At 62.6% G+C, this 54717-nt stretch carries 56 protein-coding genes (2 of these 56 cut by a window edge); 33 read left to right on the top strand and 23 right to left on the bottom strand.

Translation table 11 applies throughout. The annotated features are described in order from the left end of the window. Both ubiB and NCHOL11_RS01860 read right to left on the bottom strand, forming a co-directional pair. On the bottom strand, positions 1 to 62 hold the start of the coding sequence (gene ubiB, locus NCHOL11_RS01855) for a 2-polyprenylphenol 6-hydroxylase (protein WP_097090806.1). Its footprint begins 1480 nt before the window's first position; 62 of the gene's 1542 nt are visible here — the first part of the coding sequence; the start codon lies at positions 60 to 62; the stop codon falls past the left edge of the window. 121 nt (positions 63 to 183) lie between these two features. Continuing rightward, positions 184 to 915, bottom strand: coding sequence for a class I SAM-dependent methyltransferase (locus NCHOL11_RS01860; RefSeq protein ID WP_097090807.1), 732 nt, complete (start codon positions 913 to 915; stop codon positions 184 to 186). A 106-nt stretch (positions 916 to 1021) separates the two neighbouring features. Between NCHOL11_RS01860 and mutM the strand changes: the two genes are divergently transcribed. From mutM to NCHOL11_RS01880, 4 genes are all read left to right on the top strand, one after another. Further along, positions 1022 to 1834, top strand: a complete 813-nt coding sequence (gene mutM / locus NCHOL11_RS01865; RefSeq protein WP_097090808.1) for a bifunctional DNA-formamidopyrimidine glycosylase/DNA-(apurinic or apyrimidinic site) lyase — start codon at positions 1022 to 1024, stop codon at positions 1832 to 1834. Between the two features lie 117 nt (positions 1835 to 1951). Then, positions 1952 to 2215, top strand: a complete 264-nt coding sequence (gene rpsT, locus NCHOL11_RS01870) for a 30S ribosomal protein S20 (protein ID WP_097090809.1) — start codon at positions 1952 to 1954, stop codon at positions 2213 to 2215. Positions 2216 to 2646: 431 nt separating this feature from the next. Then, the gene (dnaA, locus tag NCHOL11_RS01875; RefSeq protein ID WP_097090810.1) at positions 2647 to 4059 is read left to right on the top strand and encodes a chromosomal replication initiator protein DnaA; all 1413 of its coding nucleotides are present in this window, start codon (positions 2647 to 2649) and stop codon (positions 4057 to 4059) included. A 37-nt stretch (positions 4060 to 4096) separates the two neighbouring features. After that, positions 4097 to 4702, top strand: a complete 606-nt coding sequence (locus tag NCHOL11_RS01880) for a peptidylprolyl isomerase (protein WP_097090811.1) — start codon at positions 4097 to 4099, stop codon at positions 4700 to 4702. A 41-nt stretch (positions 4703 to 4743) separates the two neighbouring features. On the opposite strand, the gene NCHOL11_RS01885 is transcribed toward NCHOL11_RS01880, so the two are convergent. The 4 genes from NCHOL11_RS01885 to secB all read right to left on the bottom strand — a co-directional run bounded on the left by NCHOL11_RS01885 (position 4744) and on the right by secB (position 8755). Further along, positions 4744 to 5391, bottom strand: a complete 648-nt coding sequence (locus tag NCHOL11_RS01885; protein ID WP_097090812.1) for a DUF4136 domain-containing protein — start codon at positions 5389 to 5391, stop codon at positions 4744 to 4746. Between the two features lie 131 nt (positions 5392 to 5522). Continuing rightward, complete coding sequence (gene trpS / locus NCHOL11_RS01890) at positions 5523 to 6527, bottom strand: tryptophan--tRNA ligase (RefSeq protein ID WP_097090813.1); 1005 nt, start codon at positions 6525 to 6527, stop codon at positions 5523 to 5525. A gap of 16 nt (positions 6528 to 6543) precedes the next feature. Further along, positions 6544 to 8139, bottom strand: a complete 1596-nt coding sequence (gene murJ / locus NCHOL11_RS01895) for a murein biosynthesis integral membrane protein MurJ (RefSeq protein ID WP_097090814.1) — start codon at positions 8137 to 8139, stop codon at positions 6544 to 6546. A gap of 115 nt (positions 8140 to 8254) precedes the next feature. Further along, positions 8255 to 8755, bottom strand: coding sequence for a protein-export chaperone SecB (gene secB, locus NCHOL11_RS01900; protein ID WP_097090815.1), 501 nt, complete (start codon positions 8753 to 8755; stop codon positions 8255 to 8257). Between the two features lie 186 nt (positions 8756 to 8941). Between secB and NCHOL11_RS01905 the strand changes: the two genes are divergently transcribed. The 4 genes from NCHOL11_RS01905 to NCHOL11_RS01920 all read left to right on the top strand — a co-directional run bounded on the left by NCHOL11_RS01905 (position 8942) and on the right by NCHOL11_RS01920 (position 13169). Then, positions 8942 to 9598: a Tim44/TimA family putative adaptor protein gene (locus NCHOL11_RS01905; RefSeq protein ID WP_097090816.1), complete on the top strand. Its 657-nt coding sequence runs from the start codon at positions 8942 to 8944 to the stop codon at positions 9596 to 9598. Next, complete coding sequence (gene mltA / locus NCHOL11_RS01910; RefSeq protein ID WP_097090817.1) at positions 9595 to 10848, top strand: murein transglycosylase A; 1254 nt, start codon at positions 9595 to 9597, stop codon at positions 10846 to 10848. The genes NCHOL11_RS01905 and mltA overlap by 4 nt, the downstream gene beginning before the upstream one ends. 12 nt (positions 10849 to 10860) lie before the next feature. Further along, on the top strand, positions 10861 to 11394 hold the full coding sequence (locus NCHOL11_RS01915; RefSeq protein ID WP_097090818.1) for a Smr/MutS family protein: 534 nt from the start codon (positions 10861 to 10863) through the stop codon (positions 11392 to 11394). A 98-nt stretch (positions 11395 to 11492) separates the two neighbouring features. Further along, positions 11493 to 13169: a putative bifunctional diguanylate cyclase/phosphodiesterase gene (locus NCHOL11_RS01920; protein ID WP_097090819.1), complete on the top strand. Its 1677-nt coding sequence runs from the start codon at positions 11493 to 11495 to the stop codon at positions 13167 to 13169. 3 nt (positions 13170 to 13172) lie between these two features. Here NCHOL11_RS01920 and dapE read toward each other — a convergent pair whose 3' ends face one another. Then, the gene (dapE, locus tag NCHOL11_RS01925) at positions 13173 to 14315 is read right to left on the bottom strand and encodes a succinyl-diaminopimelate desuccinylase (RefSeq protein WP_097090820.1); all 1143 of its coding nucleotides are present in this window, start codon (positions 14313 to 14315) and stop codon (positions 13173 to 13175) included. Positions 14316 to 14365: 50 nt separating this feature from the next. Here dapE and NCHOL11_RS01930 point away from each other — a divergent pair, with 50 nt between their 5' ends. After that, positions 14366 to 14809, top strand: coding sequence for a cupin domain-containing protein (locus NCHOL11_RS01930; RefSeq protein WP_097090821.1), 444 nt, complete (start codon positions 14366 to 14368; stop codon positions 14807 to 14809). A 26-nt stretch (positions 14810 to 14835) separates the two neighbouring features. Next, a complete protein-coding gene (locus tag NCHOL11_RS01935) occupies positions 14836 to 15840 on the top strand; it encodes a S66 peptidase family protein (protein ID WP_097090822.1) in 1005 nt (334 codons plus the stop codon). Positions 15841 to 15843: 3 nt separating this feature from the next. Here NCHOL11_RS01935 and NCHOL11_RS01940 read toward each other — a convergent pair whose 3' ends face one another. The 3 genes from NCHOL11_RS01940 to NCHOL11_RS01950 are packed head-to-tail and all read right to left on the bottom strand — an operon-like array spanning position 15844 to position 17156. After that, complete coding sequence (locus tag NCHOL11_RS01940; RefSeq protein ID WP_097090823.1) at positions 15844 to 16203, bottom strand: hypothetical protein; 360 nt, start codon at positions 16201 to 16203, stop codon at positions 15844 to 15846. Between the two features lie 27 nt (positions 16204 to 16230). Continuing rightward, the gene (locus NCHOL11_RS01945; protein ID WP_097090824.1) at positions 16231 to 16695 is read right to left on the bottom strand and encodes a vgr related protein; all 465 of its coding nucleotides are present in this window, start codon (positions 16693 to 16695) and stop codon (positions 16231 to 16233) included. Further along, positions 16692 to 17156, bottom strand: coding sequence for a copper chaperone PCu(A)C (locus tag NCHOL11_RS01950; protein ID WP_097090825.1), 465 nt, complete (start codon positions 17154 to 17156; stop codon positions 16692 to 16694). Before NCHOL11_RS01950 ends, NCHOL11_RS01945 begins: the two co-directional genes overlap by 4 nt. A 174-nt stretch (positions 17157 to 17330) precedes the next feature. On the opposite strand from NCHOL11_RS01950, the gene dnaK reads away from it, so the two are divergent. Then, a complete protein-coding gene (gene dnaK / locus NCHOL11_RS01955; RefSeq protein ID WP_097092660.1) occupies positions 17331 to 19229 on the top strand; it encodes a molecular chaperone DnaK in 1899 nt (632 codons plus the stop codon). Between the two features lie 137 nt (positions 19230 to 19366). Further along, positions 19367 to 20497, top strand: a complete 1131-nt coding sequence (dnaJ, locus tag NCHOL11_RS01960; RefSeq protein ID WP_097090826.1) for a molecular chaperone DnaJ — start codon at positions 19367 to 19369, stop codon at positions 20495 to 20497. A gap of 75 nt (positions 20498 to 20572) precedes the next feature. Here the strand turns inward: dnaJ and NCHOL11_RS01965 are convergent, their stop codons facing one another. The 3 genes from NCHOL11_RS01965 to NCHOL11_RS01975 form a co-directional block, all read right to left on the bottom strand. Beyond that, positions 20573 to 21658 carry an alpha/beta hydrolase fold domain-containing protein gene (locus tag NCHOL11_RS01965; RefSeq protein WP_097090827.1) on the bottom strand — a complete coding sequence of 362 codons (1086 nt, stop codon included), beginning with the start codon at positions 21656 to 21658 and terminating at the stop codon, positions 20573 to 20575. Between the two features lie 107 nt (positions 21659 to 21765). Beyond that, the gene (locus NCHOL11_RS01970) at positions 21766 to 23568 is read right to left on the bottom strand and encodes an acyl-CoA dehydrogenase C-terminal domain-containing protein (RefSeq protein ID WP_097090828.1); all 1803 of its coding nucleotides are present in this window, start codon (positions 23566 to 23568) and stop codon (positions 21766 to 21768) included. Positions 23569 to 23607: 39 nt separating this feature from the next. After that, the gene (locus tag NCHOL11_RS01975; RefSeq protein ID WP_097090829.1) at positions 23608 to 24018 is read right to left on the bottom strand and encodes a MerR family transcriptional regulator; all 411 of its coding nucleotides are present in this window, start codon (positions 24016 to 24018) and stop codon (positions 23608 to 23610) included. A gap of 97 nt (positions 24019 to 24115) precedes the next feature. Between NCHOL11_RS01975 and NCHOL11_RS01980 the strand changes: the two genes are divergently transcribed. From NCHOL11_RS01980 to NCHOL11_RS02020, 9 genes are all read left to right on the top strand, one after another. Then, on the top strand, positions 24116 to 24526 hold the full coding sequence (locus NCHOL11_RS01980) for a hypothetical protein (protein ID WP_097090830.1): 411 nt from the start codon (positions 24116 to 24118) through the stop codon (positions 24524 to 24526). 111 nt (positions 24527 to 24637) lie between these two features. Then, positions 24638 to 26632, top strand: a complete 1995-nt coding sequence (locus tag NCHOL11_RS01985; protein ID WP_441339464.1) for a TonB-dependent receptor family protein — start codon at positions 24638 to 24640, stop codon at positions 26630 to 26632. 65 nt (positions 26633 to 26697) lie between these two features. After that, positions 26698 to 28317 carry an NAD(P)/FAD-dependent oxidoreductase gene (locus tag NCHOL11_RS01990; protein WP_097090832.1) on the top strand — a complete coding sequence of 540 codons (1620 nt, stop codon included), beginning with the start codon at positions 26698 to 26700 and terminating at the stop codon, positions 28315 to 28317. 296 nt (positions 28318 to 28613) lie between these two features. Then, on the top strand, positions 28614 to 29105 hold the full coding sequence (locus NCHOL11_RS01995; RefSeq protein WP_097090833.1) for an energy transducer TonB family protein: 492 nt from the start codon (positions 28614 to 28616) through the stop codon (positions 29103 to 29105). A 94-nt stretch (positions 29106 to 29199) separates the two neighbouring features. Next, entirely contained in the window at positions 29200 to 29481 is a 282-nt protein-coding gene (locus tag NCHOL11_RS02000) for a DUF6894 family protein (protein ID WP_097090834.1), read from the top strand. Next, positions 29453 to 30169 carry a Crp/Fnr family transcriptional regulator gene (locus NCHOL11_RS02005; protein WP_097090835.1) on the top strand — a complete coding sequence of 239 codons (717 nt, stop codon included), beginning with the start codon at positions 29453 to 29455 and terminating at the stop codon, positions 30167 to 30169. The genes NCHOL11_RS02000 and NCHOL11_RS02005 overlap by 29 nt, the downstream gene beginning before the upstream one ends. 84 nt (positions 30170 to 30253) lie before the next feature. Further along, positions 30254 to 31876: a GAF domain-containing sensor histidine kinase gene (locus NCHOL11_RS02010; RefSeq protein ID WP_097090836.1), complete on the top strand. Its 1623-nt coding sequence runs from the start codon at positions 30254 to 30256 to the stop codon at positions 31874 to 31876. Positions 31877 to 31889: 13 nt separating this feature from the next. Then, positions 31890 to 32258, top strand: a complete 369-nt coding sequence (locus NCHOL11_RS02015) for a response regulator (protein ID WP_236575043.1) — start codon at positions 31890 to 31892, stop codon at positions 32256 to 32258. Further along, entirely contained in the window at positions 32255 to 32530 is a 276-nt protein-coding gene (locus NCHOL11_RS02020) for an Hpt domain-containing protein (RefSeq protein WP_097090837.1), read from the top strand. Before NCHOL11_RS02015 ends, NCHOL11_RS02020 begins: the two co-directional genes overlap by 4 nt. A gap of 103 nt (positions 32531 to 32633) precedes the next feature. On the opposite strand, the gene rplL is transcribed toward NCHOL11_RS02020, so the two are convergent. The 3 genes from rplL to NCHOL11_RS02035 all read right to left on the bottom strand — a co-directional run bounded on the left by rplL (position 32634) and on the right by NCHOL11_RS02035 (position 36315). Beyond that, positions 32634 to 33014: a 50S ribosomal protein L7/L12 gene (rplL, locus tag NCHOL11_RS02025; protein WP_097090838.1), complete on the bottom strand. Its 381-nt coding sequence runs from the start codon at positions 33012 to 33014 to the stop codon at positions 32634 to 32636. A gap of 80 nt (positions 33015 to 33094) precedes the next feature. Next, positions 33095 to 33610 (bottom strand): 50S ribosomal protein L10, encoded by a 516-nt coding sequence (gene rplJ / locus NCHOL11_RS02030; RefSeq protein WP_097090839.1) that lies wholly within the window; start codon positions 33608 to 33610, stop codon positions 33095 to 33097. 599 nt (positions 33611 to 34209) lie between these two features. After that, positions 34210 to 36315 carry a RelA/SpoT family protein gene (locus tag NCHOL11_RS02035; protein ID WP_097090840.1) on the bottom strand — a complete coding sequence of 702 codons (2106 nt, stop codon included), beginning with the start codon at positions 36313 to 36315 and terminating at the stop codon, positions 34210 to 34212. A 111-nt stretch (positions 36316 to 36426) separates the two neighbouring features. Here NCHOL11_RS02035 and NCHOL11_RS02040 point away from each other — a divergent pair, with 111 nt between their 5' ends. The 3 genes from NCHOL11_RS02040 to NCHOL11_RS02050 are packed head-to-tail and all read left to right on the top strand — an operon-like array spanning position 36427 to position 38859. Beyond that, positions 36427 to 36909, top strand: a complete 483-nt coding sequence (locus tag NCHOL11_RS02040) for a winged helix-turn-helix transcriptional regulator (RefSeq protein WP_097090841.1) — start codon at positions 36427 to 36429, stop codon at positions 36907 to 36909. Between the two features lie 46 nt (positions 36910 to 36955). Then, on the top strand, positions 36956 to 38062 hold the full coding sequence (locus NCHOL11_RS02045) for a sensor histidine kinase (protein WP_097090842.1): 1107 nt from the start codon (positions 36956 to 36958) through the stop codon (positions 38060 to 38062). Continuing rightward, positions 38059 to 38859 carry a LytR/AlgR family response regulator transcription factor gene (locus tag NCHOL11_RS02050; protein WP_097090843.1) on the top strand — a complete coding sequence of 267 codons (801 nt, stop codon included), beginning with the start codon at positions 38059 to 38061 and terminating at the stop codon, positions 38857 to 38859. Before NCHOL11_RS02045 ends, NCHOL11_RS02050 begins: the two co-directional genes overlap by 4 nt. A gap of 7 nt (positions 38860 to 38866) precedes the next feature. On the opposite strand, the gene NCHOL11_RS02055 is transcribed toward NCHOL11_RS02050, so the two are convergent. Beyond that, complete coding sequence (locus tag NCHOL11_RS02055; protein WP_097090844.1) at positions 38867 to 39283, bottom strand: GtrA family protein; 417 nt, start codon at positions 39281 to 39283, stop codon at positions 38867 to 38869. A 45-nt stretch (positions 39284 to 39328) separates the two neighbouring features. Here NCHOL11_RS02055 and NCHOL11_RS02060 point away from each other — a divergent pair, with 45 nt between their 5' ends. Then, positions 39329 to 41230 carry a hypothetical protein gene (locus NCHOL11_RS02060; RefSeq protein ID WP_097090845.1) on the top strand — a complete coding sequence of 634 codons (1902 nt, stop codon included), beginning with the start codon at positions 39329 to 39331 and terminating at the stop codon, positions 41228 to 41230. Here the strand turns inward: NCHOL11_RS02060 and NCHOL11_RS02065 are convergent. Then, positions 41192 to 41650, bottom strand: a complete 459-nt coding sequence (locus tag NCHOL11_RS02065) for a nucleoside deaminase (protein ID WP_097090846.1) — start codon at positions 41648 to 41650, stop codon at positions 41192 to 41194. The two genes, NCHOL11_RS02060 and NCHOL11_RS02065, sit on opposite strands and share 39 nt — an antisense overlap. Before the next feature lie 40 nt (positions 41651 to 41690). Further along, positions 41691 to 41912 carry a hypothetical protein gene (locus NCHOL11_RS02070; protein ID WP_097090847.1) on the bottom strand — a complete coding sequence of 74 codons (222 nt, stop codon included), beginning with the start codon at positions 41910 to 41912 and terminating at the stop codon, positions 41691 to 41693. Between the two features lie 156 nt (positions 41913 to 42068). Here NCHOL11_RS02070 and rpmB point away from each other — a divergent pair, with 156 nt between their 5' ends. Continuing rightward, positions 42069 to 42362 carry a 50S ribosomal protein L28 gene (gene rpmB / locus NCHOL11_RS02075; RefSeq protein ID WP_097090848.1) on the top strand — a complete coding sequence of 98 codons (294 nt, stop codon included), beginning with the start codon at positions 42069 to 42071 and terminating at the stop codon, positions 42360 to 42362. 260 nt (positions 42363 to 42622) lie between these two features. Here rpmB and NCHOL11_RS02080 read toward each other — a convergent pair whose 3' ends face one another. Further along, entirely contained in the window at positions 42623 to 43624 is a 1002-nt protein-coding gene (locus tag NCHOL11_RS02080; RefSeq protein ID WP_097092662.1) for an esterase-like activity of phytase family protein, read from the bottom strand. Between the two features lie 263 nt (positions 43625 to 43887). On the opposite strand from NCHOL11_RS02080, the gene NCHOL11_RS02085 reads away from it, so the two are divergent. After that, positions 43888 to 44313 (top strand): glycine zipper 2TM domain-containing protein, encoded by a 426-nt coding sequence (locus NCHOL11_RS02085; RefSeq protein WP_097090849.1) that lies wholly within the window; start codon positions 43888 to 43890, stop codon positions 44311 to 44313. A gap of 133 nt (positions 44314 to 44446) precedes the next feature. On the opposite strand, the gene NCHOL11_RS18770 is transcribed toward NCHOL11_RS02085, so the two are convergent. Beyond that, complete coding sequence (locus NCHOL11_RS18770; RefSeq protein WP_097090850.1) at positions 44447 to 44674, bottom strand: circumsporozoite protein; 228 nt, start codon at positions 44672 to 44674, stop codon at positions 44447 to 44449. A 215-nt stretch (positions 44675 to 44889) separates the two neighbouring features. Here NCHOL11_RS18770 and NCHOL11_RS02095 point away from each other — a divergent pair, with 215 nt between their 5' ends. The 5 genes from NCHOL11_RS02095 to NCHOL11_RS02115 all read left to right on the top strand — a co-directional run bounded on the left by NCHOL11_RS02095 (position 44890) and on the right by NCHOL11_RS02115 (position 51423). Beyond that, on the top strand, positions 44890 to 45861 hold the full coding sequence (locus tag NCHOL11_RS02095; RefSeq protein WP_097090851.1) for an ArsR/SmtB family transcription factor: 972 nt from the start codon (positions 44890 to 44892) through the stop codon (positions 45859 to 45861). Then, positions 45858 to 46793: a methylenetetrahydrofolate reductase gene (gene metF / locus NCHOL11_RS02100; protein WP_097090852.1), complete on the top strand. Its 936-nt coding sequence runs from the start codon at positions 45858 to 45860 to the stop codon at positions 46791 to 46793. Before NCHOL11_RS02095 ends, metF begins: the two co-directional genes overlap by 4 nt. Next, on the top strand, positions 46790 to 47836 hold the full coding sequence (locus NCHOL11_RS02105; RefSeq protein WP_097090853.1) for a homocysteine S-methyltransferase family protein: 1047 nt from the start codon (positions 46790 to 46792) through the stop codon (positions 47834 to 47836). The genes metF and NCHOL11_RS02105 overlap by 4 nt, the downstream gene beginning before the upstream one ends. 123 nt (positions 47837 to 47959) lie before the next feature. Further along, entirely contained in the window at positions 47960 to 50560 is a 2601-nt protein-coding gene (gene metH / locus NCHOL11_RS02110; protein ID WP_097090854.1) for a methionine synthase, read from the top strand. Between the two features lie 14 nt (positions 50561 to 50574). Next, positions 50575 to 51423 (top strand): SGNH/GDSL hydrolase family protein, encoded by an 849-nt coding sequence (locus tag NCHOL11_RS02115; RefSeq protein WP_097090855.1) that lies wholly within the window; start codon positions 50575 to 50577, stop codon positions 51421 to 51423. 8 nt (positions 51424 to 51431) lie between these two features. Here the strand turns inward: NCHOL11_RS02115 and NCHOL11_RS02120 are convergent, their stop codons facing one another. After that, positions 51432 to 52577: a serine hydrolase gene (locus NCHOL11_RS02120; RefSeq protein WP_255254681.1), complete on the bottom strand. Its 1146-nt coding sequence runs from the start codon at positions 52575 to 52577 to the stop codon at positions 51432 to 51434. A gap of 157 nt (positions 52578 to 52734) precedes the next feature. On the opposite strand from NCHOL11_RS02120, the gene NCHOL11_RS02125 reads away from it, so the two are divergent. Then, a complete protein-coding gene (locus NCHOL11_RS02125) occupies positions 52735 to 53586 on the top strand; it encodes an alpha/beta fold hydrolase (RefSeq protein WP_097092663.1) in 852 nt (283 codons plus the stop codon). 11 nt (positions 53587 to 53597) lie between these two features. Here the strand turns inward: NCHOL11_RS02125 and nadB are convergent, their stop codons facing one another. After that, a protein-coding gene (gene nadB, locus NCHOL11_RS02130) for an L-aspartate oxidase (RefSeq protein WP_097090857.1) crosses the window boundary here: on the bottom strand, positions 53598 to 54717 show its 3' portion. It continues 485 nt past the right edge of the window; only the last 1120 of its 1605 coding nucleotides appear in the window; its start codon lies off the right edge, out of view — the gene reads right to left on this strand; it ends in the stop codon at positions 53598 to 53600.

Below are 54717 nucleotides of genomic sequence, written 5' to 3' on the forward strand. Positions count from 1 at the left end.
TGCCGCGCCAGCGTCCGGCCCCATTTCAGCAGCCGCCAGATATGCGTGATGTGGGATGGCATGGCTATTTACTCCCCTCCCCTTCAGGGGAGGGGCGGGGGGTGGGGGCTCGCCTCACGCGCTGCGCCATGTGGATCACCCCCACCCCACCCCTGAAGGGGAGGGGCTTTGAATGGCCCGCCATCAAATCTTCCACCCCGAATGGATCGCAACCAATCCGCCCAGGATCGGCTCGACCTTCGTCTGGACGAAACCCGCCTCGCGGATCATCCGCTCGAATTCAGGCATGGGCGGAAAGCGCCGTATCGATTCGATCAGATATCGGTAGCTGTCCTCGTCATCCGCCAGCAGCTTGCCGAGCTTGGGCACCAGCCGATGCGAATAGACGTCATATACATCGGAAAATCCCGGCCAGGTCGTCGTCGAAAATTCCAGGCAAAAGAACCGCCCGCCAAATTTCAGCACCCGGTGCGCTTCCCGCAGCGCCTTGTCGATATGCGTCACATTGCGGATGCCAAAGGCGATCGTATAGGCGTCGAAGCTGCGATCCTTGAACGTCAGCTCCTCCGCATTCTGCTCCGACCAGATCAGCCCTTCCAGGCCCTTCTTCTTCGCGCGTTCGACGCCCACGGCCAGCATTTCCGGATTGATGTCGGACACGGTGACGCGCGCGCCATGCTTAGCCAAGCGGAAAGCGACGTCGCCCGTGCCGCCCGCCATGTCGAGGATCGCTTCCTCCTTGCGGGGCTTCACGCGACTGACGAACTGATCTTTCCACAGCCGGTGTGCGCCTGCCGACATGGCGTCGTTCATCAGGTCATATTTGGACGCGACATTGGAAAAGACCGCGCGGACCATCCCCTGTTTTTCAGAGGCATCCACGTCGCGATAGCCGAAAGAAGCGGTGTCGTTCATGGGCCAGCCTCCTAGAGCATTTGCATGTCCGGTGGAAACACCCCAGATCGGCGAAAATGTTCGGTGATTTGTCACTGCCTCCACAACAGCTTCCGGAACGATCTGAATGCCCGAATTGCCAGAAGTCGAAACCACGGTCGCGGGACTTCGATCGGTCCTGGAGGGCACGGTTCTCACCCGTGTCGAACCACGCCGGGCCGACCTGCGTTTCCCGATCCCCGTCGACCTGCGGCAGCGGCTGACCGGCGCAACCGTCACTTCGCTCGCCCGCCGCGCCAAATATGGGCTGATAGAGACCGATCGTGGCGACACGCTCATCTTTCATCTCGGCATGTCCGGGCGCTGGCGAATCGATCCGGCGGAGATCGGCGCACATGACCATCTGCTGCTTGAGACCAGCGACGGCCATCTGCTCTCGCTGAACGATCCCCGCCGCTTCGGTTCGCTCGACCTCGTCCGGAGCGATGCGTGGCAGGCTTATGCCCCTTTCACGCGCATGGGCCCCGAACCGCTCGGCCCCGAATTTTCCGCCGCCTATCTGGCTCGCGCGCTCCAGGGCAAGGCGACATCGATCAAGGCGGCGCTGCTCGATCAGCGAATCGTCGCGGGCTTGGGCAATATCTATGTCTGCGAAGCGCTCAACATGGCCGGCATTTCTCCCATGCGGGAAGCCGGGCGGATCAGCCGGGCGCGGCTCGGCCTGCTGGCAGAGGCGATTCGGGAGGTGCTGACGGCCGCGATCGCGGCCGGAGGATCGACCTTGCGCGATTATGCCCGGCCCGACGGGGAGCTTGGCTATTTCTCCAAACAGTGGCGCGTCTATGGTCGGGAAGGGGAAAGCTGCGCCTGTGGCGGGGTGATCCGGCGCCGCGTGGATGGTGGCCGATCGACCTTCTACTGCCCGAAATGCCAGAAATAGCGCGCGTCTTGCCGTTGACGCTCCGGCTTATCCCCTGTAAGGGGCGCACCTTCACGGGGCTGGTTGGCGATTCCGACGAGCCCTATTCACGCGATTTGACGAGACTGAGGACTTTAAATGGCCAATACGCCGCAAGCCAAGAAGCGCATCCGCCGCAACGCACGCCGCGCCGAAATCAACGGCGCCCGCATCAGCCGGATCCGCACCCTGGTGAAGAAGGTCGAAACCGCTCTCGCCGCTGGCGACAAGGCGGCTGCGGCCACGGCGCTTCAGTCCGTCCAGCCTGAACTGGCCCGTGGCGTTGCCCGCGGCGTCCTGCACAAGAATACCGCGGCTCGCAAGTTCGGCCGCCTCACGAAGCGAGTCAGCGCGCTCGCCTGAGCCGCTTCACTCGATCGTCAAATAATTGAAAAGACCCGTCCCGCTCTGGGGCGGGTTTTTTCATATGTCCGTCACGCAGCCGTAACGGAGTCCCGCAGATTCCCGCGATTCCCCAACGATTCGATCAAAAATGCTTGAACCCGTATATTGATTAACTGATTGAAATATAAGGAAATAACGCGGGATTTCCGGTTTTCCCCGGTTTTCCGAGTCAACGTCTTTATTTCACATTTTTGAATGGCCCCGCCCTTGATCAGGCGGAGAATGCCTGTCTATTTTCAACTCTCTGGTCGCCACTCGAATCGATTTCCGGCGATCGTCATTAGGTTTGTTGACGCAGATATGTTGGGAAAGTGCTGCTTTCCCAAAGGTCTTCTTGCGTCTGATTGTCCCTGCCAGCCAGGGGCACAGTTGATGGGGGTCGACTGTTTATGAAGGGTTTCACGGCAGTGGCGAATAGTTCGAGCGTTCAGGCATCGCATGACCATGCGCGTCTGGAATCGGCGTGGGATGCGATCCGCGCCGGGCTTCGCCGCGACATCGGCCCGCGCATGTTCGACCAGTGGCTGAAGGCTGCTCAGCTGGGTGACTATTGCCCGGAATCCCAGACGCTGGACCTGCTGTTCGCTTCCGACTTCACGGCCAATTTCGTCTCCGGTCATTTTGGTGATCGGCTGTGCATGGCCTGGCGCTGCGCCGGCGTGGGCGTCCGCGAGGTCAGGCTGCGCCGCGCGCCGAATGCGGTCGGCCCGCGCCTGCTCGAATCTGCTCCGGCGGAAGAACCGGTTGCTGCTGCCCCGATCCCCGTCGAGGGCGCGCCCGCCTGCAATTTTCAGCCGCGCCACAGCTTCGCCGATTTCGTCACGGGCGAATCCAACCACCTCGCCTTTTCCGCGGCGCAGGCCATTGCCGCAGAGGCGCAGCCGCGCTTCAGCCCGCTCTTCATCCATGGCAGCACCGGCCAGGGCAAGACCCACCTGCTCCACGCCATTGCCCAGCATTTCTCCAGTCATTCGCCCAGCGCGCCCGTCCTCTACATGTCGGCGGAGCGGTTCATGATGGAATTCGTGAACGCGATGCGCGCCAACGAAACCATGATGTTCAAGGCGCGTCTGCGCGCCGCCCGCCTGCTGCTGATCGACGACATCCAGTTCATCGCCGGCAAGGGGTCGACGCAGGAGGAATTCCTGCACACCATCAACGACCTCATCGACTCGGGCGCCCGCATCGTCGTGACCGCCGATCGCGCGCCGCAGCTGCTCGATTCGATCGACCCTCGCATCCTCTCCCGGCTCGCGGGCGGCCTGGTCGCCGACATCCGCCCGGCGGATCTTGACCTGCGCCTGTCCATCCTGGAAGCCAAGCGCGCGATAGCAGGCGATCCGCCGGTCCCCGACGCCGTCGTCGATTTCCTCGCGCGTTCCATCCGCTCCAACATCCGCGAGCTGGAAGGCGCTTTCAACAAACTCATCGCCTACGGCCAACTCACCGGCCGCTCCGTCGATCTGGAATTTGCGCAAAGCATGCTCGCCGACGCCGTGCGCGCCAACGCGCGCCGCATCACGGTGGATGAGATCCAGAAGGTCTGCGCCGCGCACTACAAGATCGACGCCGCCGAAATGCGCTCCAAGCGTCGCGCCCGCGCCGTCGCGCGGCCCCGCCAGGTCGCCATGTACCTTGCCAAGAAGATGACGCCTCGCTCTCTTCCGGAAATCGGACGCATCTTCGGCGGCCGCGATCACAGCACCGTGATCCATGCCGTACGCACGATCGAGGAACTGCGGCAGACCAATGCCGACATAGACGCCGACATTCGCACGCTGCAGCGGCAGCTGGAAAACTGACGCTGACAGATTATCGGCGAACGGCTAGGATCAGGCCATGATCCGCCACGCCGCTTTCCTGTTCGCCGCCTTCCTGTCCCTCGTCCCGGCCGCCGCGCAGGTCCCCGCTTCGCCGACGGCGCAAGATGTTCAGGTCGCGCTCGACACCAACGCTGGCCGGATCATCATAGCCGTACATATCGCGAAAGCGCCGATCACCGCGCGCAACTTCCTGCGCTATGTCGATCAGAAGCGACTGGACGGAACCGGCTTCTACCGGGCTGTGGGAACGGCGGACTATGGTTTCGTACAGGGCGGAACGCAAAATGATCCCGCCCGCGTCCTGCCGCCCATTGCGCATGAGCCGACCACGCAAACCGGTCTCACCCATGATGACGGCGCGCTGTCCATGGCGCGCTATGCGCCCGGCAGCGCAACCGGCGACTTCTTCATCGTCCTGGGAAAGATGCCAAGCATGGACGCGCAGCCCGCCTCACCGGGCGACAATCAGGGCTTTGCTGTTTTCGCCCATGTCGTGGAAGGCATGGATGCCGTCCGCTCGATCCTGTCGACGCCCAAGTCGCCCACGGCCGGCGAGGGCGTGATGAAAGGACAGATGCTGCAGCAACCCGTGCGGATCGTGACCGCGCGCCGTCTGCCCTGATCCTGACACCGCTCAAAACCCGCTCGCGGTTCCCTGGAAGATCAGCCCTTCCGTTCAGGTGGCAGGGTGATCTTTACATCTTCGCCATTCTGCCCCGGAAAGCCGGTGAACATGGCGTCGATCAGATTGGGCACAAGATAGGTCAGCTTGTTCGACAGCGACTGTGCGGACGCCTTGCCCTCGAAAAGGCGCCGGTTGTCCGCTGCCCGATCGATCTTCATGCTGAGGTCGCTCGTATAAACGGTATAGCTGCTGACATCGCTGTAACCGGGGCCGAACAGCCACGGGTCATAAAAGCCATAGCCCCACGGGCGTCCCCACCGGCCTCGCCAGCCCCAGCCGCCGTAGAAATAAGGATCAGCAGGTCCGAAGCCGGTCGAGCGCACCTTTTCCCGGCCATTGTCGACATAGTAGGCAACGCGGACGATCATGTCGGCCCGCGCCGGGTCCGATGCGGGCGTATAGCCCGTTTGCGTCAGCCGCTGGCCGATCAACCCTGCATATTGACCGAATTCCAGACCGCCAGCGAGCCGGGGATCGTCCGCCACCACGGTGAAGCTCTGCCCAGCCGGAGCGGGCAATTGCTGGAACCGGGCGACGTCCGCCTTGAAGGATGTCGCGCAGCCGGAAAGAGCGACCAATGCCAGAGCAGGGGCCGCGACCATGCCGATCTTCTTCATATATTTCATCGTCTTGCGTCCCAATCTGGAAGGGCTCGGTGCAATCTTGCTCCCGGCTATAGCAGAATGCAACTGAACATCATTTGAACGCTCTGCTGGGGCGGGCTGCCGCAGGTCGCTCATTGAAGCAGTTCCAGACTTCAGCGCATAAGCCCCATCGCGTCATAGGCGGCGCGGAGCGTCGGCTCCGCTGCCGCCCGCGCCTTGGCCGCGCCCGTTTCCAGGATCGCGTCGAGAGCCGCGTCATCCGTGCGCAATTCCAGAAAGCGCGTCCGGATCGGCCGCAGCGTTTCGACCAGCAGTTCGCCCAGCGCAGGCTTGAACGCGCCAAACCCCTTGCCGGCAAATTCGGCGCAAATGGCGTCAGGCGAGCTTCCGGCCAAGGTCGCGTAGATGCCGACCAGATTGGCCGCTTCCGGCCGCCCCGTTAGGCCTTCGGCCGTTTCAGGCAGGGGCTCGGGGTCGGTCTTCGCCTTCTTCACCTTCTGCATGATCGCATCATCGTCATCGGTAAGGTTGATGCGGCTCATGTCCGACGGGTCCGACTTGGACATCTTCGCGGTCCCATCGCGCAGGGACATGATACGCGCCGACTCCTTGGGAATGATCGGATCCGGCAGCGTGAAAAGCTCGACGCCGAAATCGGTGTTGAACTTGGTCGCGATGTCGCGCGCCAGTTCAAGATGCTGTTTCTGGTCCTCGCCCACCGGCACATGGGTGGCGTTGTAAGCAAGGATATCGGCGGCCTGCAGCACGGGATAGACGAACAGGCCGATCGAGGCTCCCTCGCGGTCCTTGCCCACCTTGTCCTTGAACTGCGTCATGCGGTTCAGCCAGCCGATCCGCGCCGTGCCGTTCAGCAACCAGCACAGCTCCGCATGGGCGGGCACCCGTGCCTGGTTGAACAGGACGGAACGATCGGGATCGATCCCGGCGGCGACCAGTGCCGCCGCCATGTCGCGCACGTTGCGGATGCGCTGCTCGCGTGCCTCATGCACGGTGATCGAATGCATGTCGGCGAGGAAGAAGAAGCACTGGCTGCCGCCGTCCATTTCATCCTGCATCCGCACCCAGTTGCGGATCGCGCCCAGATAATTGCCCAGATGCAGATTACCGGTCGGCTGGATGCCGGAAAGGACGCGCATGTTTCTATCCGTTCTTCTAGGTTGCGGTTGAGCCCCTGCGGCGCATCAGCGCCTTCAGGTCGGACACCCGATAGGCGCCCGTCAGAAAACAGGCCACCCCGTAAAGCGCTATGCCCGCGCCGACAAGCAGGGCAAGGCCGATATAGCGCTGGATCATCGCGCCGCCGAGCCATGGGTCCAGCAGCTCTTCTCCCGCGAACAGCGCGCCGCCCATCACGACCGCCGCCACCGCTAGGCGCGGCAACCGCCTGCGCAGCTGCGCATCCGCCGCAAAATGCCCGCGCTTCACCAATGTCGCATACAGCATGGCGACATTGACTGTGGATGACAGCGCGGTCGCCAGCGGCGGCGCGACATGGCCAAGGCCCGCTCGTGCCATCAGGGGGATCAGCGTGATATTGCCGATGATGTTGATGAGGATCGACAGCATCGCGTAACGGACCGGCGTTTTCGTGTCGCCGCGCGCATAATAGCCGGGCGTCAGCACCTTCACGAGCACATAGGATGGCAAACCGATCGAAAAGGCCGACAAGGCCCATCCGCACCGCTGCGCATCTTCCGCCGTAAAGCGCCCATATTGGAACAGGCCGCGCACGATGGGCTCGGCTACGGTGATGAAGGCGACGGTGGCGGGCAGGGTCAGGAACAGCGCCAGTTCGATCCCACGATTCTGGGTATCCATCGCTTGCTGTTCTTGCCCGGTCGACAGCATGCGCGAGATTGTCGGCAGCAAGATGGTGCCGAGGCCGATGCCGATCAGGCCGAGCGGCAGCTGGTTAAGGCGGTCCGCATAATAGATGTAAGTGATCGATCCCGACGCGAGCAGCCACCCCGACAGGGCGGTGGAAATGAGCAGGTTGATCTGCGACGCGCCAGCGCCAGCGGCGGCGGGCACGATCAGGCGCAACAACTCGCGCACATCGGCATCCAGGCGCGGCCGCTTGAGCTTCATCGACACGCCAGCGCGGCGGCAGGCCCATATCAGCCACAACAGTTGAAGCGCGCCGCCCACGGTCACGGAAATGGCCTGGACCCGCGCGGTCTCATATTCATTGGCGCCGTGGAACAGCCACAGCCCCGCGATCATGGCCAGGTTCAACAGGATCGGCGCGGCGGCATTGACCCAGAATTTGTCGAGCGAATTCAGGATGCCGCCCAGAAGCGATGCAAGGCTGATCAGCGCGAGATAGGGCAGGGTGATGCGCGACAGGAGCACGGCGAAGGCGAACTGTTCCGGCGTCGGATTTTGCCGCGAAAAGCCGCCGGACAGCAGCCATGTTACAGGCCAAGCCGCAGCAACGAGCGCCACGGTGAAGAAGATCAGCACGGGCAGCAGAACGGCCAAGGCGCGCTCGGCGAAATGATAGCCCTCGGCAATGCCTCCGGGCCCTGCCGCCTTGCGGTTGAACATGGGGATGAAGGCGGCGGAAAAGGCCCCCTCGGCAAAGAGCGCGCGGAACATGTTGGGCAGGCGGAAGGCGACGCCGTTGAAGGCGTCCGACGCAAATCCCGCGCCCACATAGCGCGCCGCCAGCGAATCCCGCACCAGGGCGAGTATGCGGCTGGCAAGCGTCAACCCGCCGACCGAGCCAAGCGCCTTCACCAGTTTCATGGCAAAACCTCTATCGCCGTTCGCGCTGAGCCTGTCGAAGCCCTGTTCTTACCTGAAGAAAAGGACTGCCCTTCGACAAGCTCAGGGCGAACGGAAATGAAGGTCATTCCCAGGCTCAGGCGTGACCGGCCGGCTCGCCCGCCGTCTGCGCGATCGCCTGAGCCTGCTGCTCATACAGGCCGCCAAAGTCGATCGGGTCGAGCAGCAATGGCGGGAAGCCGCCGTCACGGATCGCATCGGCCAGAACGCGGCGGGCGAAGGGGAAGATCAGCCGCGGCGCTTCGGCCAGCATGAACGGCTGCAACTGGTCGTCCGGCACGTTGCGCATGCCGAAGAGGGCGGCATAGAGCAGTTCGACCGCGAAAGCCGTGCCCTGAGGCGCGGTCGCCTTCACTTCGATCTTCAGAGAAACCTCGACGACCTCATCACCCACCTTGTCGGCGCCGATGTTGAACTGAACGTCGATCTGCGGCTGATCGGGCCACTGGTAGACGGCCGGCGAATTGGGGTTCTCGAACGAGAGGTCCTTCACATATTGGCTGATGAGCGCGATCTGCGGGCTCGCGTCCGCGCCGTTGCCCGCGCTGGTCTGGATCGTATCGGCGTCGTCGGCCATCTCTGTTCCCTGATTTTCCTGTTGGTCCGCTGGCGAAAAGCCTTGGGACAATGGCCCGTGCGCTTAGCAGGGGCGGCCGGGCAGGGCAATGCCGCCTGCCGAAAGGCGCCATTTGAATATGGGCGGAAACATGCCTATGTTGGCTGCGTTGTGGTTTCAGATCTAAACTAAAGGGTGCCTCGGCCCGTGTATGTAATCGTCATCCTCGCGCTCATCGCCGGTTTCCTGGCGCTGCGGCTCTATTCCGTGCTGGGAAAGCGGACAGGGCATGAGCAGGAGCCTGCGCTGCGCCCAGCGGAGGAAAGAGCGAAGGTCACCGTGCTTCAGCCGCGTCCGGTATCGGACATGCCCGGCGATTCGGTTCGTCTGGCGGACGGCTTGATCGCGCCGGGTGGCGAAGCGGGCGTGCGCGCGCTGATCGCGGCGGACCGGACCTTCGACGTGCCGCAATTCGTGGATGGCGCGAAGGCGGCATACAAGATGGTGCTCGAAGCCTTCTGGCGCGGCGACCGGTCGGAGCTGGAATGGCTGTGCGACACGGACGTGCTGACCTCGTTCGAAGAGGCGATTGCGCAGCGGGAGGCGGCGGGTCATGTGCTCGACAACCGGCTGGTGCGCATCGACAAGGCGCAGATCGTGGGCGCCCATGTGAACGGGCGCATCGCCGAAGTGTCGCTGCGGTTCGAAGCGGACATTGCGGCCGTGACCAGGGACAAGGACGGCAATGTCGTCGCCGGGTCGCTCACCGACGCGGTCAGCACCAACGATATCTGGACCTTCACGCGCGACCTGCGCAGCACCGATCCCAACTGGAAGCTCAGCGAAACCGACGAGGCTGCATGAGCTTCCGGCATGCGTGGGCGGCGACCTTTGCGGCGCTGCTGCTGTCGGCGTGCGCGGGCGGTGTCATTCCGCCTGGCGCGTCAGGCCCGGCTCCATCCGGCCCGGTACGCGGATCGGACGTCGCGGCGCAGCCGGTCCCGGCGACCCCACGCCCCACTCTGCCGACAGCCACGCCGGCACCGCCCGCCGCAACGACGGAAAATGCTCTCGCCGCAGGCATAACGCGCGGGCCCGATGTCACGTCCCTGATCCAGCCCGGCGATCGTGCGCGCAAGGCGCTCGAGGCATTCCGGATTTCCTGCCCCTCGCTGATGAAGCGCACGGACCAGAGCGGCCTGACCCAGGGATCGGACTGGAACAGCGCGTGCGCCGCCGCCTCCAGCTGGCCCGAAGCGAGCGCCAATGAATTTTTCTCCCGCTATTTCGAAGCGGTGCAGGTCGGCTCCGGCACGGCCTTCGTCACCGGCTATTATGAGCCGGAAATCTCCGGATCGCGCGTCCGGCAGCCCGGCTATGAGGTGCCGATCTATCGCCGCCCGCCGGACCTGATCGACGTCAATCTCGGCCTGTTCAGCGACAGCCTGAAGGGCAAGACCATTCGCGGCAAGGTGCAGGGGACCAACTTCGTACCCTTTGACGAGCGCGCGCAGATCGTGGCGGGCTCTCTGGCAGGCCGGGGTCTGGAACTTGCCTGGGCCGCCGATCCCGTCGAATTCTTCTTCCTCCAGGTGCAGGGAAGCGGACGGCTGCTGCTGCCCGGCGGCGGGGTCATGCGGATCGGCTATGATGGGCAGAATGGCCGCGATTACACCGGGATCGGCAAGCTCATGAAGGATCGTGGACTGATCCAGGCCGGGTCGATGCAGGATATCATGGCATGGCTGCGCGCCAATCCCGCGGAGGGTGCGCAGATCATGAACGAGAATAAAAGCTTCGTCTTCTTCCGGGAGTTGACGGGAGCCGGACCGCTGGGCGCGCTGGGCGTGCCGGTGACGGCAGAAGCGACGGTGGCCGCCGATCCCCGCTATGTTCCCCTCGGCGCGCCCGTGCTGCTGTCCCTCGATCGTGCGGAGCCCAATGGCATCTGGATCGCGCAGGATACCGGCGGCGCCATCAAGGGCGCCAACCGTTTCGACAGCTTTTGGGGAGCAGGCACGCGAGCCCGGGAAATAGCGGGCGGCATGTCGGCACGCGGCAGCGCATTGATCCTGTTGCCGATCGGATCGGCGGCGCGTCTCGCACAGCAATAAGCGTGGCTGGCGATGGCCCGGCGGCATCTGTCTTCAGACGAACAGGCAATCTGGAACACCCTGACGCAGTCCGTGAGGCCACTCCGTCCGCGCCCGCGACCTGAGGCCCTCACCGAGCGGCCCGTTGCGATCTCCACTGGTCGAAGCGCGACCCCGCTTTCCCCCCGGCCAGTCGATGCCCCATCCGTCCGCGCTCCGGCAGCCATGCTCGACACAAGCTGGGAACGCCGCATCCGCAGCGGTACGTTGATGCCGGACATGACGGTCGACCTGCACGGACACAGCCTGTCGAGCGCGCATGCCAGGCTCAATCAGGCGCTGTCATCGGCATTGGCGCGCGATCACCGGATCCTGCTGATCATCACCGGCAAGCCGCCGAAACTTTCAGCTTCCAGCCAGCAATCCCGGCGCGGCGCAATTCGCGGAGAGATCGGCCATTGGCTTGAAACAAGCGCCTATGCGGACCGTATCGCCAGCGTCCGTCAGGCCCATCCACGGCATGGCGGCACGGGCGCCATCTACATCATATTGCGGCGCAAAAAATAGCCGGTGCGACGCGCGCCAATGACCTTTTCTTAACCAGCATTGGCCATAACCAGCCCATCCGTGGCTCATTGTCGAGCTACGCTCTGGGCGGGAGGCACATGCAGGGCGTGACATTGAAAAGCCGCGCCACCGCCTTCGCCTGCGCCGCGGGGGCGCTGGTGTTCATCCTGTCGCTCGTGCTGGGGCAGGGGCAGGCGACCGATATCCTGGGCATAGGCCGATCGCTGATCGTAGCCATTTTGTGCGGCACGATGAGCTGGGCATCGGCCCGCCAGGCTGTCGTCGCGGCCGCCAGCGCGATCGACAGGGCGACGGAAAGACTGGTCGCTGCCGCCCATGGCGACCTGCAATCGCCCGTGCCGCCCGAAATCGTGGCAGAATTGCCTGACCTGTCGGTTGCGATGACCAGCCTGTTCAGTCAGGTGCGCACCAATCTCGACCATGTTCAGACGCTCGCCCTGTTCGATCAGGTGACTGGCCTTGCGAATCGCACGAGCTTCTGCCGGCAAGTCGAGAGGCTGCTGGCGGAGCGCGACGACGTGGCTGCGGCTGCCTTGTTCTTCATTGACCTCGATGGGTTCAAGGGCGTCAATGACACGCTGGGCCATGCGGCGGGCGACCAGTTGCTTGCGCGTGTCGCGGGCCGCCTGCGCGAAGTCGTCATGGCGCAGGTCAGCGCCGGGATCAGCGATGCCGTCATCGGGCGCTTGGCAGGTGACGAATTCACGATGTTCTTCCCTCAACTGCCCGGCCGCGAATCGGCCATCCGCATCGCGCGCGCGATCCAGTTCGCGCTCAGCGAGCGTTTCGACCTTGGCAGCCAGCATATCGAACTGGGCGCATCGATCGGCATCGCCTGCTATCCCGACCATGGCGACACCCTGTCCGCATTGCTGCGTTCGGCGGACATCGCCATGTATCATGCCAAGCATGAAGGGCGGAACCGGGCAGAGATGTTCACCGCCGAACTGGCGCTGGAAGCCGCCGATCGCGCCGAGCTGGAAAGGGACTTGCTGCTGGCCTTGCAGCGGGATGAGTTCATTCTGGAGTTCCAGCCTCAGGTCGAGGCCACCAGCGGCCGGATCGTCACGGCGGAGGCGCTGATCCGCTGGGCCCATCCCGAACGCGACATGGTCATGGCGGGCTTCTTCGTGCCCGTAGCGGAGGAAAGCGGCGCGATCGTGGCGCTGGGTGACTGGGTCATGGGCCGGGTGTGCGAGACCGCGGCACGCTGGTCTAAGGCCGACATCGGCCAGCGTATCGCGGTCAACATCTCCTCAAGGGAATTGTCGCAGGCGGATTTCTTCCTGCGCCTGCGGCACGCCATGGCCGCGCATCAAACGCCCCCGCAGATGCTGGAGCTGGAAATATCCGAGTCGCTGGCGATGGAGATGGACAGCCGTGTGCTTGGCCAGTTGAAGGCCTTGCGCGACGAAGGCGTGCGGATCGCCATCGACGATTTCGGAACCGGCTATTCGAACCTCTCGCGCCTGAAGGAACTCCCCGTCGATCGCGTCAAGATCGACCGCAGTCTGGTGCGCGACATCGCCATTTCGGCGGAAGCGCGCACGATCTGCAGCGCCGTCGTCGGCCTCATCCAGGGGCTGGGGATGGAAGTCGTGGTCGAAGGCGTCGAATCCGAAGCGCAGATGGAAATGCTGCGCGTCATCGGCTGCACCCTGTTCCAGGGCTATCATTTCGCCCGTCCGATGAGCGAGCAGGACTATCTGTCCCGCTTCGCCCTTTCACCGCTAGGCCAGCGCCGCACCGTTTGACGATCAGGCCGCCAGTGCGCTCCGGATGACGAGGGCGTAGATCCGGGTCAGGTCCTCAAGGTCCTGCACCGCCACGGCCTCATCCAGCTTGTGCATCGTTGCATTGTTCAGCCCGAACTCCACCACCGGGCACAGGCGGGAGAGGAAACGCGCGTCCGATGTGCCGCCGGTGGTGGAAAGCTCCGCCTCGACCCCCGTCACGTCCTTGATCGCGCCCGCCACAAGGCTGGATAGCGCGCCTGGTTCCGTCAAGAACGGCTCGCCGCTGATCTTCGCGGTGACGATACCGCCCTCGGTCGCCGCAATCGCGCTGATCCGCTCGATCAGTTGCGCGCCGCTATGCTGGTCGTTGAAGCGGATGGAAATGCGGGCATGGGCGGCCGCTGGGATGACATTGGTGGCGGGATTCCCCACCTCCAGATCCGTGATCTCGATATTGCTCGGCTGGAACCAGTCCGTGCCCTCATCCAGCACCACAGCATCGATCGCCGCGAGGATGCGGACGAGGCGCGGAACCGGATTGTCGGCCAGGTGCGGATAAGCGACATGCCCCTGCACGCCGTCCACCTTTATCCACATGTTGACCGAGCCGCGCCGACCGACCTTGATGACGTCGCCCAGCCGCTGGGAGGAAGTCGGCTCGCCGACCAGACAGAGGTCGGGCCGCAATCCGTGCGCTGCCATGCGGTCCATCAGCGCCAGCGTGCCGTAAACCGCCGGGCCTTCCTCATCGCCGGTGATGATGAGGCTGACGGTCCCCGGCACATCATCGGGAACGCTGGCAAGAGCAGCGACAAAGGCGGCGATAGACCCTTTCATGTCGACCGCGCCACGGCCATGGAGAAGGTCGCCGCGGAGCTCCGGCGTGAAGGGATCGCTGGTCCAGCCGTCGCCCGGCGGCACCACGTCCAGATGCCCCGCGAAAGCGAAGTGCGGGCCCGCGCCCGTCGTCCGCCAGGCAAGCAGGTTTTCCACCGGCCCGTCGGGCGCTTCTCCGGTGACAAAGCGATCGACGGTGAAGCCCATCGGCGCCAGCATCGCTTCAAGGACCGCGAAGACTTCACCCCGGGCGGGCGTCACCGAAGGGCAGGCAATCAGCTTGCGCGCTATGTCCACTACATCGGCATTGGTGCTGGTCATGCTCATGGCGCTGCGTTAGCGAAAGCCGAGCGCCTTTGCCAGCGGAGGAAAGGATCATGCCCAAGATCGATCTTGCAGCCATGGAACAGACCAACAGGACCGGCTATCCCGATCCCTATGCAGTTGTGGTGGAGGGGCGATGGGTGCGAAGACTGGGTCCGGGCTCCGGCCTTGCGGACTTCGGCGTCAGCCATGTGGTGCTGAAACCCGGCGCCGCTTCGTCACAGCGTCACTGGCATGAAGATGAGGATGAATTCGTCGTCATGCTGAGCGGGAACGCCGTGCTGATCGAGGATGAAGGCCGCTTCGCCATGCAGGCAGGCGACATGGCCGCCTTCCCCAAGGGCGAGCCCAATGGCCATCATCTCGTCAACGAAAGTGACGGCGATTGCGAATTCCTCGCCTTCGGGCGCGTGCCGAAGGGGGATGCGCACTATCCCGACATCGACCTTCGATGGTCGGGGGGAGGCTATCAGCGCAAGGATGGGAGCGCCTTTTGAGCGGCTGTCCAGCGTTCGACAGGCGGATGATGCTAGCGGGCATGGGGGCTGCCGTGATGGCGGCGAAAGCGCCCCCGCCTGAACGCGTAAAGGCGCCGCGCTTGCGCCCTGGCGACGTCGTCGGCCTTGTGGAACCGGCGGGCTTCACCGACGACCTGTTCGATCTGGATGTGGTGCAGGAAACGATCGTAGCGATGGGCCTCAAGCCCAGGCCCGCCCGGCACTTGCTCGACCGCCACGGCTATCTCGCGGGCAAGGATGAAGACCGCGCCGCCGATCTGAACGCGATGTTCGCCGACCGCGAGGTAAAGGCCGTCTTCGCCGTGCGCGGCGGCTGGGGCTGCGCGCGCATCCTGCCCTATCTCGATTTCACCACCATCCGCGCCAACCCCAAGCTGCTGATAGGGTTCAGCGACATCACCGCCTTGCACATGGCCTTCGCCGCACGCGCGGGCTTTACCACGATTCACGGCCCGAACGCCGCCAGCAGCTGGCCGCGCTTCAGCTGGGAGGCGTTCCGGGCGATCGCCTTTGACGGCGCCACGCCCCTGTTGACCAACCCGCAGGCGAAAGAGGATCGGCTGGTTCCGCTGGGCGGTCGCATCCGCACATTCGGCAGCGGGCGGGCGAGCGGCCGGTTGCTGGGCGGCAACCTCACCGTGCTGACGGCGCTCATGGGAACAGGCTGGCTCCCCGATTTCACAGGCGCCATCCTGTTCCTGGAGGATGTGGACGAAGCGCCATACCGGATCGACCGGATGCTGACCCAATTGTCGCTCGCGGGCGTGTTGCGCAAGCTGGCCGGGCTGGTGTTCGGCCAGTGCACCAGCTGCGGCGCGACAGGCCCCTCCTATGGCGGCTTCACCCTGTCGCAAGTGCTTGAGCAACATCTGCGGCCCCTCGGCATCCCCGCATTCCAGGGCGCCGCCATCGGCCATGTGGCGAACCAGTTCAGCCTGCCGCTCGGCGTGCGGGCCGAAATCGATGCCGATGCGGGCAGCATCCGCCTGCTCGAACCAGCCGTCAGCTAAAGCTCACTCCGCCTGTTCCGCAGGGCGGGCATAAGCCCCGCGCCCGTCCGGCGGCACCAGTTCCTTGCCCCTGATCGTCAAGGTCAGCGTCTTGAACCCAGGCTGCGGCACATCCTTCGTCGGCTCCGCCACCAGCCGGACCGTGCCATCCGCCTCCTGCCAGCGCCCTTCGGCAAACAGATCAAGCGCGCCATAGACGAGATACCATTGAAAGCGCCCGTCCGGCCGAAGCATCAGCTCCGACCCCGTCTCCATCACCCCACGCAAATAATAATGACCGGCCCGTTCCGCAGGCGCAGTCTCCGCCAGCGCCGGTGTCGCGAAGAAAGCCGCCAGGGGCATGAGGGGGGTGAGCAGCCGCATGCGGATAGCTTAGCAGATGTTCATCGCTCAGGCGCGGACGAAGGGGATCAGCTCTTCATAAACCGGCAAAGGCGGCTTTCCCTCCACCCGCGCACCCCGGCGCATCAGGAAGGCATGGCGCACGATCTCCGCCTGTTGCTCAAGCCCATAGCGCTCGAACGGCCGCCCCGGCACGATGTCGTAGCCATAGCGGCAAAAGGGGTGGCGCATCAGCGGCAGATACCATTTGCCGCCCCTTTGCGCCTGCCAGACATGGGTCATTTCGTGGATGAAATGCCCCTGCAGGTGAAGCGCCGACTCGCAAAAATCATCGCAAAACAGGCCGCTCCTGGGGTTGAACCAGATATCGCCATCGGGCGACATGGTGACCCGAGCAGGCTGGAAGGGCCACCATTTGCGATTATGCGCCCGCACCCGGTCATAGGCGATCGCGTCGCCGAACACCGATCGGGCGAGCGCCACCTCTCCCGGCGTCAGGCTCCGGCTGGTCAATGCTCGGCGGGCTCCCCGGCCTTCGGGGCGGGCGCTCCGGGCTTCTGGATCACGGCATCCACCAGCAGGCGATCGCCATTGGCAAGGAGGAAGGTAAAGCTCATCTTGCCGCGGCTGACCGCCGTGTCGTTGATGCCCCAGATCATCAGATGCTTGCCGCCAGGCGCGAACGCGACCTTCGACTTGGCGGGAATGTCGACGGCGTCGATCTTCTGCATCTTCATCGTGCCGCCATGATCCATGCTCTCATGCATCTCGACCTTGAGCGCATAATCGGTCAGCACGCCGCGCAACTGCGTCGCCGTATCGCCGCCATGGGCGACAAAATAACCGGCCGAAGGCGTATCCTTGTTGGGGCTGAGCCGCACCCAGGCCTGATCTATATAGGTCGGGGCAGGATCGCCGCAGGCCGCAAGTGCAAAGGGAGTAGCCAAGGCAAAAAGGGACAAGGGTGCGCGCATCGGGGAACTTTCGTGACTGTCTCGTTTCCGGTCGGTTGTTACGGTAATCGTCCGCGCTTCTTGTGCCAAGGAAGATCGCGCCTATATCCCATCCGCAAACGGCCTTGCCTTGGCGCTTTCGTGAGGTATGGGGCCGTCAACCGCTGATATGATTTGGGGTTTGAAGAGGACAAGATGGGAAAAGTAATCGGCATTGACCTTGGCACCACCAACAGCTGCGTGGCTGTGATGGACGGCGGCAAGCCCAAGGTGATCGAAAATGCGGAAGGCGCGCGCACCACGCCGTCGATCGTGGCCTTCACCAAGGATGGCGAGCGCCTGATCGGCCAGCCCGCCAAGCGTCAGGCCGTCACCAATCCTGACAATACGATTTTCGCGGTGAAGCGCCTGATCGGCCGCCGCTTCGACGATCCGACCACCAAGAAGGACATGGAGCTTGTCCCCTATCACATCGTGAAGGGCGGCAATGGCGACGCATGGGTCCAGGCGGGCGGCAAGGATTATTCGCCTTCGCAGATTTCCGCCTTCACCCTTCAGAAGATGAAGGAAACCGCCGAAAGCTATCTCGGCGAAACAGTCACGCAGGCGGTCATCACCGTCCCGGCTTACTTCAACGATGCCCAGCGTCAGGCGACCAAGGACGCCGGCCAGATCGCGGGCCTGGAAGTGCTGCGCATCATCAACGAGCCTACGGCGGCGGCGCTCGCCTATGGCCTTGAGAAGCAGGACGGCAAGACGATCGCGGTCTATGACCTTGGCGGCGGCACCTTCGACATCTCGATCCTCGAAATCGGCGATGGCGTGTTCGAAGTGAAGTCCACCAACGGCGACACCTTCCTGGGCGGCGAAGATTTCGACGCCAAGCTGGTCGAATATCTGGCCGAAGGCTTCAAGAAGGATGAGGGCATCGACCTCACCAAGGACAAGCTGGCGCTCCAGCGTCTGAAGGAAGCGGCTGAAAAGGCGAAGATCGAACTGTCCTCGGCCCAGTCGACCGAAGTCAACCTGCCCTTCATCACCGCTGACCAGAATGGCCCCAAGCATCTGGTGAAGAACATCACCCGCGCCGATCTGGAGCGTCTGGTGACCGACCTCATCAAGCGCACCATGGAGCCCTGCAAGAAGGCGATGGCGGACGCTGGCATCTCCGCGAGCGAGATTAGCGAAGTCGTCCTCGTCGGCGGCATGACCCGCATGCCCAAGGTGCGCGAGGCCGTGAAGGAGTTCTTCGGCAAGGAACCGCACACCGGCGTCAACCCGGACGAAGTCGTCGCCATGGGCGCGGCGATCCAGGCGGGCGTGCTTCAGGGCGACGTCAAGGACGTGCTGCTGCTCGACGTCACTCCGCTCTCCCTCGGCATCGAGACGCTGGGCGGCGTGTTCACCCGCATGATCGACCGTAACACGACGATCCCCGCCAAGAAGAGCCAGGTTTACTCGACTGCTGACGACAATCAGCAGGCGGTGACGATCCGCGTGTTCCAGGGCGAACGTGAAATGGCGGCGGACAACAAGCTGCTCGGCCAGTTCGACCTGGTTGGCATCCCGCCCGCGCCGCGTGGCGTGCCGCAGATCGAAGTCACCTTCGACATCGACGCCAACGGCCTCGTCAACGTCCATGCCAAGGACAAGGGTACGGGCAAGGAACAGCAGATCCGCATCCAGGCTTCGGGCGGCCTGTCCGACGCCGACATCGATCAGATGGTCAAGGACGCCGAACGCTTCGCCGAAGAGGACAAGAAGCGGCGTGAAGGCGCAGAGGCGAAGAACAACGCCGAAAGCCTGATCCACACCACCGAACAGCAGCTCAATGAGCATGGCGACAAGGTGGAGCCAAGCCTCAAGTCCGAAATCGAAACCGCGATCGCCGCGACCAAGTCGGCTGTCGAGGGTGGCGACGCTGAAGCGATGAAGGCCAAGGCGCAGGAACTCGCCCAGGTCGCGATGAAGCTTGGCCAGGCGATCTACGAAAAGGAGCAGGCCCAGGCCGCGGCTCCGGGTGCCGAAGCGCCCAAGGCTGATGACGATGTCGTCGACGCTGAATTTTCGGAAGTCGACGACAACAAGGCGTAACAGACCCCCTCCCTCTCCCCTTCAGGGGAGAGGGCCGGGGAGAGGGGGTTAGAAGAGGTGGCGATGGCAACAGGATATCTAACGTTCCGCATTGCCCCTCTCCCAACCCTCTCCCCTGAAGGGGAGAGGGCTTTTTAATGAGTACCGAAGTGGATTATTACGAACTGCTCGAAGTCGAGCGCACAGCTGATGGGAACGCGATAAAGAGCGCCTATCGCAAGCTCGCGATGAAATATCATCCGGATCGCACTGGCGGGTGCACCGACAGCGAGGCCAAGTTCAAGGCGGTCTCCGAAGCCTATGAATGTCTGAAAGACCCGCAGAAGCGCGCCGCTTACGACCGTTATGGCCATGCGGCCTACACCAATGCCCAGAATGGCGGTGGTGGCTTCAATGGCCGTGGCGCGGGCGGCTTTTCCGATCTCGGCGACATATTCGAAACGATCTTCGGCCAGAGCGGCTTTGGTGGCGGGGGTCGTCAGACGCAGCGGCGCGGCGCGGACCTGCGCTATGACATGGAGATCACGCTCGACGAAGCCTATCATGGCAAGAAGACCGAGATCGAGATCGAAGTCTCCGCCCCTTGCGAAAGCTGCGATGGATCGGGCGCGCAGCCCGGCACCGGGGTCAAGACCTGCGGCACGTGCGGCGGTCATGGCCAAGTGCGGGCGCAGCAGGGCTTCTTCGTGGTCGAGCGCACCTGTCCCGGCTGTCATGGCGCAGGCCAGGTCATCGAAAGCCCCTGCCGCACCTGTCGCGGCGAAGGACGCGTGGACAAGCCCAAGACGCTGTCCGTCAACATCCCGGCGGGCGTCGACGAAGGCACCCGCATCCGTCTGTCCGGCGAAGGCGAGGCGGGCGCGCGGGGCGCTCCTGCTGGCGACCTCTACATCTTCCTGCATGTGAAGCGGCATTCCCTGTTCGAACGGGACGGCACGACCCTTTTCTGCCGCGCGCCCGTCAGCTTCACCACGGCGGCGCTTGGCGGCTGCATCGAAGTGCCCGGCCTCGACGGTCAGCGGCATGAGATCAAGATCCCGAGCGGCATTCAGTCCGGCAAGCAGATCCGCCAGCGCGGCGCGGGCATGCCGGTGCTGAACGGGCGGGGGCAGGGCGATCTCGTCATCCAGGTCGATGTCGAAACGCCCACTCGCTTGACCGCCAAGCAGAAGGAATTGCTGGAAGCCTTCCGGGAAACCGAAACCGGCGAGGAATGTCCGCAGTCGACCGGCTTCTTCAGCAAGCTCAAGGAGCTGTGGGGAGAATAAGGCGCTTCGCTGCTGCCAATGCATGAAGCCGGGTGCGGAAAGGCCGTCCCCGGCTTTCCTTTTGTCGAAGGGTGATTATTTCCGCAGGTTCTTCTGGAAGAACTCCGTCATCACATCCAGCGCCTCCTGCGCCTCGGGCAGATTTCGGTTGGCGAAGAAACAATGGTCCAGCCCGTCCCAGACATGCAGGTCGGCCTTCACCTTCGCCTTGATCAATTCGCGATGGGTGTTGACCGCAGCGCTGACTTCGCCCGCGCGCATCGAGGTCACCAATAAGGTAGCCGGGAAATAGCGCAGCGTGTCGCTCGACATGATCGGCGACATGAGCGGGTCGAGCAGGTCGTGATTGCCATAATAGAAACGCTCGTCGAGCGTTGCGGGCGTGGTCAGGCCCTGCATGGGCTTGAATGTGTACCAGCTGTCGCCCGCCCATCGCGCATCCGCCGACGCGCAGAATATCCCCGCCGCGCCGGGCGCGGGCAGCTTCACATGCTGGAACCAGGCGATCGCCTGGGCTGTCAGCAGCCCACCGGCCGAACTGCCGAAAATGCCGATCTGCGAAGCCTTGCGCGTCTTGAGCAATTCCCGATAGACCGCCGCCACATCCTCGCTCGCCGCCGGGAAGACAGCTTCGGGCGCCTGCCGGTAGTCGATCGTCAGAACCTCAAATCCGGTCCGGCTCGCCAAGGGGATGGATTCCTGCAATCCGCCTGCTGCAGCGTTCGCCACGATGAAGCCGCCGCCGGGAAGGTTGATCAGGATGTTGCCATTCTTGCCCCGGCCGCTCCGCTTGTCAGGCGTGATCAGATAGCCGTGGACGCCGCCAACCGTGACCTCGCGATAGTTGACCCGATATTCCTCCGCCAGCTTGCGGATCATCGAAGCCGCGCCGCGCGTCATCATCTCCCGGGTCGCGGGAACGCGCTTCTTTTCGATCAGCTGGGTGAGCATATCGTTGGCATCCAACGGACGCCGTGGAAGCGCCTTCTTCGCCTCCTCGCTCAGATAGACGGACGGGGGAAGGCGGAATGCGGGGACGTTCACCGTCCCATCAGTTTCGATCGGGTTCGGCTTGGCAGGCGGCGTCTGGGTGAAACCGGTGCCCTGTACAGCGCACAGCGCCAGCAGCCCCGCAAGCTTCTTCACATGACGCATCGCCATCTCCCCCGCCCTGATCGCCAGCTCACAATAGAACGATACCGTGCTATTATACGTCGGGAAAGCGTTTTCTCGCTACTTCATTCTTTAAATCAATTTCAGCTTCACCCTCAAGCCGCCAGGAACATGTCCGGATCGATCGCCATCAAGCTTTCCGCCCCGCCCTCGATCTTGCGCCGCAACGCCCCGGCATCCGGCATGACCCGTTCCGCAAAAAACCGCGCCGTCACCAGCTTCGCTTCCAAAAAGCGCGCATCGCCTTCGCCCGCCTCCAGCAACTCAGCCGCCGCCTTCGCCATGCGCAGCCACATCAGGCCGGTCGAGACAATCCCCAATATGTGCATGTAATGCACCGCGCCAGCCCCGGCATTGTCGGGGTTCTGCATCGCGTTCTGCATCAGCCACATGGTCGCCGCGCCTAGCTGTCCGCTCGCTTTCTCCAGCGCTTCCGCCACCCCCGCCAGCCGCGCATTGCCTTTCGCTTCAGCTACCTCGTCAGCGACGATCTTCAGGAAAGCCTGCAACGCCCTGCCGCCGTTCATGGGCAGCTTGCGGCCGACAAGATCCATCGCCTGAACGCCATTAGTGCCCTCGTAAATCTGGGCTATGCGAGCATCGCGCACATATTGTTCTGCGCCATTCTCCCAGATGTAGCCATGACCGCCGAAAACCTGCTGGCACATGACCGCAACGTCAAAGCCCTTGTCGGTGCCATAGCCTTTCAGCACGGGGGTCAACAGCTGGACCAGATCGTCAGCGGTCTGTCGCTCCTCATCCGTCGCGGCATGATGCGCCAGATCGACCTGAAGCGCACCCCAGAGCATCAGCGCGCGCAGTCCCTCCGTCAGTGCCTTGGCTTCCATCAGCATACGGCGCACGTCGGGATGGACGAAGAGAGTGTCGGCTTTCTCATCCTTGTCCTGCGGCCCGGTCAGCGCCCGACCCTGCCGCCGGTCGCGAGCATAATGGACTGCGTTCTGGAAAGCGACCTCGGCCTGTCCCAGCCCCTGCATGCCGACCCACATCCGCGCGGCATTCATCATGATGAACATGGCGGCAAGGCCCTTATTCTCCTCGCCCACGATCCAGCCTTTCGCTCCGTCATAATTCATGACGCAGGTCGCGTTGCCGTGGATGCCCATCTTATGTTCCAGTGACCCGCAGGAGACCGCATTACGCTCACCCAAAGAGCCGTCATCATTCACCAGAACCTTGGGAACGACGAAGAGCGAAATGCCCTTGCTGCCTTCCGGCGCATCGGGTGTCTTGGCGAGGACCAGGTGGATGATATTCTCCGTGAGGTCCTGCTCGCCCGACGAAATGAAGATTTTCGTGCCGGTGATCGAATAGCTGCCGTCATCCTGCTTCACCGCCTTGGTCTTGATCAGGCCCAGGTCCGTGCCCGCATGCGGCTCGGTCAGGTTCATCGTGCCAGTCCATTTGCCCGACACCATGTTGGGGATATATTTCTGCTTCTGTTCTTCGCTGCCTTTCGCGAGCAAGGCGGAGACAGCTCCGCTCGTCAGGCCGTGATACATTTCGAAACTGTGATTGGCCGAAAGCACATATTCCCCGACCGCGGATGCGACGACGTTGGGCAAGCCTTGTCCGCCATATTCCACAGGCGCATGCAGCGTGGTCCAGCCGCCCTCGACATAGGTGTCGAACGCCTCCTTGAAGCCGGGAGGCGTGGTCACGCTGCCATCGGGATGGCGGACGCAGCCTTCCTTGTCGCCGACCGCGTTGAGCGGGAAGAGCACCTCCTTCGCGATCTTGCCCCCTTCCGCCAGGATCGCGTCGACAAGATCCGGCGTCGCGCTTTCAAAGCCCGGCAGGTTTGCGTAGCGTTCAAGCCCTACCACATGGTCGAGGACGAAACGGGTTTCGCGGATGGGCGCTGAATAGCTGAGCATGATCTTCTCCGATGTTTCTTTTCTTGGCAGGGCGAAGTGTCAGGGCCTGTCGAGAGCGGTTACGAAGTCCGACAGTTCCGCGATTGCGGCGTCGATATCGCTTTTTTGGCGGGTGAGCAGTTCGATACGCGCCTTGCATTTGGCGACCGTGACCCGCCGCTGCTCCTCATGTTCTTCATCCGCGTCGTAAAGGTCGATCATCTCGCGAATGTCGGCCAGGCTGAAGCCGACCCTCTTGCCGCGGAGGATCCAGGCGAGGCGGGCGCGGTCGCGGCGGGAATAGATGCGCGCCAAACCTTGGCGCTCGGGTGCGATCAGTCCTTCATCCTCATAGAAGCGGAGCGCGCGCGCGGTGACGCCGAACTCCTCGGACAGGTCGGTTATCGTGTAGCTTTGCCGTTCCTTGTGATCGGGCAGCTCAATGCCCGCGATGCTGCTGCGCTGGTCCATGGCGCCTTAGCTAGGAGAGCTTTACGTTAACGTCAAGTGTGATCTGGGACGATTTGGCCTGATGACAGGGTGGGCTGGGGGAGCTAAGCGGCTTCCGATGATGGGGGCGATCAGACGATCAGAACTTGCGCGGGGCCTTTTGGCTGCGTTGGGGCTGCTTGTCCTCGCGATCCAGCTCGTCACGCCTGCCGGTTTCATGCCGGTACGGACCTCGCACGGCGTGATGGTGACGCTCTGCACCGGTCAGGGCGCCGTCCGCGTCATGGTGGATCGCGAAGAGGCGCCCGGCAAGGTGCATCATTCACCCGATGAGGGCGGCCCCGTTCAGCAGCATTGCGCTTTCGCCGCATCCGTGCAGCCGATGGTGCCGCCTTTGCTATTGGCCGATCTGCCTCTGCCAGCTTGGCAGACAATTTTCGGGCCCATCGCCTTCGCCCTCAAAACCGGGCTGATCGCCAGGCTTGCGGCGCCCCCGCCTCCATCATCCGGTCCCCCTCAATCCTCCTGACAATGCCGCTTATGCCGCGCGGAGCGCGGCACGATTTTTCATGAGGATGAATTCATGTCTGCACCTACCGCTTTGCGCAGCGTTTCGCTGTGCGCACTTGCCTGTTCTCTGATGTCCGTACCCGCCCTGGCTGATGAGGCGGGCGATCAAAGCCGCATCGTTGTTACGGCTGCCTCGACCCCTGAGGATGCCGCCGCCAATATCAGCCGTACCGCTGGCGGCGCCGATATCGTCACTGCCAAGAATTTCGAGGACAAGCTGGCCGTCTCGCTGCGCGACGCGCTCGCCTTTTCGGCTGGCGTCTACACGCAGCCCCGCTTCGGGCAGGAGGTTCGGATTTCGATCCGCGGCTCTGGCCTTTCGCGAGGCTTCCATATGCGCGGCTTGACCCTGTTGCAGGATGGCATTCCCATCAACATGGCCGATGACAATGGGGACTTTCAGGAACTGGACCCGCAGGTTTTCCAGCATCTGGAGGTGTATCGCGGCGGCAATGCTCTGCGGCTTGGTGGATCGACGCTGGGCGGCGCGATCAACGTAGTGACGCCGACCGGGCGGACAGCGTCTGGGGCTGAACTGCGCGTCGATGGCGGTTCTTTTGATACGCTCCGGGCCAAGGCCGCCTATGGCTATGCGGATGACCGTGGAGATGCCTGGGCAGCAATTACCGCCGACCGGTCGGATGGTGACCGCGCTCATGGTGAGAGGCGAGCGTTGCGCTTCAACGGCAATGTCGGGATCAAGCTCAGAGAGCGTGTGGAAACCCGCTTCTACGTCAGCGCACAGTCGATAAGGCAGAAGTTGTCGGGCGCATTGACCGAAGTGGATGCTCTGAACGATCCGGCGCGCGGTAATTTCGCAGGGGATCAGGCGAGGAACATCGATTCGATCCGCTTTCAAAACCGGACCACGGTGCAGCTGGACGGCGGACAATTTGCATTTGGCGCCTATTTCAACGCGAAGGCGCTGGATCATCCCATCTACCAGGTGGTGGATCAGAAATCCGAAGACCGCGGGCTGTTCGCGAGCCTGGAATTGGCGGGCGACATACGAGGGCTTCCGGTCGGAATCACGCTCGGCACGCAGGCGCGCTTTGGTCATGGCGACTTCCGGCAGTTCGTGAACATCAATGGTAAGGCAGGTGTTCCCACCTCCATCCAGAAGGCGCGTGCTCAGACGATTAACAGCTATGCGGAAGCGAGGATAGCGCCCGTTCGGGAATTATGGCTGATCGCAGGAGGCGTCTACACGCATGGCGAACGGCGACTTGACAACCGCCTTGCCCCTGCACGTAGCGGGGAGGCGGAGTTTGATAGTTTCGCTCCAAAATTCGGGCTGTTGTTTGAACCGTCTCAAGCGACGCAGTTCTACGCCAATTATAGCCGGTCGGTGGAACTCCCGGGCTTCATCGAATTGGGGCAAACAGCGGTCGGTTCGGGCGGAGTGGCATTGCCTGGCTTCACGCCGCTTGATGCGCAACGGGCCTGGACGGCGGAAATAGGCACGCGCGGCAGCTTGGGTCCGGCGCGGTGGGATCTAAGCATCTACCGTGCGGACCTGAAGGGCGAATTGCTTCAATATAATGTTCAGCCGGGCGTTATCCCGGCTGCCACCTTCAACGCGGGCCGGACGCGGCATCAGGGTGTGGAGGCAGCGCTAGAGTTGAAGATATCGCCTTGGACGGCGTTGCGGCAGGTTTATCAATATAGCGATTTCCGATTCCGGGGCGACGCGCAGTTTGGCAACAATCGCCTCCCCGTCGTGCCGCGCCATTTCTACCGGGCCGAACTGAGGTTGGGGACGGATCGTGCCAGCATTGCTCCGGTCATCGAATGGGTGCCGCAGGGCGCCTGGGTGGATTATGCCAACAGCGAGCGGGTCGATGGCTATGCCACGTTCAACCTCGGGGCGCAGGCGCAACTGACGAAAGCTGTCAGCCTCTTCATCGACGCCCGCAACCTGACGGGCAAGCGAGCGATCGGCGACATAGGAGCGCTCGTCAACTACAAGCGGGACAATCCGCTGACAGCGGCGAACGAAGCCAGTGTCGCCTTCTACCCCATTGAGCGACGTGCCATCTATGCCGGGCTGCGCGCGCGTCTCTGAAAAGGTGTCGGCCTATCCTCATGAGGGGGTGGAGCGGGGCGGCAAATGCGGCTAGAGGCGGCGCCATGTTGCGCCTCTCCGGCCTTAAGCTGCCCCTCGACCATCCGGCCGACGCGATGCCCGCCGCAATTTGTGCGCGGCTGGGGATAGAGGCATCGGACCTTTTGCGTCACATGATCGTGCGCCGGGGCAATGACGCCCGGCGCAAGAATGCGATCCAGCTGGTCTATACCGTCGATGTCACGCTCGCCGATGAGGCGGAGGTGCTTGAGCGGCTCGCCCATGATCATGACGTGCGCCGACGACCGGATACAGATTATCGTTTCGTCGCCCATGCGCCGCAAGGATGGTCGGGCAAGAGGCCGGTCGTGGTCGGTGCAGGCCCCTGCGGTCTCTTCGCCGGATTGATCCTGGCGCAGATGGGTTTCCGGCCCATCATCCTCGATCGCGGCAAGGTGGTGCGTGAGAGGACCAAGGATACTTGGGGTTTGTGGCGAAGGGCCGAGCTGAACCCTGACAGCAACGTGCAATTCGGTGAAGGCGGCGCGGGCACCTTTTCTGACGGCAAGCTCTACTGCCGGGTGAAAGATCCCCGGTTTCTCGGCCGAAAGGTGCTGGAAGAGTTTGTGGCGGCTGGTGCGCCTGAAGATATTCTCACCGAAGCGCATCCGCACATCGGGACATTTCGGCTGGTCTCGATGGTCGAAAACATGCGCCGCCAGATTGAGGAGTTGGGCGGCGAGTATCGCTGGCAGCACAAGGTCGATGACCTGGAACTGGAGCGGCGATCCGACGGGACGCAGCGGCTGCGCGGGTTGTATCTATCCGACGGCAGCTTCATCGAGGCCGACCATGTTGTGCTTGCGGTAGGGCACAGCGCCCGCCCGACATTCGAAATGCTGCACCGGCGCGGCGTGCATATCGAGGCGAAACCTTTTTCGATCGGAGTGCGGATCGAACATCCGCAAAGCTGGATCGATCGCGCGCGTTACGGCAATTGCGCGGGCCATCCGCTGTTGGGCGCGGCGGCCTATAGCCTGGCGCACCATTGCGAGAATGGCCGCACCGTCTACAGCTTTTGCATGTGCCCCGGCGGCCGCGTAGTTGCGGCAACATCCGAAGAAGGCCGCGTGGTCACCAATGGCATGAGCCAGTATAGCCGGGCCGAGTTCAATGCCAACTCCGGTTTAGTCGTCGGTATCGATCCCGCACGTGACTACCCCGGTAGTCCGCTGGCTGGTATCGATCTTCAGCGGCATTGGGAAAGCCAAGCGTTCATTGCGGGCGGCTCTTCCTACTGGGCGCCGGGACAGAAGGTGGGTGACTTCCTCGCGCGGCGGCCATCCACGGCGCTGGGGGAAGTTGTTCCTTCCTACAAGCCGGGCGTGAAGATGACGGACTTGTCATCCTGCCTCCCCGATTTCGTGACCGAGGCCTTTCGTGAGGCCTTGCCTATCTTTGGCCGACAGATCGCCAATTACGACCATCCCGATGCCGTTATGACAGGGGTGGAAACGCGCACTTCCTCCCCAATCCGAGTTACGCGGGGGAAAGATCTTCAAAGCTTGAACGTCGCTGGACTCTACCCTGCGGGTGAAGGCGCTGGCTATGCGGGTGGGATATTGTCCGCTGCGATTGATGGCATCAAGGTCGGCGAAGCCATCGGGTTGGCAATCACCAATTAAATGCGCCCTTCAAAGTGATTCGCCATAGCCTTGCCGTGGGGGAAATCGCGAAAATCCAACCCTTATGCTGGCTTAGGCGCAGGTTTTCGTATCCGGACATAGATGCAGCAGTTAAGTTCGAATATGACGCGAACATGAAGGTCATATGAAATAATCATAGGCCCATGACATCGCTGGCGTTAATTTATTACCCTACCGCTCGGCTTTGCCATATAAGGCTGTTGCTGCTCTCGGCCGGTATGACGCTGCCGCAGTGGCTTTTCAGTAAAATCGATAGATAAACAGAGGAGGCCTCTATGTATGCCAAGCCTGTGATGGCGGCGTTATGCGTCTGCCTGCCTATGCCGATTGCCGCCGATGCGAAACAGGGTGGGCAACTCACCGTCGTTGCACCCGACAAGAGCGCGATAAGCTATGAAAAGTGGACGGACCGCACAGCGTCGAGATTGTCTCGGAGCATCCGTCAAGCAACATCTCTTTATCGGGATGCAGCATCGACCGGTTACTCCCGTGTCCAGTTTCGCCTTGGAGAACAGGGGCGGCCGGAAAATATCTCTCTAGCAGGCTCTTCCACATCGCGGAATGTCGATCGCATATCGATGCGGGCTATCCGCTCGATGGGATCGCTTTATCCTTTACCCCAGGAAGTGCGGCCAGGATCAAAGTTTGAAGCCTGGGTCATCGTCGCCAATGACGCGCGGGAAAGGGATACGATGCTGAACAGCCTGCGCTCCGAACATTTGGCTGACGCTTCAGGCGAGCGTCCAATCCTTCTGGCAGCGCGTTGATCGAAGAGGAGGTGGCTTCCAGAAGTGGCGGCGCTCCTGCAACACTTCTCAAGTGATCCGTGAAACTTACCGGTGAGGGCGGCGTTCCCCTGCCATGCGCCGCCTTCACTTTGATCTTCACAATGGCACCGGCTTCACCAGCGACAAGGAGGGCCGCGAACTAGCTGATGAAGAGGATGCCCGTGATGTGGCTATAAGGAGTATCCGCTCCATCCTGAGCGAAGAAGTGCTGAAGGGCATGGTCGATCTTACCGGCTGGATCGATATAAGGAACGAAGCTGGTATAGAAATCGGGCGAGTGACCTTCAGGGAGGCCGTGTGTCTCCGGCTCGACCCAGGAGACCGCGATGATAGCGGCGCATCTCGCCAAACTTAGGTTCCGCCATCCGCTCTCCAGTGAGGAAGAGGCTGCGATCCGGGCCATCGTACCTCCAGGCAAGAGAGTGGCGCGCAACAGCACCATCGTTCACGAAGGGGAGCTTTTGGAAGCCAGCACCTTGCTCCTTGAAGGTGTCATGTGCCGCTTCAAGGACCTCGCCGACGGCAAGCGGCAGATCACGCAAATCCATATCGCCGGCGATTTTGTCGACCTGCACGGCTTTACATTGAAGCGCCTTGAACATGATGTGATGACGGTGACGGACTGTGTCGTGGCCCTGGTGCCTCATGAGCATATCCGCCAACTGATCGAACAATGGCCGCGATTGGGGCGATTATATTGGTTCAGCACCAATCTGGACGCCTCCATGAATCGCGAATGGGAACTGTCATTGGGACAAAGATCCGCAGCTGGAAGGCTGGCGGCGCTGTTTTGCGAACTGCAGGTCCGGCTGCAGGTCGTGGGTGTTGAAAGTGCCCGCTTCAATCTCGGGATGAGCCAATCGCAACTCGCCGATAGCCTGGGTATGACGCCCGTTCATGTGAATCGCACGCTGCGTCTTTTGCGGGAGCAGCGGCTTTTGAACTATCAGCGGGGGGAAGCGCAGATTGTGGATCTTGAGGGCTTGAAGTCCCTCGCCGGCTTTGACGAACGCTATCTGTACCTTGATCCTGACCCGCTATGATCCTGAATGGTTCAGGAAGTGGTTGATTTCACGCCAGATAAGGTGTGGACTTATGTGATGACTATATGTCGGATGTGAGGACAGATGTCAGGGACGCAAGAGCGCCAAAAGCATGCTGGCACGGTAAAACCCCCTATCCCGGCGGATGAGGCTGACCGGCTGCAAGCGCTGGAGCATTATCGGCTGGGGGGCATCGGCCGGGAACAACCTTTCGATCATATCACCCAGTTCGCCGCCGACCTGTTCGACGTGCCCATGTCGCTTGTGTCGATCGTGGGATCGGACGCGCAATGTTTTCGCGGCGCATGCGGGATTGATGAAACCCATACGCCGCGTGACGTTGCCTTCTGCGCCTTCGCGATCTTGCAGCCTGAGGTGATGGTAGTCCCGGACGCCGCGAAGGACCCCAGGTTTCGCAGCAATCCGTTAGTAACCGGCGCGCCGCACATCCGCTTCTATGCGGGTGCGCCGTTGCGGGTGGCCAACGGCCAGCCGATCGGGACGCTCTGCATCATCGATCACGAGCCCCGCGATTTTGGGGAGCAGGAGCAAAAGCGCCTTGCGCAACTCGCGCGGACGGTGGTCGATCTCATCGAGTTCCGGGTGGAGGGTTTTGCGGCTGAGGAGCATCGGCGCAAGCTCGACGACGAACGCCAGTTGCTCAAGCTGACGGTCGAAAACGTTAGCGGTGGCGTCGCGGTGGTCGATCGGGATTTACGCTTGATGCTTTGGAATCAGGCTTTCGTCGATCTCTTCGATTATGCTCCCGATAGTGTCACGGGCGGCAGGGATGCGCGTGAGCTCATCCGGCTCACGGCGCAGCGTGGCGAATTGGGTCCTGGCGATCCGGATCAGATCGTTACGGGCTTTGTGGAGTCCATCCGCACAAGCGATAGTCGGCGTCTGGAAATTCAGCGCCGGAACGGCCGTATCCTCGACATAAGGCGCGAATCGATCCGCGGCGGGCGCTTCATCATGACCGCACGGGATGTAACCCAGGAACGGCAGATCAGCCGGTTGAAGGACGAACTGGTATCGACGGTCAGTCATGAACTGCGCACGCCATTGACAGCTATCTCGGGGGCCTTGGGACTGATGGCGGGCGGGGCTGCGGGAGAGCTGCCCGACCGGGCCAAGCAACTGGTTGCGATCGGCAGCAAGAACGCCGAGCGGTTGATCCATCTGGTCAACGACCTGCTGGACATGGACAAGCTTCAATCAGGCAAACTGGTTTTCCATTTCGAGGGGCGGGAACTGGGCCTGCTGCTGACGGAAGCGATTGAGCAGATCGAACCCTATGCGGAGCGTTTCGGCGTCAGGCTCGCTTTCGAAAGGCCAACTGACGCCGTGGTGGCGAAGGTTGACAGCAACCGTCTGTGCCAAGTCATGACCAATCTCTTGTCGAACGCCTGCAAATTCTCGCCCTCCGGCGGCACGGTCCGCGTTTCGCTGCAGCGTGCGGGCGATAGTGCGCACATCAGCGTGGCTGATGAAGGGCCGGGTATTTCGCCGGAGTTCCGGGCCAGACTGTTCAAGCGTTTTGAACAGGAGGACGGCGCCCATCAACAAGGTCATGCAGGCACCGGCCTGGGTCTGGCGATCAGCAAGGCCATAGTAGAGGCGCATGGCGGCAGTATCACGCTCGACCCGGAGACGGAAAAGGGCGCGACCTTCCGTGTAGAACTGCCCGCCGTCACCGCGAGCTGAAGGAGAGGCCGGGTTGATCCGCATCCTGTATGTCGATGACGAAGCTGACTTGCGGGAAATAGCCGTCATGTCGCTTGAACTGGACCCGGAAATTCAGGTGCGCACGGCGGCGTCTGGCGCTGAGGCATTGGAACAGGCGAAGCAATGGCAGCCTGCGCTCATCCTTCTTGACGTGATGATGCCGGGCATGGATGGCCCCGCGACCTTGGCGAGGTTGAGGGCCGATCCGGACACCAGCGAAATTCCCGCCGCTTTCATAACGGCGAAGACGCATCCGCGGCATGTGACGGACTTGAAGGCGCTTGGTGCGCGTGCGGTGTTGGCCAAGCCGTTCGATCCGATGAGTCTTGCTGCGAATGTGCGGACATTGCTTCAGCCATGAGCGGCATGGAACGGCAGATGCAGGAGATGCGGCAGCGTTTTCAGCAGCGGGCAGCGTCCGATCGCGCGGCGATCGAGGCGGCGTTGGCGGCGGGCGATTGCCCCCGGCTTCTGCAGCTCGCGCATGGGTTGGCGGGGGTTGCCGGGATATTTGGTTATGGAGAGATCAGCAGCAGTGCGTCCGCGCTGGAAGAAGCGCTGGATGCAGATGCTGAAGATGAGAAGGTCAGGCTGTTAGCGCAGGTGTTGATCGGGGCCCTGGACCGCGCCTGACGGGGAAGTGGCTGGACGCTCACGAAAAGGGCGGCATCCGAAGATGCCGCCCCTTGTTCCAGCTGAGCTGGATCGGTGCCCCGCGCGAGGCGGAGCGATCCGATTACTTGAGTTCGACAGTCGCGCCGGCTTCTTCCAGCTGCTTCTTGAGCTTTTCGGCTTCTTCCTTGCCGACGCCTTCCTTGACAGCCTTCGGCGCGCCTTCGACCAGCGCCTTGGCTTCGGTCAGGCCCAGGCCGGTGATGGCGCGGACTTCCTTGATGACGTTGATCTTCTTGCCACCGTCGCCGGTGAGAACGACGTCGAATTCGTCCTTGGCTTCTTCAGCAGGCGCGCCACCAGCGGCGCCACCGGCGGGAGCAGCAACTGCAACAGCAGCAGCAGCCGAAACGCCCCACTTTTCTTCCAGGGCCTTCGAAAGCTCAGCGGCTTCGAGAACGGTCAGGGCCGACAGCTGATCGACCAGAGCATTGATATCTGCCATGTTAATTTCCCTTCTGGGCGGGGGATGAACCCCGCAAAATCAAGAGTTGAAACGTGTATTGACGGTCGAGACGACGGCGATCAGGCCGCGTCCTTCTCCGCATAGGCGTTGAAGACCCGCGCGAGCTGAGCCGCCGGCGCCTGGGTGACGGTTGCGAGCTTGGTAGCCGGTGCGACCAGAAGGCCGACCAGCTTCGCACGCAGTTCATCCAGCGACGGCATCGAGGCGAGTGCCTTGATACCTTCGGCGTTCAGCAGCACTTCGCCCATCGCGCCGCCAACGATCTCAAGCCGATCGTTGGTCTTGGCGAATTCGACTGCAACCTTGGCGGCTGCAACCGGATCGGCCGAGGAGGCGAGACCAACCGGACCGGTCAGCAGGTCGCTGATGCCGGTATAGTCGGTGCCTTCAAGGGCGATCTTGGCGAGGCGATTCTTCGTAACCTTGTAGGTGCCACCGGCTTCGCGCATCTTCTGACGCAATTGGGTCGACTGAGCGACCGTCATGCCGAGGTTGCGGGTCACGACGACCACGCCAACTTCTGCCAGGTGTGCGTTCAGCGCGGAAACGACCTCAGCTTTCTGATTACGATCCATGCCATTCTCCACTTCATGTCCACTGGCGAACCAGCGAACGGCTATAACCCGCGACGAATCGCGGGGCACTAAAGTCCGAAGGGGAGAGATCGACTGGCCCGCATCCTCATGGGAGAACAGGCAGACCCGGACAGGCAAAGCCAGCCGGTAAAGAACTTTTCCCCGTCTAGGCTGGAGATTAAGAAGGGCAAATTCCCTTCACCAACTGTCTCGGACGGAAGACTCCCGAAGGAGCCTGCTGCGCGGGCCTCTACAAAATAGGACGCCTTGTGTCACGCGGATTCTGGCGCAGGCCGGGCAAATGGCGGAAAACCGCCGTTTCTGCACCGAAGTTCACACCATATGCGCGCGCGTGCGCGAGCGCGCGTAGGCGTGGTGAGAAGCGGTTCGACGTTTTCAAAGACCGCTGGGAGATAGGCAGGTTGGGCTGTGTAGGACAGCGGGAATGGGAGGGTGTGGAGCGAAATAGGATGGTTTTTCGCAGATTGTGATTTTCGGGATACAGGTTCGGATTTGCGCGAGCATACTCTGAAAGATCGAGGTTGCGCTGGCCCACCCCCCGGCCCCCTCCCGCTTGCGGGAGGGGGAGGTCACGCCGCTTATACGCGGTCCGCCTGCACCACTATGTCGAGGGCCCGGAGTGCCGAGAGGATGCGGTTCAGGTGCTGGGCGTCGTTGACTTCCAGGTCGATGATGTCGGTGTGGAACGGCCCTTCGCGGTTTACCAGTTGAAGGTTCAGGATGTTCGCCTTGGTCGCGCCGAACACGTTGGCGACGGCGGCGAGGGCGCCGGGCTGGTTCTTGACGATGACCTGCAGGCGCGCGGTGCCGCCCTTGGACCTGCTGTCCCAGCTGAGATCAACCCAATCGTCATCCTGCCCGGCTTCGAGCGAACGGCAGTCGATGGTGTGCACTTCGATCGGCTCGCCCGTGCGGCGGACGCCGACGATGCGATCGCCGGGGACGGGGTGGCAGCAATCGCCCAGATTATAGGCGATGCCGGGCGTGAGGCCACGGATCGAGACGGGGGCGTGTTGGCGCGGATGGGCTTCCTCAACGCCTTCGACGCTGGTGGAGCCAGGGACGAGCGCCTCCATCACCTCTGAGTCCAGCAGGCGGTGCGTGGCGATGGCGACCATCAAAGAGGCACGGTCCTCCAGCTTCAAGCGCTTCAACGCAGCCTTCAGCGCCTTGTCGCCCAGTTCGCTGGCCAGTTCGGGGGAGAAGCGGCCGATGATTTCCTCATAAAGCTTCTCACCCAGCGCCACTTCCTCGCCACGCTGCTTTTGGCGGATATAGCGCCGAATAGCGGCGCGCGCCTTGCCGGTGATGGCGAAGGTCAGCCAGCCGGGTTGCGGTTCCTGCCCCTCGGATTTGAGGATTTCGACCTGGTCGCCATTTTCAAGGCTGGTGCGCAGCGGGACCACGCGGCCGTTGACCTTCGCGCCCACCGTCTGGTTACCGAGGGAGGTGTGCACCGCATAGGCGAAGTCGACCGGGGTGGAACCCTTGGGCAGCTGGTGCAGCTCGCCCTTGGGAGAGAAGGCGAAGATCCGATCCTGGTACATCGCCATGCGGGTATGTTCGAGCAGTTCGTCCGCATCCTGGCTCTGTTCCAGAATTTCGACGAGGTCGCGCAGCCATGCCGCATGATGATCGGCCGCGTCGCCCTTCTGCTTGTAGGCCCAGTGCGCCGCGAGGCCGAGTTCGGCGTCATTGTGCATGTCGCGGCTGCGAATCTGCACCTCGATGCGCGCATTGTCCTGGTGGATGACGGTGGTGTGCAGCGACCGATAGCCGTTGCGCTTGGGCGTGGAGATGTAATCCTTGAACCGGCCGGGGACCATTTTGTAGGTCTGGTGGATGAAGCCGAGCGCCCGGTAGCAATCTTCCGTCGTATCGGTGATCACGCGAAAGGCCATGACGTCGGTCAGCTGTTCGAAGCTGATGTGCCGTTCCTGCATCTTCTTCCAGATGGAATAGGGGTGCTTTTCGCGGCCGGACACGGTGACGGACAGGTTTTTCCCACCTAGCAGCAGTTGCAGTTCCGCCCCGATGCGGTCGACCTTGCCATGGCCGCCTTCCTTCAGCTGTTCAAGGCGCTTGGTGATGCTGTCATAGGCCTCCGGTTCCAGCTCGCGGAAAGCGAGCAACTGCATCTCGCGCATGAAATCATACATGCCGATCCGCTCGGCCAGCGGGGCATAGATGTCCATCGTTTCGCGGGCGATGCGGCGGCGCTTCTGCTCATTCTTGATGAAATGCAGCGTGCGCATATTGTGCAGCCGGTCGGCCAGCTTGACCAGCAGCACGCGGATGTCGTCCGACATGGCGAGCAGGAATTTGCGGAGATTTTCCGCCGCCCGCTCATTTTCCGACATCGCCTCGATCTTCGACAGCTTCGTGACGCCGTCGACCATCCTGGCGACATCTTTGCCGAACGCGCTTTCGATCTCGTCATAGGTGACGAGCGTATCCTCGATCGTATCGTGCAGCAGCGCCGTCACGATCGTCTGATCGTCCAGGCTGAAGTCGGTCAGGATGCCCGCGACTTCAATGGGATGGCTGAAATAGGGGTCGCCGCTGGCGCGCTTCTGGGACCCGTGTTTCTGGACGGAAAAGACATAGGCGCGGTTGATCATCGCTTCGTCCGCATCCGGATCGTAGCGCTTCACCCGCTCAACAAGTTCATATTGACGCAGCATCGTATTGCCGATTGTCCGGGAAGCATCTTGCTGTGCAACAAAAAAATCCCATCTTGGGGCAAATGGCTGCACTTTTGCATGGGCCGTGGCTTTGAGCTATCTAGACGGACGATGAAGCATAATCTGGCGCAGGATCTGGAACAGTGCGCGCTGCCGAGCGCACTGGAGGCGATGGGTGAGCGCTGGTCGTTTCTCATCCTGCGCGGCGCCTTGTCAGGCATCCGGCATTTCGAAGATTTCCAGTCATCGCTCGGCATAGCCCGCAACATCCTAGCGAACAGGCTTTCGCGCCTGGTTGAAAACGGGATCATGTTGCGCCAGCCGATGCAGTGCGACCGGCGGAAGATCGAATATCGCCTGACCGAGAAAGGGCAGGAGTTGGCCCCCGTCATGATCGCGCTGCGCCAATGGGGCGAGAAGTGGGGATGCGGTCCGCTGTCCTGCCAAGTGCTGGCCGACAAGCGGGACGGTCAGCCGATCCGCCGGGTGACCATACAGGCGCATGACGGCCGCCCGCTTGAGTTGAGGGACCTTGTCTGGCTTTGCCCTGACGAAGTCACGCCGATGGATCAGGAAGCTGCTACCGCGGCGTGATGCGGGTGGCTTCACCCTGGGCCTGAATTCGCCTAGGCTGGCGGCGATGTCTGTCCAACGTATTCAGCCTCAGCCCTTTTTCGCTGACAAGAACCGCGCCTTCTGGAATCTGCAATCGGTCGGGTGGGCCGGGGCCTTCCTGCTGCGTGGGTCGTCTACCATCGCGAATGGGCAGCCGCTTTCCAGCCTGATCCCGGTGATGATATCGACCGTGTCGGGTTATTCGGTAACGCTGCTCATCGCGGTCATCTTCCGCTTTTTGCAAAGGCAGCGGCCGATCATCACCTGGGGCGCTTCGATCGTGACGGTGGTGCTCGCGGCTGGACTGGTCGCCTTCATCGACGCATGGGTATTTTCGACCCAGAACCGAGGGAGCGATACGGCCGGCGTGCAGCTGTTCCTGGGCGCTTTCTATCTCAGCATCACATTGCTGGGCGCCTGGTCGGCGCTGTATTACGCCATCAATTTCTATCTGCAGGTGGAGGAGCAGGCGGACCAGCTGCTGCTTCTGGAAAATCAGGCGTCGAGCGCGCAACTGGCAATGCTTCGCTACCAGCTCAATCCCCATTTCCTGTTCAATACGCTGAACAGCATTTCGACCCTTGTGCTGCTCAAGCAGACCGATCGGGCCAACGCGATGCTGTCGCGCCTGTCGTCCTTCCTGCGTTACACGCTGATCAACGAGCCGACCGCGCAGGTGACGATCGAGCAGGAGGTGGAGACGCTCAAACTCTATCTCGAAATCGAGAAGATGCGGTTCGAGGACCGGTTGCGGCCGGTCTTCAACATCGACCCGGCGGTGGCGCAGTCGCGATTGCCGTCGCTGCTGCTGCAGCCGCTGGTCGAAAATGCCATCAAATATGCCGTCACACCCAAGGAAGAGGGGGCAGAAATCGCCATCACGGCGCAGCCTGCCGGTGAAAACGTCCGGATCGTCGTGTCCGATACGGGTCCGGGATTGAACGAAGGGTTCACGCGGCCGAACACTCCCATGAGCGAAGGGACAGGCGTTGGCCTGGCGAATATCCGCGACCGCCTGATCCAGGCGTTCGGGGAACGACAGAGCTTTGAAACGCGTTCCACGCCAGGCGGCTTTTCGGTCCATATCGAAATGCCGCTTAATCTGGATGAACCATCGAAAGTGGCCGCATGACCATTAGAACAATCCTCGTCGATGACGAAAGCCTGGCTATCCAAGGCCTCAAGCTCCGTCTGGAAGCGCATGAGGATGTCGAAATCGTAGAAACCTGCTCGAATGGCCGTGAAGCCATCCGCGCTATCAAGACGCATAAACCCGACCTTGTGTTCCTCGACATTCAGATGCCCGGATTTGACGGCTTTTCCGTTGTCCAGGGCCTGATGGAAGTCGAACCGCCGCTGTTCATCTTCTGCACCGCCTATAGCGATCATGCGATTCGGGCTTTCGAGGCGCAGGCCGTCGATTATCTGATGAAGCCGGTCGATGAAGGCCGCCTGGCCGACGCGCTCGACCGGGTCCGCCAGCGCCTTTCCGAAAAGAAGCAGGTGCAGGAAGCGGAGAAGCTGCGCGAAGTGCTGGCGGAGGTCGCGCCCGATGCGATGAACGAATTCAACGCCGATGAAGAGGCACCCTCGTCGAACCGTTTCGAAAAGCTCATCAACATCAAGGACCGGGGGCAGATCTTCCGCGTCGATGTGGATTCGATCGAGCGGATCGATGCCGCGGGCGACTATATGTGCATCTACACGGCGGATAATTCCCTCATCCTGCGCGAGACGATGAAGGATCTGGAAAAGCGGCTCGACCCGCGCAATTTCCAGCGTGTGCACCGGTCAACCATCGTTAACTTAAGCCAGGTGCGGCAGGTGAAGCCGCACACCAATGGCGAATGCTTCTTGGTGCTGGAATCGGGCGCTCAGGTGAAGGTCAGCCGGTCCTACAGGGATGTGGTGGCCCGCTTCGTCCATTAAGGGGACGCTAACGGAATACCCATTGGCGATTGAGGCCGAACACCACGGCTGGCGTTACGAACAGCATGGCCGGGATGGGCGACCATTCCGGCCATTGCATTTGGGTGACGCACAGGAAGACCCAGAGAGCGTTCAGCGCATAGCTCAGCAGTGACACGGCCACGAACTTGAAGCCGCGTGCGGCGTGGTTTCCATCGCTGCCCTGATCGCGGAAGGTGAAGAGGCTGTGCGTCACATAGCCGATCATCACCGCCGCGACATAGCCGGTGACATTGGCAAGCTGCGGGTGCCACCCGACTAGGGCGGCGAGCGTCCAGTAGATCACCGCCTGGCAGGCGGTGATGAAGAGGCCGCTCAGCCCATAGCGCACGATCTGCCAGAACAGGGCCTGCCGCTCTGGCGTCAGGCGTGACAGCAATTTCATGAAGGCCCCGTTGCGATTTGATGCGAACGCTCTAATCCACCGGCCATGAACTTGCAAAGCGGCTTCACCGTGCGGGAAAGAACCCGGCGCGCCCTGGTCTGGATATCTGCCTGGGCGCAGGTGCACTGGAAATGGCTGACCTTCCTGATGTGGGTCGCGGCCGTCAGCTGGCTGCTCTATTCGCGCTGGCCAGCCATCCACTGGCTGACGCTCAATGATACCGACGACAATATGCGGTATTTGCAGGTCAAGGACTGGCTGGCGGGACAGGGCTGGTATGATCTGAGGCAATATCGTCTGGACCCGCCCGCCGGGTTCAACATCCACTGGTCCAGGCTGGTCGATCTGCCCCTCGCGGCGTTGATGCTGCTGTTCCGGGCGTTTCTGGAGCAGGGGCTGGCCGACCGGCTTGCCTGCGCCATCGCGCCGACGCTTCCCTTGTTGCCGCTCATGCTAGGACTGGGCTTCATCGCTCGTCGCCTGGCGGGAGGCAATGGCTGGATATTGGCGGTGCTGGCGCCGTTCGCAGCGCAGATGGGCATAGCCATGTTCCTGCCGATGCGGGTCGATCACCATGGCTGGCAACTGGCGCTGACGGTGCTGATGCTGGCGGGGCTTGTCGACCGCAACTGGCTGCGCGGCGGCGTCGTCGCGGGCGTGAGCAGCGCGCTTTCCATCACCATCGGCATGGAGATGATCGTCTATCTGGCGGCAGGCGGCGCGCTGATCGCGCTACGCTGGGTGTTCAAGGAAGGCGCGGCGAGGCGGATGCTGCCTTATGCGCTCAGCCTTGCCGGTTCGAATTCGGTGCTGTTCCTGCTCTTCGCCAGCTACGCGAACCGGCAGATGGTGTGTGACGCTATCTCGCCCATTTGGGTGGCGATATTCGGAGCCGTGGGCGCGGGGATGACGCTGCTGGCGGTGCTGCCGCTTCGAAGCTGGCAGGCGAGATTGGGCGCTGGCGTGGTGGTTGGCGCGGCCGTCGCCGCCTTTGCATGGCTCAACTGGCCGCAGTGCCTGACGGGCGCCTATCAGATTTCGCCGGAGCTGGAGCGGCTGTGGCTCGCCAATATTAGGGAGGCGAAGCCGATCACGGTTCAGGCGCGCAGCCTGATCGTGCCGCTCATGGCCATTCCGGTTGCGGGATTGTTCGGCCTGATCTGGGCGCTGTGGGAGTCGCGGCGTGATAGCGACCGGCTATGGGCCTGGGCCACCGTCGGGCTGATGATGTTGTTTTCAACCGCCCTGCTTTTCTGGCAGTTGCGGGCGGGGCCTGCCGCGCAGCTGCTCGCCATTCCGGCGGCGGCATGGGCGGCGCATCGTGTTCTTCAGATCATATTTTCCGGCAGGCCCGTTGCCCGCGCGTTCGGCATCGCCGGAGCCGCGCTGCTGGGCGTAGCCGCGTTCGCGACGCCGCTTTACCCGCAGATCAATCAATTATGGGCGGGCGTGACCGGCGAAAAGCCTAAGGTCCAGCGTCCGGCGGCGAAGAGCCGATTGCAGTCGATCAACAAGGCCAATGGGCGTTGCCGGTCGCTGCCAGCGCTGGAGGTGCTGAACCAGCTTCCGGCCGCCACCATATTCACTATGGTCGATCTGGGGCCGCGCCTGATCGCCACGACGCATCACAGCGCCGTTGCAGGGCCCTATCACCGGAACGGAGCAGTGATCCTGGACCTGCATCATGCCTTCGATGGCACCGCAGAGGCATTCCGGCCGATCGCTGCGCGGCATCATGCCACCTATCTGCTGATCTGTCCTGGGTTTCCGGAAGGAACAGTCTACCAGTCCCGCAGCCCGCGCGGCTTCTATGCGGGGTTGATACGCGGCGAGGTTCCCGGTTGGCTCAAACCCGTGACGCTCAAGAGCGGCTTTGCCTTGCCCTACACCCTTTATCGCATCGATTACTCAACGGCGGGCAGCGAAAAAGTCGCGCAGCAGCGTTGACGCCTCCGCTTCCCCGAGCCCGCCATAAACTTCGGGGCGGTGGAGGCATTGGGGTTGGGTGAAAAGCCTTGGGCCCTGTTCGATCGCGCCGCCTTTGGGGTCTGCAGCGCCATAATAGAGGCGGGCGATGCGCGCGTGGGATATCGCCCCCGCGCACATCGGGCAGGGTTCGAGCGTTACCCAAAGGTCGCAGCCGGTTAGGCGGAAATCGCCCAGCCGCTCCGCCGCGGCGCGAAGGGCAACTATTTCGGCATGGGCCGTGGGATCACGGTCGCGGCGGTTGCGGTTTTCCCCTTCGCCAAGGATATGCCCGTCGAGCGTGACGACCGCGCCGATCGGCACTTCGCCCGCCAACTCCGCAGCGCGCGCCAGTTCAAGCGCGCGGCGCATCGTTACGGGAAGGGGGAAGGGCGGTGCCATCGGCACGTCCTTACAGCATCCTCGTCCGTTCGAGAAATGGTCAGGGCTTCTTTACGTCCACTGTCGGCACCTCGACCGTTTCATTGCGCGTGCCCACTTCGACCTTGGCAACATCGGCCTGGAATTTGGGGAGCTGACCGCCCTCGACGGCGATCCTGGGCAGGCTGCCTTCCTGGGTCTTTTGCAGATCGACAAAGCCGGTCGCGATGCCGGCGGCCAGCACCAGCAGAACAATCAGCAACAAGCCACCAATGAGTCGCATTGCGCCCTCCTTTCGTCTATCGGCTGCAAACGTCCGAGTGGCGGAAAGGGTTGCGCAAGCGGTCCGATCTCACCGGCTTGGCGGGTTGACGGCCATCCGGAATCCCGCTACTGGCGCCGCTTTCCGAACGAACATGAACTACAAGGTTGATTGACTATGTCGCGCATTTGCGAGCTGACCGGCAAGGGCCGCCAGGTGGGTCACAATGTTTCCCACGCCAATAACAAGACCAAGCGCGTGTTCCTGCCCAACCTGCAGAATGTGTCGCTGATTTCCGAAACGCTGGAAACCACCGTCAAGCTGCGCGTGTCGACCCATGGTCTGCGTTCGGTCGAACATAATGGCGGCCTGGACAACTGGCTGCTGAAGACCAGCGATGAAAAGCTGTCGCTGAAGGCGCGCCGCCTGAAGCGCGACATCGTCAAGAAGCAGGCTGCCGCAGCCGCCTGATTCGGTTCGATTCGTTTCGGCTTTAAGAAGCGGCCTGGCAACGGGCCGCTTTTTTGCGTCCACAAGGAATGAGCGAGGTGTCGTTCGATTTTGGGGCGTCGTATTTCAGTCGGCATAGTCTCGAAAGTCGTTCGCCCTGCGCTTGTCGAAGGGTTCTACTGTTCTCCAGAAAGAAAAAGCCCCTTCGACGGGCTCAAGGCAGGCTTCGACAAGCTCAGCCCGAACGGGTGTAGCGGGCGGAGCAAAGCTACGCTTACTGCTCACGAAGAGCCGGGCGCTCCACGCAGGGCGAATTTCAGGAGCAAGGTGCGCTGGAAGAATTCGTGATTATCGTCTGACGCAATCCAGACGATCGTTTGTCCGTGCTCCCGCGTTATCGCCAGTCCTTCAAAATTGTCCGCCAACAGCGGCGGCGCGAGCCGGGCCAGGGTGCGAGCGATCAGCCGGTCGCCCGGCTTTGGGCGGTCGGGCAGCTCGATCAGGGCGAGCGTCGCCGTGAACAGGTCGCGCAATGTGACGCGGCGGTTCAAAACCAGAATGTGACGATCATCGAGAGCGACGGCATCCGTGGGGCGATAGCCGCGCGGGGCGACGTAGCGGAGGCGTGTGGGCGATGGGGTGCTCTCTTCGGCCGGGTCGGCAGCAAAAAGCAGGCTGTCATGGCTGCCATCCGCCATCATCCCCATTTCCGCGATCACAAGGAAGCGGCCGTCCGGAAGACGCGCCATGGATTCGATCGACCCTGTTTCGGGCCATGCTTCGATTTCAGGCCAAGTGCGACACGCCTCCACCCGCGAAAATCCCGGTGCATAGCGGCAGATGCGCTGGAGCATCTCGAAGCCGACCCAATATCTGTTGGTGACAGCGTCGTGGGCGATCGCCTCTGAATCCCATGCCCACCAAGGCTGGTCCTTATCCTGCGGGCGGACAGGCAGCGGCGCGATGAAAGAATGTCTGTTTTTGGGATTGGGCGTGAGAGCGAAACCCATGAGCGTGCCGGAATCGCTGAGCGCCAGCACCTGATCCTGTTCGTCGACTAGGAGCGAGGATATGCCGCCGAAGCCATGATGCGGGCTGCTCAGCTGCCAGCCTCCCAGATAGTCGAGCGCCCCTGCGCTCCTGTCCGCGGGATCTGCCGAGTTCAGGGACAGGGGACGGACCGTGACGAGCAGCGGGCCCGCTTTGAGCAGTTCAGGCTTGTTCTTGTGGGGCGCTGGCAAAAGCAGGATCGCGAGCAACAGGACGATCAGGATACGGCGCATCGCCTCGCCATAGGCAATCCATCGCACTCCACCAACGGCTGATTGCTCCCCTTGGCGACAGCCGAGCGCTTTTGGTGTAAGGTCGCCGGTCGGGACCAAGGCTTGGTGAGCCCGCATCACAGTGGAAGCGGATATTTTTTCTGAACGGCGGCTGACACGCCCATTCAGGCTTGGCTCAATGCGAATCGGTCAAAAGGGGTGCAATCGAAGGTGCGGCGTCAAAGGCTCACCGGGTCGAGAGCAAGATTATTGAGGAGCACGCCATGAAGACCAAGTTTCTGATCAATATGGGGGCGGCGCTGGCAATGGGCGCTGCTTCCTTCGCCGTCACTGCAGCGCCTGCGCAGGCGCGGGATGGCTGGGGCCGTTACGAGCGCGGCGACTATTATCGTGGCGACCGGGGCTATCGCGGCTACCGTGGCGATTATTATCGCGGTGACTCTTATCGCGGCTACCGGGGTGACCGCTACTACCGCAACAATTATTACCGGGGCTATCGCGGCGGCTATCGCTGTCGGGATAATGGCACGGGCGGCACGATCATAGGTGCGATCGCCGGTGGCCTGCTGGGTAATGAGATTGGCAAGGGCAGTGGCCGCTATGGCCGCCGCGGCGATGGCACCACCGGTGCGATCGTGGGTGCGGGCGTAGGTGCGCTGGCTGGCCGGGCTATCGATCGCGACTGCTGATCAGCCACTTACCGTTGAACAAGGAGGGCTGCCCTGAAAAGGGTGGCCCTTTTCATGTCGTGTAGGCCGCACAAAAGAAAAGGGCCGCTCCGTTGCCGGGCGGCCCTGTTTCCGAAAATCCCGAGGAGGGAAATTACATCGCGTTCGAAGCAGCGTTTTCAGCAGTGTTGCTGACGTTCGAAGCAGCATTGGCAGCGTTCGAAGCAGCGTTTTCGGCAGCGTTCATGGCGTTGTCAGCAGCATTCGAAGCGTTCTCAGCAGCGTTGGCCGAAGCGTTGGCGGCGTTTTCTTCGCCCTTCGAGCAAGCGGCGAGGCCGAGCGATGCGGCGAGAACGAGCGAAAGAGCAATCGACTTGGACATGGGCAAACCCCTCTCAGAGATAAAAACGGTGCAGACCACTCTCGGAGAAAAGTTCACCCCCCTTTGCGCCTGCGGGGCCGATTCGTAATGCGTTGAACGACTCAAGGCAATCCCCATCGTGCGACTCGCGCATTTGCGGGGGTTGAACCGGCGATCGGCCCCGATCTTGCGTACGGCCATTGACGCATATAAAGATTTCTTTATATGGTGGTGTCATGAGCGCCGCACTCGACATCTTTCGCGCCCTAGGCGACCCGACGCGGCTGCGCATCATCTATCTGTTGCGCGCGATGGAACTTGCTGTGGGCGAGATCGCCCAAGTTGTGGGCCAAAGCCAGCCGCGCGTCTCCCGCCATGTCCGCATTCTAGCTGAAGCGGGCTTGGTCGAGCGGCGCAAGGAAGGCAATTGGGTGTTTCTGCGATTGGTGAGGGGCGAGGCGATAGCGCCATTCCTGGCGCTGTTCGATCAGCTGATACCGTCGGAAAGCGAGGAGCTATGGCAAAAGGCCGACCTTGCCCGGCTGGCAGCTGTCCGCGCCGACAGGTCGCGCGCGGCGGAAAGCTATTTTGCTGAACATGCCGAGGAATGGGACGCGATCCGATCGCTTCACGTGCCGGATGTGGATGTCGAAGCTGTGATGACGGCGTTGCTCGGACCCGAAACGATCGGCCATCTGCTCGACATCGGCACCGGCACTGGCCGGATGATAGAGCTGTTCGGGCGTTCGGCCGATCAGGTGACGGCGCTGGATCGCAGCCCCGACATGCTGCGGCTGGCACGGGCCAAGCTGCCGGAAGATGCAGGCGATAAATATGCGCTGGTTCTGGGCGACTTCACGGCCTTGCCTTTGGAGCCGGGCAGCGTGGACACGGTGGTCCTGCACCAGGTTCTGCACTATGCGCAGGCGCCTGAAGCGGTGATCGCGGAGGCCGCGCGCGTCACGACGGGCGGCGGGCGTGTGCTGATCGCCGATTTCGCGGCGCATGAACGGGAAGAGCTTCGGCTGCGCGACCAGCATGCGCGGCTTGGCTTTTCCGATGAGCAGATCGAAAGCTGGTTTGCGGACGCGGGCCTGGAACTGGAACGGGTGGAAGTGCTGCCCAGCCAGGAATTGACGGTAGTATTATGGCTGGGCCGCCGCAGGGGCGCGCGTATCCTGCCCATCGAAGGACGACTTTCCCTATGACCCTAAGCATCCCCTCCAGCGAAGAGGCCGCGCGGGCTTGGCAAGCGCCGCTCTATGCGGATCTGGCAGGCGATCTGAATGTGAGCTTCGAATTCTTCCCGCCCAAGACGGAGAAGATGGAAGAGCAGCTTTGGTCGGCGATCGAGACGCTGACGCCGCTGGCGCCCAAGTTCGTGTCGGTGACCTATGGAGCGGGTGGCTCGACGCGGGAGCGGACGCATAACACGGTGGCGCGGATCGCAAAGGAAACGCCGCTGTCAGCAGCTGCGCATCTCACCTGCGTGGCGGCGAGCAAGGCCGAGATCGACGAGGTGGCCGACGCCTATTGGGACGCGGGCGTTCGGCATATCGTCGCGCTGCGTGGCGACCCGCCGGAAGCGGGCACGAAGTTCATGCCTCATCCGCAAGGATATCAGGGCGCGGCCGAGCTGGTCGAAGGCCTGCGCAAGCGCCATCCGTTCGAGATTTCGGTCGCGGCCTATCCCGAAACGCACCCCGATGCGTCGTGCGCGCAGAGCGACATCGATAATCTGAAGCGCAAGCTGGATGCGGGCGCAACGCGGGCGATCACGCAATTCTTCTTTGAACCGGAAACCTTCTTCCGGTTCCGCGATACGGCTTCAGCGGCTGGGATTACGGCAGACATCATCCCGGGCATCATGCCGGTGAGCAACTTCGCTGCGGTCCAGCGCATGTCGGCGATGTGCAATACCGATGTGCCGGGCTGGATGGGCAAGCTGTTCGAAGGGCTGGACGACCTGCCCGCCGCGCGGCAGCTGGTGTCTGCCACCCTGGCTGCGGAATTGTGCCGCAAGCTTTATGCGGGCGGGGTGCGTGACTTTCATTTCTATACGCTCAACCGGGCGGAGCTGAGCTATGCGATATGTCATCTGCTTGGTTTGCGGCCTGCGAACACGGAGAAGACGGCATGACCGCCGAGGAACGCTTTCGCACCGTTGCCGCTGAAAAGATCATGATTTTCGACGGTGGCTATGGCACGTCGATCCAGAAGCATGGACTGACCGAGGCGGATTATCGCGGATCGCTTGATCTGGCGAAGGACCAGAAGGGGAATAATGACCTTCTGTGCCTAACGCGGCCGGATATCGTCGAGGGCATTCACACCGCCTATCTGGACGCCGGTGCGGACATGATCGAGACGAACACCTTCTCATCCACCAAGATCGCCATGGCCGATTATGGAGCTGAGCATCTGGTGCGGGATATCAACATCGCGGCTGCCCAGATCGCGCGCAAGGCATGTGAAGCTGCGACCGCGAAAGACGGCCGCCCGCGCTTCGTGGCGGGGTCGATCGGTCCGACCAACAAAACGCTGTCGATCTCGCCGGATGTGAATGACCCGGCCTATCGCGAGGTCGATTATGATACGCTGAAGGCCGACTATCGCGAGCAGTGCGATGCCTTGATCGAGGGGGGGGTGGACTTCCTGCTGGTCGAGACTTGCTTCGACACGCTGAACGCCAAGGCGGCGGGCATGGCTGCGCGCGAGGCCGAGGCGGCGGCGGGGCGGCCCGTGCCGCTGATGCTGAGCTTCACCATTACCGATATGTCGGGGCGGAACCTGTCCGGGCATACGATCAACGCCTTCTGGTATTCGCTACGGCATCTGAAGCCGCTGACCATCGGTGTGAATTGCGCGTTCGGCGCGGATTTGCTGCGGCCCTATCTCTCGGAGCTGGCGAAGAATGCCGATACGCTGATCCTGGCTTATCCCAATGCCGGGCTGCCGAACGAGTTGGGCCAATATGATGAGTTGCCGGAGACGACGGCGACCCTGATCCGCCAGTGGGTGGATGAGGGCTTGGTCAATATGGTCGGCGGCTGCTGCGGCACGACCCCTGCGCATATTGGTGCGGTGGCAAAGGCGCTGGCGGGGCATAAGCCGCGGATCGTGCCGGAATTGCCGGTGGTTACGCGGCTTGCCGGACTGGAGCCCATGCACATCGCGGCGTAAAAAGAAGCTCCCTCTCTCCTTCAGGGGAGAGGGTTAGGGAGAGGGGACTGTAAAGGCCGCCTTCCTTGCATTCCCCTCTCCCCGGCCCTCTCCCCTGAAGGGGAGAGGGAGAAGGTTCAGAAGATGACCACCCAATCGACCGCCACTTTCGTCAACATCGGTGAGCGTACCAACGTCACCGGATCGGCCAAGTTCAAGAAACTGATCATGGCGGGCGACTATGCCGCCGCCATCGACATTGCCCGTGACCAGGTTGAGAATGGCGCGCAGATCGTCGATGTCAATATGGACGAGGGGTTGCTCGACGCCGTGGAGGCGATGACGACCTTCCTGAAGCTCATGACGTCCGAGCCGGACATCGCGCGGGTCCCGGTGATGATCGACAGCTCCAAATGGGAGGTGATCGAGGCGGGGCTGAAATGCGTTTCGGGCAAGCCGATCGTCAACTCGATCAGCATGAAGGAGGGTGAGGAAGCATTCCTCGAGCACGCCCGCAAATGCATGGCCTATGGCGCGGCCGTGGTGGTGATGGCCTTCGACGAAACCGGCCAGGCGGACACCAAGGACCGCAAGGTCGAAATTTGCGAGCGCGCCTACAAGCTGCTGATGACCATCGGCTTTCCGCCCGAGGACATCATCTTCGACCCCAATATCTTCGCGGTGGCGACGGGGATCGAGGAGCATAATAATTACGGCGTCGATTTCATCGAGGCGTGCCGCGAGATCAAGGCGCGCTGCCCGCATGTCCATATTTCAGGCGGGCTGTCTAACTTCAGCTTCTCTTTCCGTGGCAATGAGCCGGTGCGGCGGGCGATGCACTCGGTTTTCCTCTACCATGCCATCCCGGCGGGGCTGGACATGGCGATCGTCAATGCCGGGCAGCTGGACGTCTATGACGCCATCGACCCGGCGCTGCGCAAGGCGTGCGAGGATGTGCTGCTGAACAGCGATCCGGAAGCGGGCGACCGGCTGGTCGAACTGGCCGAAAGCTTCAAGGGCAAGGATGCGGCGTCCGAAAAGGCGGCTGAGGAATGGCGCGACTGGCCCGTCGCCAAGCGGCTGGAACATGCACTGGTCAAGGGCATCGACAGCTGGGTGGTGGAGGATACGGAAGAAGCGCGCCTGGCCGCCGAAAAGCCGATCCATGTCATTGAAGGCCCGCTGATGGACGGCATGAACGTGGTCGGCGACCTGTTCGGCGCGGGCAAGATGTTCCTGCCCCAGGTGGTGAAGTCTGCGCGCGTCATGAAGAAGGCGGTGGCACACCTACTGCCCTTCATCGAGGCGGCCAAGGAGCCCGGCGCGAAGGGCAAGGGCAAGATCATCATGGCGACCGTTAAGGGCGACGTGCATGATATCGGCAAGAACATCGTCGGCGTCGTGCTTCAGTGCAACGGCTTTGAAGTGATCGACATGGGCGTGATGGTGCCGTGGCAGGACATCATCAAGGCAGCGAACGAGAATGACGCGGACATGATAGGCCTGTCCGGCCTCATCACCCCGTCGCTCGACGAGATGGTCACGGTGGCGGCGGAAATGCAGCGGGCCAATATGACGATGCCGCTGCTGATTGGTGGCGCAACCACTTCACGCGTGCATACCGCGCTGCGCATCGACCCGGCCTTTGCTGGTCCGGTCGTGCATGTATTGGACGCCAGCCGCGCGGTCGGCGTTGCGACGGCTCTCGTGTCCGAGACGCAGAAGACCGACTTCGTCCAGAGGACGAAGGATGATTATGCCCATGTCCGCGCCGCGCGCGAGGGCAAGGGGCAGAGCCAGTTGCTCTCGATCGAGGACGCGCGCGCCAATGCATTCGAGATGGATGAGGCGCTGAAGGCTCCCCGCCCGCTGCTGCCGGGTATTCACAGCTTCCCCGATTGGGATTTGAAAGACCTCATCACCTATATCGACTGGACGCCTTTCTTCCGGGCCTGGGAACTGGCGGGCAATTATCCGGCGATCCTGCAGGATGAGGTGGTTGGCGAAAGCGCGACGAGCCTCTTCAACGACGCGCAGAAGATGCTGGACCGGATCGTCAGCGAAAAGTGGCTGACGGCGCGCGGCGTGGCCGGGCTATGGCCCTGCCGCCGCGAAGGTGATGACATCATCGTCCATGTCGAAGACGAAAAGCATGTCCGCCTGCCGATGTTGCGGCAGCAGATCGCCAAGCGTGAAGGGCGGGCGAATATGTGCCTGGCCGACTTCATCAGCCCCAATGGCGACTGGATGGGCGGTTTTGCTGTCTCGATCCATGGTATCGAGCCGCATCTTGCGCGCTTCAAGGCGGCGATCGATGATTATTCGGACATCCTTTTGAAAGCCTTGGCCGATCGTCTGGCCGAAGCCTTTGCCGAGCGGCTGCATCATTATGTTCGGACGGCACTGTGGGGCTATGCCGAAGGCGAACAGCTGACCAACGAGGCGCTTATCCGCGAGCAATATCGCGGTATCCGCCCGGCTCCCGGCTACCCGGCCTGTCCGGAGCATAGCCTCAAGCCGTTGCTGTTCGACATGCTCGACGCCCATCATGCGACGGGCGTGACGCTGACGGAGAGCTTCGCGATGCTGCCGACAGCGGCGGTCAGCGGCTTTTATTTCGGACATGCGCAGGCGGAATATTTCGGTGTGGCGCGGGTTGGGCGCGATCAGTTGGAGGATTATGCGCAGCGACGCGGGATCGATGTGGAGACCGCCGAGCGCTGGCTGCGGCCGAACCTGGATTGAGGAGCGACAAGCGCATGATCCGCTTTTTCCCCTACTGTGCGCTCCTGTCAGGGCTGATGATGGCAGGTTGTGCCTATGATCAGCGTACGCGCCACGATGCGGCCATGCCGGTCGGCGCCGCTTATGTGGCAATGGGCAGTTCCTTTGCCGCAGGACCTGGGATTGCGCCTTCTGCCGGGAGCAAGCCGGCCCTGTGCGCGCGGTCGGCGAATAATTATGCCCAGCAATTGGCGAAGCGGCGGGGGCTGCAGCTTGATGATGTCAGTTGCAGCGGGGCGACGACGCGCGGTGTGCTTGATGGCTGGGCGGGGATTGCGCCGCAGATCGATGCGTTGACGCCGGAGACGCGGCTCGTCACGATAACCATCGGCGGTAATGATGTCGGCTACATCGGGGGGGTGATGGCGGCATCCTGTCAGAGGGCGAATGCGGCGAGCAGCGTCCGTTGTCCGCCCGCTGTCCCGGCGACCGAGGAGAAGTGGGCGGCGCTGGAAGCTGCGCTTCGCCGGATCGCGGACGAGGTGCGGCAGCGTTCGCCAAAGGCTCGGCTGATCTGGGTCGATTATCCTGCCGTCCTGCCCGAGCGGGGCGGTTGCGCGGCGGCGCCGCTTTCGCCGGAGCAGGCGGATGGGGCGCGTCAGATAGCGAAACGGTTGGCGGCATTGACGGCACGGGTGGCGCGGGAGACGGGCGGGGCGATCCTCGCTGCATCGCGCCTGACCAAGGGGCATGATGTTTGCGCGCCAGATCCGTGGATGAACGGCTATCCTGTTCCAGGGAAGCCGGTGAGCGCGCCTTATCATCCCACGCTGCCCGGCATGACGGCGATCGCGGATGCGCTCGACCGGATGCTGGGCAAATAAGGCCGCGCCTACCGCTTCTCGTGGTTCGCGGCCACGGCCTTCGCGACTGCCTGCATCAGCTGCCAGCGGACCGGGATAGGCTCTGTCGTGCTGCCGATCATCACCGCCACGGCATAGCTGGTGCCGTCGGGCGCGGTCATGATGCCGATGTCGTTATAGCCGGTCGAGCGTGGAGCCAATTCCTGGCCCGTGCCGGTCTTGTGCAGATATTTCCAGCCGGGAGGCACGCCGCCCTTGATGCGCTGCGGGCCGGTCTTCGCCTCGCTCATGATCGACATGAGCAACTGGCTTGACGCGGGGGACAGCATCTCGCCTTCCTTGAGCTTTGCCAGCGCCTTGACGATCGAGGAGGGCGCGGCGCCGTCCGGCGGATTGGAAAGATAATTGTCGAGTGCCTTGGTCCGTACCGACATGGGCAGGCGGGAACGGGCGGCGTAGAAGTTGCGGCCGATCGAATAATCCTGCCGCCAGTCCAGTCCTGCCGTCGCGGACTGCAGCAGCCTTTCTCCCGGACCGAAACGCACATCCTTGATCGTGCGCCGCGCCAGATAGCTGCGCACCGCTTCGGGGCCGCCGACCGCGCGCAGCAGCGTGTCGTTGGCGGTATTGTCACTCTGCGTCATCGCCCGGCGCATGAGGTCGGAATAGCTGGTCGTCCAGCCGCTGGTCCCGACGAGCGCGGCGGTCGGCTGGTGGAAGAGGGTGAGGTCCTTGCGCGTGATCGTGGTCGTGTCGGTCAGGCGGATCTTGCCCCGGTCGACCGCGTCGAGGAAGGTCATCGACACCCAGAGCTTCGATACGCTCTGCTGCGGGAAGAGCGAGGTTCCGTTCCACGCGACGGTCCAGTCGGCGCCGATGCGGCGGACGGCGATGCCGACCTTGCCATTGAAGCTCTGCCCGAGGTTGCGCACGACGCTGACGAGGGCAGGCGGCGGGGTCTGGCGTTGATCGACGTCGAGTTCGTCGAACGTCTTGGGCGGGTTGGCGACGCGCTTGATCGGGAATGTGGCCGTCGTGGGCTGCACCTGCCGGGCGGCGCTGGCTTGCGGCTCCATGGGAGCGCTGACGCACGCGGAAAGTGCCGCAACCAACAGGATGAGGCGGAGCGATCCCCCGTCCGGACGCAGGCTGCGCCCCTTATTTCGCTTGTCCATGAATATCCCCGACTTCTCCTTCATTTAGGCCTGCGGCACCCTTCGACTGACAAGGACGATGCGACGAATGATTCCACATTTGCGATGTAAGGAGCCTGAACGATATGCCCGAGCAGCGCTCACCCGCCGTTAAGCAGGGATGGGCAAGGAAGGGCGCATGGACGGACGGATCATCGACAGGCGGGCATTGCTGCGGGTGGGCGCGGGCGCTTGCGCCGGGCTGATATTGCTGCGGCACCAGAGCGCGTCGGCTGCGCCCTTCGCATCGCGCCGGATCGCCGTGACGACGCGCGGGACGGGGCGCGACGTGATCCTGATCGCGGGGCTCGCCAGCGGGCCGTCGCTGTGGAGCGACATGATGGCGAAGCTGCCCGGCTATCGCTGGCACCTTGTCCATGTGCGCGGCTTTGCCGGGCTCGCAGCCGATGCCAATGCGAGCGGGCCGCTGGTGCAGCCGCTGGCTGATGAGATTGCGCGCTACGTCAAGGCGGCCGGGCTCGTGCGGCCTTCGGTCATCGGGCATTCGATGGGCGGCACGCTGGCGATGATGCTGGGGCTGAAGGCATTGGCAGGACGGATCATGGTGGTCGACATGCTGCCGGAGGGCGCGGCGATGGTCGGCGGCACGGCGCGGGGCATGGGCTATCTCGCCAACCAGCTGAGCCAGTATTTCACCGGCACCAAGGCGGGCCGGGCTTATCTGGCGCAGATCGTCGCGGATTCGCCGGGGGCCAAGGGGAGCGATCCTGATGTCATCGCCAATGCGCTTCGCGATCTCGCCAATGTCGATCTGGGGCCGCAGCTTGGACGGATCGCCGTGCCGATGGAGGTGGTCTATGCGGTCGGGGCTGACGCCACGCAGTCGGCGCAAATCGCGCGCAATTTCCGCAGCGCCTATGCGGCCAAGAAGGACCTGAAGCTGACGCCGATCGGGCCGAGCGGCCATGTCATCATGGCGGACCAGCCCGCGCGGTTCAGCGCCGTGGTGAAGCGGTTCCTGTCGAGCTGAGCCGACCGCCATCAGGGCGCGAGTACCGTGTCGACCGCTTGCGGAAGCATGTCGGGATAGTCGAGCGTATAGTGCAGGCCCCGGCTTTCCTTGCGGCGGAGCGCCGAGCGGACGACGAGACGGGCGACCTCCAGAAGGTTACGTAACTCGATCAGGTCGGGCGTCACGCGGAAATGGCCGTAATATTCGTCCACTTCCTTGGCGAGCAGGTCGATGCGGTGCTGCGCGCGCTCAAGCCGCTTGGTGGTGCGGACGATGCCGACATAGTCCCACATGAAGCGGCGGATTTCCTTCCAGTTATGCTGGACGATGACCTCTTCGTCGCTGTTGGTGACGCGGCTTTCGTCCCATGGGTGGATCGCTGGGGGCGGCGGCAGTTCGCCCCAATGGGCGCGGATATGGCGGGCCGCCGCCTCGCCGAAGACGAAGCATTCGAGCAGCGAGTTGGACGCGAGGCGATTGGCCCCATGCAGGCCGCTTTCGGTGACTTCGCCAGCAGCATAGAGTCCCGGCAGGTCGGTACGGCCGTCCAGGTCGATGATGACCCCGCCGCAGGTATAATGCTGCGCCGGGACGACCGGGATCGGCTCCTTGGTGATGTCGATGTCGAGGTCGAGCAGCCGCGCGTAGATGGTGGGAAAGTGGGTGCGGACGAATTCGGGTTCCTTGTGACTGATGTCGAGATGAACATAGTCGAGGCCGAGCCGCTTGATTTCATGGTCGATGGCGCGTGCCACCACGTCGCGGGGCGCAAGTTCGGCGCGGGGGTCGAACCGGGGCATGAAACGCTCGCCGCCGCCGGGGACGCCGGGGGGGAGCTTCAGGTGACCGCCTTCGCCGCGTACCGCTTCGGTGATCAGGAAATTCTTGACCTCCAGATTATAGAGGCAGGTCGGGTGGAACTGGTTCATTTCCATGTTGGAGACGCGGCAGCCGGCGCGCCAGGCCATGGCGATGCCGTCGCCGGTCGCGCCGCGCGGGGCGGTGGAGAAAAGGTAAGTGCGGCCCGCTCCGCCGGTGCAGAGGATCGTCGCACGGCCAAGCAGCGCGTCGACATGCTTGGTCCGCTTGTTGAAGGCGTAGACGCCCCAGACATGACCGTCGCCCGAATAGCGCTCGCCATGGCGGGAG

Source organism: Novosphingobium sp. Chol11, from assembly GCF_900218065.1.
Taxonomy (GTDB): domain Bacteria; phylum Pseudomonadota; class Alphaproteobacteria; order Sphingomonadales; family Sphingomonadaceae; genus Sphingobium; species Sphingobium agri.

Excerpts from the sequence above, each read along its gene's own strand:
- NCHOL11_RS01860 (WP_097090807.1), bottom strand. The coding sequence starts at position 915 with ATGAACGACACCGCTTCTTTCGGCTATCGCGACGTGGATGCCTCTGAA.
- mutM (WP_097090808.1), top strand. The coding sequence starts at position 1,022 with ATGCCCGAATTGCCAGAAGTCGAAACCACGGTCGCGGGACTTCGATCG.
- rpsT (WP_097090809.1), top strand. The coding sequence starts at position 1,952 with ATGGCCAATACGCCGCAAGCCAAGAAGCGCATCCGCCGCAACGCACGC.
- dnaA (WP_097090810.1), top strand. The coding sequence starts at position 2,647 with ATGAAGGGTTTCACGGCAGTGGCGAATAGTTCGAGCGTTCAGGCATCG.
- NCHOL11_RS01880 (WP_097090811.1), top strand. The coding sequence starts at position 4,097 with ATGATCCGCCACGCCGCTTTCCTGTTCGCCGCCTTCCTGTCCCTCGTC.
- NCHOL11_RS01885 (WP_097090812.1), bottom strand. The coding sequence starts at position 5,391 with ATGAAATATATGAAGAAGATCGGCATGGTCGCGGCCCCTGCTCTGGCA.
- trpS (WP_097090813.1), bottom strand. The coding sequence starts at position 6,527 with ATGCGCGTCCTTTCCGGCATCCAGCCGACCGGTAATCTGCATCTGGGC.
- murJ (WP_097090814.1), bottom strand. The coding sequence starts at position 8,139 with ATGAAACTGGTGAAGGCGCTTGGCTCGGTCGGCGGGTTGACGCTTGCC.
- secB (WP_097090815.1), bottom strand. The coding sequence starts at position 8,755 with ATGGCCGACGACGCCGATACGATCCAGACCAGCGCGGGCAACGGCGCG.
- mltA (WP_097090817.1), top strand. The coding sequence starts at position 9,595 with ATGAGCTTCCGGCATGCGTGGGCGGCGACCTTTGCGGCGCTGCTGCTG.
- NCHOL11_RS01915 (WP_097090818.1), top strand. The coding sequence starts at position 10,861 with ATGGCCCGGCGGCATCTGTCTTCAGACGAACAGGCAATCTGGAACACC.
- NCHOL11_RS01920 (WP_097090819.1), top strand. The coding sequence starts at position 11,493 with ATGCAGGGCGTGACATTGAAAAGCCGCGCCACCGCCTTCGCCTGCGCC.
- dapE (WP_097090820.1), bottom strand. The coding sequence starts at position 14,315 with ATGAGCATGACCAGCACCAATGCCGATGTAGTGGACATAGCGCGCAAG.
- NCHOL11_RS01930 (WP_097090821.1), top strand. The coding sequence starts at position 14,366 with ATGCCCAAGATCGATCTTGCAGCCATGGAACAGACCAACAGGACCGGC.
- NCHOL11_RS01935 (WP_097090822.1), top strand. The coding sequence starts at position 14,836 with ATGATGCTAGCGGGCATGGGGGCTGCCGTGATGGCGGCGAAAGCGCCC.
- NCHOL11_RS01940 (WP_097090823.1), bottom strand. The coding sequence starts at position 16,203 with ATGCGGCTGCTCACCCCCCTCATGCCCCTGGCGGCTTTCTTCGCGACA.
- NCHOL11_RS01950 (WP_097090825.1), bottom strand. The coding sequence starts at position 17,156 with ATGCGCGCACCCTTGTCCCTTTTTGCCTTGGCTACTCCCTTTGCACTT.
- dnaK (WP_097092660.1), top strand. The coding sequence starts at position 17,331 with ATGGGAAAAGTAATCGGCATTGACCTTGGCACCACCAACAGCTGCGTG.
- dnaJ (WP_097090826.1), top strand. The coding sequence starts at position 19,367 with ATGAGTACCGAAGTGGATTATTACGAACTGCTCGAAGTCGAGCGCACA.
- NCHOL11_RS01965 (WP_097090827.1), bottom strand. The coding sequence starts at position 21,658 with ATGGCGATGCGTCATGTGAAGAAGCTTGCGGGGCTGCTGGCGCTGTGC.
- NCHOL11_RS01970 (WP_097090828.1), bottom strand. The coding sequence starts at position 23,568 with ATGCTCAGCTATTCAGCGCCCATCCGCGAAACCCGTTTCGTCCTCGAC.
- NCHOL11_RS01975 (WP_097090829.1), bottom strand. The coding sequence starts at position 24,018 with ATGGACCAGCGCAGCAGCATCGCGGGCATTGAGCTGCCCGATCACAAG.
- NCHOL11_RS01980 (WP_097090830.1), top strand. The coding sequence starts at position 24,116 with ATGATGGGGGCGATCAGACGATCAGAACTTGCGCGGGGCCTTTTGGCT.
- NCHOL11_RS01985 (WP_441339464.1), top strand. The coding sequence starts at position 24,638 with ATGTCCGTACCCGCCCTGGCTGATGAGGCGGGCGATCAAAGCCGCATC.
- NCHOL11_RS01990 (WP_097090832.1), top strand. The coding sequence starts at position 26,698 with ATGTTGCGCCTCTCCGGCCTTAAGCTGCCCCTCGACCATCCGGCCGAC.
- NCHOL11_RS01995 (WP_097090833.1), top strand. The coding sequence starts at position 28,614 with ATGTATGCCAAGCCTGTGATGGCGGCGTTATGCGTCTGCCTGCCTATG.
- NCHOL11_RS02000 (WP_097090834.1), top strand. The coding sequence starts at position 29,200 with ATGCGCCGCCTTCACTTTGATCTTCACAATGGCACCGGCTTCACCAGC.
- NCHOL11_RS02005 (WP_097090835.1), top strand. The coding sequence starts at position 29,453 with ATGATAGCGGCGCATCTCGCCAAACTTAGGTTCCGCCATCCGCTCTCC.
- NCHOL11_RS02010 (WP_097090836.1), top strand. The coding sequence starts at position 30,254 with ATGTCAGGGACGCAAGAGCGCCAAAAGCATGCTGGCACGGTAAAACCC.
- NCHOL11_RS02020 (WP_097090837.1), top strand. The coding sequence starts at position 32,255 with ATGAGCGGCATGGAACGGCAGATGCAGGAGATGCGGCAGCGTTTTCAG.
- rplL (WP_097090838.1), bottom strand. The coding sequence starts at position 33,014 with ATGGCAGATATCAATGCTCTGGTCGATCAGCTGTCGGCCCTGACCGTT.
- rplJ (WP_097090839.1), bottom strand. The coding sequence starts at position 33,610 with ATGGATCGTAATCAGAAAGCTGAGGTCGTTTCCGCGCTGAACGCACAC.
- NCHOL11_RS02035 (WP_097090840.1), bottom strand. The coding sequence starts at position 36,315 with ATGCTGCGTCAATATGAACTTGTTGAGCGGGTGAAGCGCTACGATCCG.
- NCHOL11_RS02040 (WP_097090841.1), top strand. The coding sequence starts at position 36,427 with ATGAAGCATAATCTGGCGCAGGATCTGGAACAGTGCGCGCTGCCGAGC.
- NCHOL11_RS02045 (WP_097090842.1), top strand. The coding sequence starts at position 36,956 with ATGTCTGTCCAACGTATTCAGCCTCAGCCCTTTTTCGCTGACAAGAAC.
- NCHOL11_RS02050 (WP_097090843.1), top strand. The coding sequence starts at position 38,059 with ATGACCATTAGAACAATCCTCGTCGATGACGAAAGCCTGGCTATCCAA.
- NCHOL11_RS02055 (WP_097090844.1), bottom strand. The coding sequence starts at position 39,283 with ATGAAATTGCTGTCACGCCTGACGCCAGAGCGGCAGGCCCTGTTCTGG.
- NCHOL11_RS02060 (WP_097090845.1), top strand. The coding sequence starts at position 39,329 with ATGAACTTGCAAAGCGGCTTCACCGTGCGGGAAAGAACCCGGCGCGCC.
- NCHOL11_RS02065 (WP_097090846.1), bottom strand. The coding sequence starts at position 41,650 with ATGGCACCGCCCTTCCCCCTTCCCGTAACGATGCGCCGCGCGCTTGAA.
- NCHOL11_RS02070 (WP_097090847.1), bottom strand. The coding sequence starts at position 41,912 with ATGCGACTCATTGGTGGCTTGTTGCTGATTGTTCTGCTGGTGCTGGCC.
- rpmB (WP_097090848.1), top strand. The coding sequence starts at position 42,069 with ATGTCGCGCATTTGCGAGCTGACCGGCAAGGGCCGCCAGGTGGGTCAC.
- NCHOL11_RS02080 (WP_097092662.1), bottom strand. The coding sequence starts at position 43,624 with ATGCGCCGTATCCTGATCGTCCTGTTGCTCGCGATCCTGCTTTTGCCA.
- NCHOL11_RS02085 (WP_097090849.1), top strand. The coding sequence starts at position 43,888 with ATGAAGACCAAGTTTCTGATCAATATGGGGGCGGCGCTGGCAATGGGC.
- NCHOL11_RS18770 (WP_097090850.1), bottom strand. The coding sequence starts at position 44,674 with ATGTCCAAGTCGATTGCTCTTTCGCTCGTTCTCGCCGCATCGCTCGGC.
- NCHOL11_RS02095 (WP_097090851.1), top strand. The coding sequence starts at position 44,890 with ATGAGCGCCGCACTCGACATCTTTCGCGCCCTAGGCGACCCGACGCGG.
- metF (WP_097090852.1), top strand. The coding sequence starts at position 45,858 with ATGACCCTAAGCATCCCCTCCAGCGAAGAGGCCGCGCGGGCTTGGCAA.
- NCHOL11_RS02105 (WP_097090853.1), top strand. The coding sequence starts at position 46,790 with ATGACCGCCGAGGAACGCTTTCGCACCGTTGCCGCTGAAAAGATCATG.
- metH (WP_097090854.1), top strand. The coding sequence starts at position 47,960 with ATGACCACCCAATCGACCGCCACTTTCGTCAACATCGGTGAGCGTACC.
- NCHOL11_RS02115 (WP_097090855.1), top strand. The coding sequence starts at position 50,575 with ATGATCCGCTTTTTCCCCTACTGTGCGCTCCTGTCAGGGCTGATGATG.
- NCHOL11_RS02120 (WP_255254681.1), bottom strand. The coding sequence starts at position 52,577 with ATGGACAAGCGAAATAAGGGGCGCAGCCTGCGTCCGGACGGGGGATCG.
- NCHOL11_RS02125 (WP_097092663.1), top strand. The coding sequence starts at position 52,735 with ATGGACGGACGGATCATCGACAGGCGGGCATTGCTGCGGGTGGGCGCG.